Consider the following 57452-nt stretch of genomic DNA (forward strand, 5'->3'; position numbering starts at 1 on the left):
AACTACCATGCCGGGGCGGACCTGTTGATTGCCGATTACCATCTGGACGACGACCAGAACGGCGTGGACGCCGTGGCCCGCATCAACGCCCGGCGCGGGAGCGCGGTGCCGGCGTTGATGATCACCGCCAACTACAGCAATGAATTGAAGCTGCAGATACGTGAGCTAGGGCATACGTTAATGCACAAACCCGTCAGGCCCATGAAGCTGAAAACCGCCATGAGCCACCTGCTCAGCCGGCCCTGACGAAATGCAGATCAAATGTGGGAGGGGGCTTGCCCCCGATAGCGGTGCATCAATCAATGGATGTGCTGACTGACACTCTGCCATCGGGGGCAAGCCCCCTCCCACAGTTGATTTGTGATGTGTCAAAGGGTCAGCGACGCAGGTACGAGCCGAGAATTGAAGCAGCAGATACGGGAGTTGGGGCATACCTTGATGCACAAGCCCGTCAGGCCCATGAAGCTGAAAATCGCCATGAGTCACCTGCTCAGCCGACCCTGACAAAATGCAGATCAACTGTGGGAGGGGGCTTGCCCCCGATAGCGGTGCATCAATCAATGGATGTGCTGACTGACACTCTGCCATCGGGGGCAAGCCCCCTCCCACAGTTGATTTGTGGAGTGTCAGACCGTCAGCGGCGCAGGTACGAGCCGAAATCGATATCTCCGGCACTGAGTATCGCCTGCACCCGGTTATGCACATTCAACTTGCGCAAAATCGCCGACACATGGGCCTTCACCGTGGTCTCGGCAATCTCCAGCGTATAGGCAATCTGCTTGTTCGATTCGCCCTTGGTCATCCGCTCCAGCACCAGCAATTGTTTACGGGTCAGTGCCTGCAAGAGCTCCGGGGCAAACCCCGGGCTGTCATTCATCCGCCGCTGCCCGGTGTTTTTCTGGGTGCGGATGATGTCCGGCGGCAGGTACACATTGCCGTTGAGAATCTGCTGGATCGCCTCGGTCATTTGCAGGCGCGGTGATGACTTGGTGATAAAACCCACGGCGCCGTAGGTGATGGCCTGCAGCACGATCTGTTTGTCCTGCTCGGCCGAGACAATCACCACCGGGATGGTCGGCGACTCGTTGCGCAGGTTGATCAGGCCGTTGAGGCCGTGCATGCCGGGCATGTTCAGGTCCAGCAGGATCAGGTCGAGGTCGTCATGTTCCTGGGTCAGGGCGAGGGCGCTGTCCAGGTCGGCGGTTTCCATCACATCGCTGCCGGGGAAACCGTCGCTGATGACGTTGTGGATCGCCTCGCGAAACAGCGGGTGATCATCGGCGATCAGGATTTTGTACATGGCCGTTCACCTTCTTGTTGTGGTTTTTTATTCAAAGGGTTCGGGTGTCGCAGCCATTACTGGCAGGTTTGCCGCTTCCCATGCATCCAAACCATCGCGGTACCAATACACAGTGGTATAGCCCAGGTTGGCGGCCCGTTTTACCGCGTTCCAACTCAGCCAGCAATCGGCGCGGCAGTAGAACACCAGCGGGCGAGCCAGGTTGCCGCCCGTGTACTTGTAAAGGTGACGCACAAAGTAACCTTGCCACTCGGGCGTGAGGTCGCCGTCGCCGGTATTGGCCAGCCAGTGACTGCCGGGCAGGTTGGCGTGGGGCTGGTCTTCGATGAAACGACCCTGTAGCCACGGGCGGCGGTACACGTCGATCAATACCGGTGCGGGCATCTGGGCCAACAGCGTCTGCAGGGCCGCGGTGTCGACAATGACGGCCCCGGGCAGGTGTTCGGGCGTGGGGCTGCGGTACAGGCTGATGCGGTAGCCATCGGCGGAAAACAGTGGCGTGTCGGCCTGTACGTGCGTGATGAACAGGCACAACAGTGCCGCAAGTGGCAGTCTAGCGGGCAGCATGGCGGGTCCGGTCCTTATCGTTATGCCCCCATTACACGCCAGTCCCGCTGCCTTGGGAATGCGACGATAGACAGCAAAACCAGTACCAAAGTAGTAGGTCCCATTGGTCCCCGGGGTTCTAGCATGGCCAGAGGTACTGCCATGGGAGGCACTATGAACATCCTGCTGGTCGATGATCACGCCGTGGTCCGCCTGGGTTACGCCAGCCTGTTGCGCAGCGGGCTGCCGGATGTGGTGGTGCGCGAAGCAGCGAGTGGCGAGGACGCCTTGACGCGGGTGCACGAAGCGGTACCCAACCTGGTGATCATCGGCTTTGGCCTGCCGGGTATCAGCGGCCTGGAAACCACCCGCCGCCTGCGCCAGCGCCTGCCGCAATTGCGCGTGCTGTTTTTCAGCCAGCATGCCGAGTTGCCCCTGGTGCGCCAGGCGCTGGAGGCCGGTGCGTCCGGCTACCTGACCAAAAGCGCGTTGCCGGCGGTGATGCTGGATGCGGTCGAGCGCATTCTTGACGGCCACACCTATATTGAACAGGACCTGGCCACCCAGCTGGCTTACCACCCCACCGACCGGCGCCTGCAAAGCATGACCCAGCGTGAGCTGGAGATTTTCCTGATGCTCGCCAAGGGCACCCCGGCGCGCGCGATTGCCGCTCAGTTGAGTATCAGCAGCAAGACCGTGTCCAATCACCTGACCTTGCTCAAGAGTAAGTTGCAGGTGAGTTCCCATGCCGAGTTGGTGCATTTGGGTATCGACATGGGGGTGGTGCGGGTGGCGGGTTAACGATCCCAGGTGGTCGGGCAATCCTTGCAACCGTCCATATTCGCATCCTGGAAATTCGCATAGTGCTGGCGGCTGCCGGTGAGCGTGGCTTTTTCCAGGTTGCTTTCGCCGAACTTGGCTTCTTGCAGATTGGCGTCGCTGAGGTCGGCGCCTTGCAGATCGGCCTTGCTCAGCCAGGTCATCTCCAGGTCGGCCGCCCGCAGGTTGGCCTGGTGCAGCTTGGCCCCCGACAGCCGGGCAAATTGCAGGTAGGCGGCGCTGAGGTTGGCGTTTTCAAACTGCGCACCCTGGGCGAACAGCCCCCAGCCTTGCACGGCCATCAGCGTGGCGCCGGTGAAGTCGGCCAGGCGCAGGTTGGCTTGTTGCAGGCTGGCGCGGGTCAGGTTGGCGCCTTGCAGCTGGGCTTTTTCCAGGTTGGCCAGGTCGAGGTTGGCGTGGCGCAGATCGGCATCGCGCAGGTCGGCACCGGCCAGGTTCATTTTGCTCAAGTCCTGGTTGCTCAGGTCGGCGCCCTTGAGGTTGGCACCGGGGCATTGGCTGTGTGCGGCCAGGGTGCAGCCGTTGATGACCAGCGGCGCGTCGTCGCCCTCGTCGGCGTGAGCCAAGGGCAGGGATAGCAGGATTAAAAATGGCAGATATTTCATCGCGAGACCTCTGGGGATCCTGGGGTGAGCGGGCTTGCTGTGGCGAGCGGGCTTGCCCCGCGTTGGGCTGCGCAGCAGCCCAAAACCTGACGACTCGGTGAGGCTGGAGAAAAGCCGGGGGCCGCTTCGCTGCCCAACGCGGGACAAGCCCGCTCGCCACAAAGGATGACCCCCGCATATAGGGTGAGGTTACTTCTGCGCGGTTTTCAGGTCCCAGCTCGGGATCTTGAACACCCAGAACGACCCACCCTGTGCCACCGGCTTGGTCAGCTCCGCCATGTCGCCGCCCCACAACGGCACCGCGCCGCCGTAGCCGACTGTCACGCCGATGTACTGCTCGCCATCCTGTTCCCAGGTGATCGGCGGCGAGACGATGCCGCTGCCGGTCTGGAATTTCCACAGCTCTTTGCCGGTCTTCGCGTCGAAGGCCTTGAAGAAGCCGTCGCCGGTGCCGGTGAACACCAGGTTGCCCTTGGTCGCCAGTACGCCGGCCCACAACGGCAGGTGTTCCTTGTGCTCCCACACCACCTTGCCGGTGGTCGGGTTCATCGCCCGCAGGGTACCGACGTGGTCGTCATACATGCGCTTGATGCGAAAGCCCATGCCCAGGTACGCCGAGCCCTTCTTGTAGTTGACCTCTTCGGTCCAGTATTCCTCTTTCCACTGGTTGCCCGGGATGTAGAACAGCCCGGTGTCCTGGCTGTAGGCCATGGGGTTCCAGTTCTTGCCACCCAGGAACGGCGGCGAGACTTCCACCGGCTTGCCCTTGGTTTCACCCGGCAAAGGCTTGGCCGGACGCTGGCCTTCGTTTTCCACGGGGCGGCCGGTCTTCAGGTCGATGTGGCTGGCCCAGGTGATGTTGTCGACGAACGGGAAGGCGTTCTGCAGCTTGCCGTTGTTGCGGTCGACCACGTAGAAAAAGCCGTTGCGGTCGGCGTGGCCGGTGGCCTTGATGACTTTGCCGGCCTTGTCCTTGTAGTCGAACAGCACCAGCTCGTTGTTGCCGGAGAAGTCCCAGGCATCGTTCGGCGTGTGCTGGTAGAACCACTTCACTTCGCCGGTGCTCGGGTCGACGCCGACCTGGCCGGAGGTGTAGAGGCTGTCGAAGTCGTGGGGGTTGCCGTCCTTGGAGGTGCGCGCCCAGGTGTTCCACGGGCCAGGGTTGCCGGCGCCGACGATGATGGTATTGGTCTCGGCATCGAAGCTCGCACTCTGCCAGGGCGCGCCGCCGCCGTGGCTCCAGGCCTCGACCTTGCCGGTTTCGGTGGTCGGGTCATCCGGCCAGGACGGAGCCTTGACGTCGCCGGTCGGGGTGCTGTCCTTGCCGTTCAGGCGGCCCATGTGGCCTTCCACGAACGGGCGCATCCACACCTCTTCGCCGGTGTCCGGGTCGCGCGCATACAGCTGGCCGACCACGCCGAATTCATCGCCGGAGCTGCCGTGGATCAGCAGCACCTTGCCGCTGACCTTGTCTTTGATCAGCACCGGGGCGCCGGTCATGGTGTAGCCAGCGGCGTGGTCGCCGAACTTCTTGTTCCACACCACTTTGCCGGTGTTCTTGTCGAGGGCGATCAGGCGTGCATCGAGGGTGCCGAAGTAGATCTTGTCGCCGAAGATCGCCGCGCCCCGGTTGACCACGTCGCAGCACGGGCGAATGTTGTCGGGCAGGCGGTGGTTGTAGGTCCACAGGCGTTTGCCGGTCTTCGCATCGAGGGCGAACACCCGGGAATAGGAGCCGGTGACGTAGACCACGCCGTCGCTGACTATGGCCTGGGATTCCTGGCCACGCTGCTTCTCGTCGCCGAACGAATAAGACCAGGCCGGTGTGAGCTTGAACACGTTCTTGTCGTTGACCTGGGCCAGCGGGCTCCAGCGCTGGGCGTTGGTGCCCATGCCGTATTGCAGCACGTCCTTGGTGGTCAGGTGGTCGTTGGCGATGTCTTCCCAGGTGACGTTGCGGGTCTGTTTGGCAGGCTCGGCGGCGGCGAAGCTGGCCGCACTCAAGGACAGGCTGCCGACCAGCAGGAAGGCCTGCACGGCAAGGCTCAGCGGCGAGAGGGCGGGTAGCGATCTTATTGTCATGGTTGCAGTTCCCAGTGGAGGTTATGGCCTGCACAGGGTGCGACGTGAACGCCGTGGCGAATACGGAAAAAGTCCCGGTGTTGCCGGGACAATTTCCCGAACCGCCTCTGATTTAGCAGTGCCCCACAAGGCCTGCTACCAACGGATGAGAACCCGCCCACCAAAGCAGCATACGGGTCCTGCCGGGTGCTTCCTAAGATGGTTGCTATAGCCTCTGCCAAGAGGTTTTGCGTGCACTCCCGAGGGAAAAAATAATGACAACAAAACGCAACGCCTTGATTACCGCCTGCCTGATCGCCAGTGCAATCAGCAGTGGATCCGCCTGGGCTCACGGCAACGTGACGCCCACCGCCGTGGAAACCAAAGGCCTCACCCCGATCAAGGACGCCGGCGTGCCGCTGGACGCCGATGGCTGGGCCGCCACCAACCCCTATCGCACCACGCCCGAACATGACAAAGCGGTGGAGGTCGGTGCGTCGGCCTATAACCAGAACTGCGCGGCGTGCCATGGCCTGGAAGCCAAGTCCGGTGGCATCGCCCCCGACCTGCGCATGCTCGATGCCGGCGACGCCGGCGATGAATGGTTCGTGGAACGTGTGCGCCACGGCGCCGTGCGCGATGGCCGGGTGTACATGCCGAAAATGGCCGACTACCTCAGCCAGGAAGCCCTGTGGGCGGTGCGCACCTACCTCGACAGCGTGCACGTCGAGGAGTAAGCCATGGGCCTGCGCGGGTGGTGGCTGTGCTGTGTGCCGATGCTGGCCTGGGGCGCGCCCGTCGACCCGGTGCCCTCGGTGATGTGGGCCTACTATCACCAGCGCTTGCTCGACAATGCAGCGTTTGTGTTCGACGAGCGGGTGAAGCTCCTGGCGCCGCCGTTCGCCGAGGATGCGCGCCAGGTGCCGCTGGAGATCGACGCCCGCGCCTTCAAGGGGGACGTGGTGAAGATCCTTGCCTGGGCCGAGCTGAACCCTCTGCCGCAGATCGTCGATTTCCAGCCGTTGGGGCCAGTACTGCCGTGGCTGTCGCTGCGGATTCGTATCGAACAGGCCACGCCGTTGCGTGCAGCGGTGCTCACCCGGGATGGCATGTGGCATGTCGGCTCGGCCCTGATCGATGCCGCCGGTGGCGGCTGCACCGCGCCCAGCGTGGTGCGCACCCAACCCGGCTGGGAAGAGCACCTGGGCGAAGTGCTCGGCGGCCGTTACCCGCGTGCCGAGTTCAGCCGCGTGAAATTGCAAGTTGCCCATCCGATGGATAACGGCATGATCAGCGGTATTCCCGAATTCTTTATCCACCAGGCCGAGCTGCGCGGCGCAGATAACCAACTGCTGGCACGCCTGGAACTGTTCCCCGCCGTCAGCGAAAACCCCAGCCTGGCCTTCGACATCGAAGGCCGCGAGCCCACGCGCCTGACCCTGCGCGACACCAGCGGCAACCAGTTCGAGGCGGCCATCCCATGAGCCTGCGCTGGATTGTGCTGTGGCTGCTGCTGTTCAGCCTGCCGGTGCTGGCGGACCTGGATTACGTCCTCAAACCTCGGTTGATCGCCGATAACACCTGGCTGCTGGAAGGCAGCACCGACAACTTCACCAGGGACAATGGCGGCAATATCGTCAATGTCGGGTTCATCGTCACCGAGCCCGGCGTGGTGGTGATCGACACCGGGCCGTCCAGGCGCTACGGCGAAGCCCTGCGCCAGGCCATCGCCCGTGTCACCGACAAACCGGTGATCCAGGTGCTGCTGACGCACCACCATCCCGACCACGCCCTGGGCAACCAAGCCTTCAGGGATGTACCGATTGGCGCCCTGGCCGGCACCAAGGATTTGCTGCATGAGCAGGGCGACAGCATGGCTGAGAACCTGTACCGCATGGTGGGTGACTGGATGCGCGGCACCGAAGTGGTGTTGCCCACCGAAGCCCTGCAAGCGGGGGTGAAAACCTTCGGCAGCCACGACCTGCAACTGCTGCACCTGCGCGGCCATACCGGCGCCGACCTGGCGATCCTCGACCGCAGGACCGGCGTGCTGTTTGCCGGCGACCTGGTGTTCTACCAGCGCGCACTCACCACGCCCCACTCACCGGGGCTGGCGATCTGGCTGGCGGATATCGCCACCCTGCAAGGCTTGCCCTGGACCCTGATCGTGCCCGGCCACGGCCCCATTGCGACCGACGCCAAACCCTTCGAACAGATGCGTGACTACCTCACCTGGCTCGATCAATTGCTACGCGACGGGGCAGCCCATGGCAGCGACATGCCCGAGCTGATCCGCAGCCCGATCCCCGAGCGATTCGCGGGCATCAACCTGAGCCGCTATGAACTGACCCGCAGCGTGACCCACCTGTACCCCCACTACGAACGCACCCAGATGCAGCCCATCAACACCCAACAATAAGCAGAGGCCTCACCATGATCTACGCCCAACCTGGCACCCCCGGCGCCATCGTCAGCTTCAAGCCGCGCTACGGCAACTACATCGGCGGTGAGTTCGTCGCGCCGCTCAAGGGTGAGTACTTCACCAATACCTCGCCGGTCACCGGTGAAGTCATCGCCGAGTTCCCCCGTTCCAGCGCCGCCGATATCGACAAGGCCCTTGACGCCGCCCACGCCGCCGCCGATGCCTGGGGCAAGACCTCGGCCCAGGACCGCGCCCTGGTGCTGCTGAAAATCGCCGACCGTATCGAGCAGAACCTGGAAGTGCTGGCTGTGGCCGAGACCTGGGACAACGGCAAGGCCGTGCGCGAAACCCTCAACGCCGACGTGCCCCTGGCCGCTGACCATTTCCGCTACTTCGCCGGGTGCATCCGTGCCCAGGAAGGCGGGGCCGCCGAGATCAACGAGCACACAGCGGCTTATCATTTTCACGAACCATTGGGCGTGGTCGGGCAGATCATCCCGTGGAACTTCCCATTGCTGATGGCGGCGTGGAAACTCGCGCCGGCACTCGCCGCCGGTAACTGCATCGTGCTCAAGCCGGCCGAGCAGACGCCGTTGTCGATCATGGTGTTTGCCGAGCTGATCGGCGACCTGCTGCCGCCCGGCGTGCTGAACATCGTGCAGGGCTTTGGCCGCGAAGCCGGGGAGGCCCTGGCTACCAGCAAGCGCATCGCCAAGATCGCCTTTACCGGCTCCACCCCGGTGGGCGCGCACATCATGCACGCGGCGGCCGAGAACATCATCCCGTCCACCGTGGAGCTGGGCGGCAAGTCGCCGAACATCTTCTTCGAGGACATCATGAGCGCCGAGCCTGCGTTTATCGAAAAGGCGGCCGAAGGTCTGGTGCTGGCGTTCTTCAACCAGGGCGAAGTGTGCACCTGCCCCTCGCGGGCGCTGGTGCAGGAGTCGATCTACGAGCCGTTCATGGCCGAGGTGATGAAGAAGATCGTCAAGATCAAGCGCGGCAACCCGCTGGACACCGAGACTATGGTCGGCGCCCAGGCCTCGGAGCAGCAATACGACAAGATCCTGTCCTACCTCAAGATCGCCCAGGAAGAGGGCGCGGTGCTGCTCACCGGCGGCGCGGCCGAGCGCCTGGAAGGCGACCTGTCCAGCGGCTATTACATCCAACCGACCCTGCTCAAGGGCCACAACAAGATGCGTGTGTTCCAGGAGGAAATCTTCGGCCCGGTGGTGGGCGTGACCACCTTCAAGGACGAGGCCGAAGCCCTGGCGATTGCCAATGACAGCGAGTTCGGCCTGGGCGCTGGCCTGTGGACCCGCGACATCAACCGCGCCTACCGCATGGGCCGGGCGATCAAGGCGGGTCGGGTGTGGACCAACTGTTATCACCTGTACCCGGCGCATGCGGCGTTTGGCGGGTACAAAAAATCGGGCGTCGGGCGTGAAAACCACAAGATGATGTTGGATCACTACCAGCAGACCAAGAACCTGCTGGTGAGCTACGACATCAACCCGCTGGGTTTCTTCTGACCCTCTGATTGCAACGCGGTCCCCTGTGGGAGGGGGCTTGCCCCCGATAGCGGTGTGTCATTGACATAAATGTTGACTGACCCGCTGCCATCGGGGGCAAGCCCCCTCCCACATTTTGGCCTCTGTACATTCGCGACTAATGCAGTGCGCTTGATACTTCGAAAGTAGCATTCGCTGCCCCATCTCCCCCATGCATTAATGACCCCACCGGAATTTTCCGGAACAACAAGAGGACTGCCCCCATGTGGACCAAACCTGCGTTTACCGACCTGCGTATCGGCTTCGAAGTGACCATGTACTTCGCCAGCCGTTGATCGCGGGAGCTGTCGGAAGGATGCCTCTTTGGTCTGATTGCATTCGCAGCCGGATCGGTTAGTGTGGAGCGCATTCTTCCAAAATAATAAAAACAGGCTTTCCAATGAGCCCAAATCTGAGCCTCCTGCGTAAATTCGTCTCGCCTGAAATCATCTTTGGAGCCGGTTGCCGGCACAACGTCGGTAACTACGCCAAGACCTTCGGCGCGCGCAAGGTGCTGGTGGTCAGCGACCCTGGCGTGATCGCCGCCGGTTGGGTGGCCGATGTGGAAGCCAGCCTGCAAGCCCTCGGCATCGACTACTGCCTGTACAGCGCCGTCTCGCCCAATCCGCGTGTCGAAGAAGTGATGACCGGTGCCGAGGTGTACCGCGAACACCACTGCGACGTGATCGTAGCCATCGGCGGCGGCAGCCCGATGGACTGTGGCAAGGCCATCGGCATCGTGGTGGCCCACGGGCGCAGCATTCTTGAGTTCGAGGGCGTCGACACCCTTCGCGTGCCCAGCCCGCCGCTGATCCTGATCCCCACCACCGCCGGCACCTCGGCGGATGTCTCGCAGTTCGTGATCATTTCCAACCAGCAGGAACGCATGAAGTTCTCTATCGTCAGCAAGGCGGTAGTGCCGGATGTGTCGCTGATCGACCCGGAAACCACGGCCAGCATGGACCCGTTCCTGTCCGCCTGCACCGGCATCGACGCATTGGTGCATGCTATCGAGGCGTTCGTTTCCACCGGCCACGGCCCACTCACCGACCCCCATGCGCTGGAGGCAATGCGCCTGATCAACGGCAACCTGGTGCAGATGATCGCCAACCCTACGGATATCGCCCTGCGCGAGAAGATCATGCTCGGCAGCATGCAGGCCGGGTTGGCGTTTTCCAACGCGATTCTCGGCGCAGTGCACGCCATGTCCCACAGCCTCGGCGGCTTCCTCGACCTGCCCCATGGGCTGTGCAACGCAGTGCTGGTGGAGCATGTGGTGGCGTTCAACTACAGCTCGGCGCCGGAGCGTTTCAAGGTGATTGCCGAGACGTTTGGCATCGACTGTCGCGGCCTCAATCACCGGCAGATCTGCGGGCGGCTGGTGGAGCATTTGATAGCGCTCAAGCGGGCCATCGGCTTCCACGAAACCCTGGGCCTGCATGGTGTGCGCGTGGCGGATATTCCGTTCCTGTCCCAGCATGCGATGGGGGATCCGTGCATCCTCACCAACCCGAGAGAGTCGAGCCAGCGTGACGTCGAGGTCGTCTATGGCGAAGCTCTCTGACGACCAGCAACGCGCACTCGCCGGGTTGCTGGGGCTGGGCGACCAGTCGGCGCGCAAGAGCCATTACCCGGAACTCACGGCGCGGCTGGATGAGCTGGAGGCTGAGCGCAAGCGCTATATCCGTCTCAATGACGAGTTGGAGCAGCGGGTCGCCGCACGCACCGACGAACTGTTGGAAGCCAACCACAACCTGCAACAGCAGATCGCCCAGCGCGAGCAGATCGAACAGGACCTGCGCGACGCCCGCGACGCCGCCCAGGCCGCCAACCGCAGCAAGGACAAATACCTCGCCGCCGCCAGCCACGACCTGTTGCAACCGCTGAATGCCGCACGCTTGTTGATCGCCACCTTGCGTGAACGGTCGTTGCCCAGCGTCGAGCAGGTGCTGGTGGAGCGCACGCACCAGGCGCTGGAGGGCGCCGAGGACTTGCTCACCGACTTGCTGGACATCTCGCGGCTCGACCAGGCGGCGGTCAAGCCAGATGTGGCGCTGTACCGCCTGGATGAATTGTTCGCGCCGCTGGTCTCGGAGTTCCAGTCGGTGGCCCAGGCGGCCGGGTTGAACCTGCGGGTGCACACCGGCTGCTATGCGATCAGCACCGACTTGCGATTGCTGACGCGGATTTTGCGTAACTTCCTCAGCAATGCCTGCCGCTATACCGACGAAGGTTGCATCCTGTTGGGCGCGCGCAAGCGGGGCGATTGCCTGCGCCTGGAGGTCTGGGACACCGGGCGCGGGATTGCGGAGGACCGGCTGGAGGCGATCTTCCTCGAGTTCAACCAGCTCGACGTCGGCCGCGCTGCGGACCGTAAAGGCGTTGGGCTGGGGCTGGCGATTGTCGAGCGGATCGCCGAGATCCTGGGTTACCCCATCGCCGTACGCTCGTGGCCGGGACGTGGCTCGATGTTCAGTATCGAGGTGCCGTTGAGCAACGAGATCCCTCTGCCGATCAGCCAATTGCCAGCCCAGCCGACCACCGGCAACCCGCTGCCGGGACGGCGTCTGCTGGTGATCGACAACGAGGTGAGCATCCTCGACAGCATGCGCGCGCTACTCGGGCAATGGGGCTGTGATGTGGTCACCGCCACCGACCAGGCCGGAGCGTTGCTGGCGTTGGAGGGCAGGGCGCCGGAACTGATCCTGGCCGATTATCACCTCGACCATGGGGTGGTGGGGTGTGCGGTGGTCAAGCACCTGCGTGAGCATTTCGAACTGAACATCCCGGCCGTGATCATTAGCGCCGACCGCACCGACCAGTGCCGTAGGGCGTTGCGCCGGCTGGAAGCGCCGTTGCTGAACAAACCGGTCAAGCCCGGCAAGTTGCGGGCCGTGTTGAGCCAGTTGTTGGCCTAGGTCAACACGTCGCAGGTGCTTTTAGCCCATGCTCAAGGCCTGATCTAGAGCCTTGGAGTGGCCCATGAGTGCGGCATCTTTCAAATTACCCCTGGGCCTGGTCGTCGCCGTGTTGGTGATGGCCGGGGTGCTGCTGTTGCCGGTGCCCGCCGACTTGCCGGTCGCCGGGCACCGCATGCTGGCGATCCTCGCGTTTGCCGTGGTGGTGTGGATCACTGAAGCGGTGTCCTATGAAGCCAGTGCGATCATGATCACGTCGCTGATGGCCTTTCTGCTGGGCACCGCGCCGTCGTTGCAGGACACCGCGCATGTGATCGGCACCAGCCCGGCGATCAGCATGGCGCTCACCGGGTTTTCCAACCCGGCGCTGGCGCTGGTGGCCGGGGCGCTGTTTATCGCAGCAGCCATGACCCACACCGGCCTGGACCGGCGTATCGCCTTGGTGACCCTTAGCCGGGTCGGCACCAGCACCCGGCGCATCCTGCTGGGGGCGATTGCGGTGACGGTGCTGCTCAGCCTCGTGGTACCCAGCGCCACGGCGCGCAGTGCCTGCGTGGTGCCGATCATGATGGGCGTGATCGCCGCGTTCGGCGTGGACAAACGCTCGAATATCGCCGCTGGCATCATGATCGTGGTGGCCCAGGGCACCAGCATCTGGAACGTCGGCATCCAGACCGCCGCCGCGCAGAACCTGCTCACCGTCGGTTTCATGGACAAGATGCTTGGCCAGCGCGTGTCGTGGATCGACTGGCTGATTGCCGGCGCGCCGTGGGCGTTGATCATGTCGGCGGTGTTGCTGTTCCTCGTGCTCAAGTTGCTGCCGCCGGAGACCGACAGCATCCCCGGCGGTAAAGAGGCGGTGGCGCAGTCGCTGGTGGAGATAGGGCCGATGACCGGCGCGCAGAAGCGCCTGTTGAGCGTTTCGGTGTTGCTGCTACTGGCCTGGGCCACGGAAGGGCGACTGCACAGTTTCGACACCACCTCGACCACCTACGCCGGCCTGGTGTTCCTGTTATTGCCGGGTATCGGCGTGATGACCTGGAAGGATGTGCAGTCGCGCATTCCGTGGGGAACGGTGATCGTGTTCGGGGTAGGCATCAGCTTGGGAACGGCGCTGCTGACCACCCAGGCCGGGCAATGGCTGGGCGCGCAAGTGGTGGCGCATACCGGGCTTGACCAGGTGGGGCCGCTGGGTGTGTTTGCGATTCTTGGTGCGTTCCTGATCCTGATCCACCTGGGCTTCGCCAGCGCCACCGCGTTGACCTCGGCGCTGTTGCCGATCCTGATCGCGGTGTTGCAGACCTTGCCGGGGGATTTCAGCCGGTTGGGCATGACCATGCTCCTGGGGTTTGTGATGAGCTACGGGTTTATCCTGCCGATCAATGCACCGCAGAACATGGTGTGCCTGGGGACCGGGACGTTCACGGCGCGGCAGTTCGCCAAGGTGGGGGTTCTGGTGACGCTGGTTGGCTACCTGTTGATGCTGGTATTCGCTGCGACCTACTGGAGTTGGCTCGGCTGGATCTGAATACACAGGACATCCCAGCGGGGCAGGGCGACAAGTCGACTTGCCCTCGTACATTTCAGGTTCTTCGCATCAATTATGCCCTCGACATGGCAAGATGAACTCCGCTCAGGTTTACTGTCTCTGAGTATGGGTTTACCTGAGTCATCGAATGAACAAATACACCCCCCACACCTGGGAGCCCCACGAGCGCCCGAGCCTGCCCGGTTCGCCGTCTACGCCGCTGCACCCGACGCACAAGCGTTGGCTGTTCGCGATGGTGGGCGTGCTGGTGGCGATTACCGGTGGGTTGGGAAACGCACTGGTCATCGCCAACCTGCAATACCTGCAAGGCGCACTCGGCGCGACCACCGCTGAAATGGCCTGGCTGCCCGCCGCCTATGTGATGACCAACGTGTGCATGAACCTGCTGCTGGTGAAGTTCCGCCAGCAGTTCGGGCTGCGTGCATTTACCGAGGTGTTCCTGGTGCTGTACGCCTTGGTGACTTTCGGCCACTTGTTCGTCAACGACCTCAGCTCGGCCATCGCGGTGCGCGCGGCCCATGGCATGGTGGGGGCGGCGCTGAGTTCGTTGGGTTTGTACTACATGATCCAGGCGTTCCCGGCCAAGTGGCGCTTGAAGTCCCTGGTGCTGGGGTTGGGTACGGCGCAGTTGGCGTTGCCACTGGCGCGCCTGTTCTCCGAAGACTTGCTGCAAATTGCTGAATGGCGCGGGTTGTATCTGTTTGAACTGGGCATGGCGCTGATCTGCCTGGGCTGCGTATTCCTGCTTAAACTCCCGCCCGGCGACCGCTTCAAGACCTTCGAGAAACTCGACTTCCTCACCTTCGCCATCCTTGCCACCGGTGTCGCCTTGCTCTGCGCCGTGCTGTCCCTGGGCCGCATCGACTGGTGGCTGGAAGCACCGTGGATCGGCATCGCCTCGGCCTGTTCCCTGGTGCTGATCATGGCCGGGCTGGCCATCGAGCATAACCGCGCCAACCCGATGCTGATGACCCGCTGGCTGGGCAGCGGCGTGATGATCCGCCTGGCGCTGGCGGTGATCCTGATCCGCATGGTGCTGTCCGAGCAGTCCACCGGCGCCGTGGGTTTCATGCAGATGTTGAACATGAGCTACCAGCAGATGCACACCCTGTACGTGGTGATGCTGGCGGGGGCGATTGCCGGGCTGGCGGTGAGTGCGTTGACCATCAACCCGGCGCACCTGTTGATGCCGCTGGTGATTTCCCTGGCACTGATGGCCACCGGGTCGGTGATGGACAGTTTTTCCAGCAACCTGACCCGGCCGCAGAACCTGTATGTCAGCCAGTTCCTGCTAGGCTTCGGCGGTACATTCTTCCTGGGGCCGACCATGGTGCTGGGCACCAGGAACGTGCTGGCCAACCCGCGCAACCTGGTGAGTTTCTCGGTGATGTTCGGTATCTGCCAGAACCTCGGCGGCCTGATTGGCGCGGCGTTGCTGGGCACGTTCCAGATCGTGCGCGAGAAGTACCATTCCAGCATGATCGTCGAGCATCTGACCCTGCTCGATCCGCGTGTGGCCGCGCGGGTATCGAGCGGCGGTTCGGCCTATGGCGGCATTGTCGCCGACCCCGAGTTGCGCAACCTCATGGGCATTCGCAGCCTGGCCACGGCGGCGACCCGCGAGGCGAACGTGATGGCCTACAACGATGTCTTCATGCTGATCGCGATCATCGCGATACTGACCATGATCTGGATCTTTATCCGCAGCCTGTGGCTGATGAGCACGACCAAAACAGCAGCCCCTCCCGTTCAACCCAGCGGCGCTTCTTCATGACCGAACCGACTTCCACCACCACCACCACCACGACCACCAACGCCATCGCCGCCACCCCGGAAGGCACCACGCCGCCAGGCGCCTCGGTCACCGAGCCACGTTCCCTGCGGGTGCGCATCGTCTCATCGCTGGGGTTTGCCGCGATTGCCATTGTCGGGGTTCTGATCGTGTTGTATGCCTGGCAGTTGCCGCCGTTCAGCAGCGCCGTGGAAACCACCGAGAACGCCCTGGTGCGTGGGCAGGTGACGATCATCGGCCCGCAACTGAGCGGCTATGTGTTCGAAGTGCCGGTGCAGGACTTCCAATACGTCAAGGCCGGTGACCTGCTGGTGCGCCTCGACGATCGCATCTACAAACAGCGCCTGGACCAGGCGCTGGCGCAACTGGCGGTGCAGAAGGCCTCGCTGGCGAATGTGGTGCAGCAGCGCAACAGCGCCGAAGCCACCATCAAGCTGCGCCAGGCAGCCTTGGTGGACAGCCAGGCACAAGCCCGCAAAAGCACGGCCGATTTGCGCCGCAATGAAGAACTGATCAGCGACGGCTCAGTGTCCAGGCGCGAGCTGGACGTGACCCGCGCCGCCAATGCACAGACCATCGCCGCCGTGGCGCAAGCCCAGGCCAGCCTGGAAATCGCACGACAGGACCTGCAGACAGTGATCGTCAACCGTGGCTCCCTGGAAGCTGCCGTAGCGAGTGCCGAGGCCGCGGTGGAGCTGGCGCGTATCGACCTGTCCAACACCCGCATCACTGCGCCGCGTGACGGTCAGTTGGGGCAGATTGGCGTGCGCCTGGGGGCCTACGTCAACTCCGGCGCGCAACTGATGGCGCTGGTGCCGCCGCAGCTGTGGGTGATTGCCAACATGAAGGAAACCCAGATGGACAACGTGCAGGTCGGCCAGCCGGTGACCTTCACGGTGGATGCCTTGAACCACCGCAAATTCCAAGGCACGGTGCAGCATATTTCCCCGGCCACCGGTTCGGAGTTCAGCCTGTTGCAGGCGGACAACGCCACCGGCAACTTCGTGAAGATCGCCCAGCGCGTGCCGGTGCGGATTACGGTGGATCCGGACCAGGTCGAGAGCGAGCGGTTGCGGCCTGGGTTGTCGGTGGTCGTCAGTATCGACACTGCCGGCCGCCTGAAAAACGCTCCACCCTGACACAACGCAAATCAAAACTGTGGGAGGGGGCTTGCCCCCGATAGCGGTTTATCAGTCAAACATCTGTTGCCTGACACTCAGCCATCGGGGGCAAGCCCCCTCCCACATGTGGGATGTATTTCAAGTTGAAATGGAGTTGCACCGACTGATTGTGTTCCAGCAGTTTCAGGCCCGGCCGCCCGGCCAGGTGATGGGCATTCACCGGATGGCTCACCGGCTCGATGCAAAAGAACCCCAGCCCCGGCGGGCAGTACAGCAGAAAGTAGTCGGCGCCGGTGGCCTGGCATTCTAAGGCATAGCCCAGCTCCGGTTGCTCGATCCGGCAATGTCCGTCCCACCGGCAAAATCCATTGTCCACCAAACCTTCCGGCAGGGTCTTCAACATCTGGAAATCCCAGGCGGCGGGCACCGGTGCCAGCCCTGTGGGCAGTTTCGACGCATCACTCATCCACACCTGCGAGGCCTTGGCCTCCAACCGCGTGTGCGCTGTGCGCGGCAGGTAGGGATGCAATCCCAAGCCATGCCACGCGGGGTTATCCGCCAGATGGGTCACCCGCAACGTGATGCTCAGTTCACCGCCGCGCAAGCAGAACCGCTGCTCGGCGCGATAGGCGAACGGTGTGTCGCACAGCAGTTCCAGCACCACTTCGTCCGCCGACTGGCTGACCACCTGCCACGCCTGTTGCCAGGCCGACCCATGAATGGGCAGCGGGTCGGTCAGGCTGTTCGGCGTGAGCGCCAGCCAGCCGTCGGGGTTATCGAACCCGCCTTGGGCGATCCGGTTGGACCAGGGTGCCAGCGGGTAACAGCCAAGTTTGCCCGGCAGGCCCGTATCCAGGGCCTGTTGGTCGCTGTGGCGCAACAACGGCTGGCCGCTGGCCCGCACGCGCCAGTTGACGATGCTTGCGCCCACGGCCGGGGCCAGGGTGAGGTGGGTCAGGTTGTCTTCCAGTTCGATCAGCATCACAGCACCACGCTTGGCAGCCACAACGACAGCGCCGGAATGTAGGTTACCGCCATCAGGATCAGGAACAGCACCCCATAGAACGGCAGCAGCGCTTTCACGGTCTTCTCGATGCTCACCTTGCCCACTGCGGCGCCCACGAACAACACCGCGCCCACCGGTGGGGTGATCAGGCCGATGCCGAGGTTGACCAGCATGATCATGCCGAAATGCACCGGGTCGACGCCCAGTCCGAGCACCACCGGCAGCAGGATCGGCGTGAGGATCAGGATCAGCGGCGCCATGTCCATCACCGTGCCGAGCAACAGCAGCATGATGTTGATGCACATCAGGATCACGTAGCGGTTGTCCGATAGGGTCAGGAACGCCGTGGTGATCTTCGCCGGGATCTGCATCAGGGTCATGATGTAGCCGAAGCTGGCGGCGAAGGCGATCAGTATCATCACGATGGAAATGGTGCGCACCGTGCGGTGCATCAGCTTGGGCAGCTCGCGCCATTTGTAGTCGCGGTAGATGAACATGGTCACGAAGAATGCCCACAGCACGGCAATCGCGGCCGATTCGGTGGCGGTGAAGATGCCCGAGAGGATGCCGCCGAGGATGATCACCATGGCCATCAGGCCCCAGAGGGCATCGGCGGCGATCTTCAGCGCCTGCTTCAGGGGAATGACTTCGCCCTTGGGGTAGTTGCGCTTTTTCGCGAAGATCAGGCACAGCACCATCAGGCAGGCGCTCATCAACAGGCCCGGCACCACGCCGGCCATGAACAGCGAGGCGATGGACACGGTGCCGCCGGCGGCCAGGGAGTAGAGCACCGAATTATGGCTGGGTGGCGTCAGCAACGCCTGCACCGAACCGCTGACGGTCACGGCGGTGGCAAATTCCCGTGGGTACCCACGGCGTTCCATTTCCGGGATCAGCACCGAGCCGACCGAGGCGGTATCGGCCACCGAGGAGCCGGAGATGGCGCCGAAAAACGTCGAGGCCATGATATTGACGAGGGACAGGCCGCCGCGCACAAAGCCCACCAGCACCCCGGCAAACGCCACCAGCCGACGTGACATGCCACCCTCGGCCATGATCGCTCCGGCTAGCACAAAGAACGGAATCGCCATCAGCGAAAACTTGTTCACGCCCCCGGCCACCTGAATCATCAGGGCCTGGAACGGGATGTCGATCCACCACGCGCCGATCAGTGCCGACATCCCCAGGGCATAGGCCACTGGCATGCCCAGCAGGATCAAGGCGATAAAACTGCCCAACAGAATCAATGCATCCATTTCAGGCAGCCCCTTCGTTTTCTTCCACCAGGTCGAACCGCACCACGCGCCGCTGGCTCTGGTCGCCGAGCAGGAGTTTTTCCAGCACGAACACCAGGGTCAGCAGCCCGCCGATGGGGATTGGCATATAGGTGATGCCCACGCGCAGTGTGGGGATGGCGCTCATGAACTGGTTCCAGGTGGACAGGCACAACTTGGTGCCCCACACGGCCATGAACAGGCAGATCGTCGCCATCAACAGTTGCGCGACGATACCGGCGATCTGGCGTTGGCGTGGCGGCAGGCGGTCAGTCACCACCGCCACCGACATATGCGCACCCGCGCGGTAACTGGCGGCGGCGCCGACGAAGGTGAAGATCAGCATCAGCAGGATGGCGGTGGGTTCCGGCCAACTGGCGCCGGTGCCGAGGACGTAGCGGGCGAAGATGCCCCAGGGGATGATCAGCGCAACCCCCAGTACCGAAAGGCCGGCGACCCAGATACAGGTCATGTACAGGCGGTCGTTGATGCGCAGCAGTAAATTCTTCATGGCGTTCACCGTAACCGGGCGCGTCGATGCCGACCGCGCCGGGCCTTGCTAGAGAAGGAGGGCGTTACTGAACGGCGTCGATACGCTTGATGATATCGGCGTAAGCCGCGCCGTATTTGGCGCGCACCGGCGCGGTGGCGTCATAGAAGGGCTTTTTGTCGACGGTGATGAATTCCACGCCGGCGGCCTTGAGCTTGGTTTCACTGCTGGCGGACTTGGCGTCCCACAGCACGCGCTCGTCCGCCTGGGCGGCCTTGGCGGCTTTCTTCACCATGTCCTGCTGGGCGGGAGTGAGCTTGTTCCAGGTGATTTTCGACATCACGATGGGCTCGGGCAAGATCAGGTGTTCGGTGAGGGTGTAGTACTTTGCGTTCTGGAAGTGGTTGTGTTCGAGCAGGGTCGGCGGGTTGTTTTCCGCGCCGTCGATCACCCCGGTCTGCAGGGCGCTGAAGATCTCGCCGGTGTCCATGGCAATGCCGTTGGCCCCCATTTCATTGAAGGCCTCGATGAATAACGGGTTGCCTTGCACGCGGATCTTCATGCCCTTGAGGTCTTCGATCTTGCGCACCGGTTTCTTGGTGTAGAGGTTGCGCGTGCCACCGTCCATCCAGGCCAGGGCCACCAGGCCGAATTCCGAATCGGTGATCTTGGCGAGGATCTCATCGCCGATCTCGCCGTCGATGACCTTGCGCATGTGCGCCTGGTCACGGAACACGAACGGCAGGTTGAACACATTCACGTCCGGCACCACCGGGCCGACGATACCGAGGCTGACACGGGTCATCTGGACCGCGCCGACCTGGGCCTGTTCGACCACTTCTTTCTCGGAGCCCAGCACACCGCCGGGGAAGTACTTGAAGGTCAGTTCGCCATTGCTTTCCTTGGTCAGGGCCTTGCCCATGTTTTCTTCGGCGACGACGGTGGGGTAGCCGGCGGGGTGGATGTCGGCGAACTTGATTTCCAGGGCGTGTGCGGCGCTGGCGAGGGTCAAGCATGCAGCGGCGAGCAAGGTGCGTTTGAAGTCCATGGGGTGTCACTCCTGTCTTGTTATTGTTGTATTCAAGGCACAGCGATGCAGCTAGAGGGTGAACGTGGGCTCCGGCAATCCGACAACGCCGGGGTTGAGGGCGAACACGCCGCCGGACAGCGACTGGGGACTCTGGTCGTCACGGATCGAGGTGACGAACAGGGTGTCCAGGCGACTGCCGCCGAAGGCGCACATGGTGGGTTTCTTCACCGGTACGGTGAGGGAGCGGTCGAGGCGGCCGTCGGGGGTGAACCGGTGGATCAGGCCGGCGTCGTTGGCGCAGATCCAGTAGCAGCCGTCGGCGTCTACCGCCGCGCCGTCGGGGCGACCGAGGTAGTTATGCATGTCCACGAAGACGCGGCGGTTGGAGGGCGTACCGGTGTCGGTGTCGTAGTCGAAGGCCCAGATCTGTTGCACCAAGGGGTGCGAGTCCGAGGCGTACATCGTACGGCCATCCGGGCTGAAGGCCAGACCGTTGAGGGTGATGAAACCGTCCAGTTGTGCATGGGGCGCGGCGCCGCAAGCGTAGCGGTAGAGGATGCCCTCGGCCGCATTCAAGCCCATGTTCAGCACCATGCTGCCGGCCCAGAAGCGGCCCTGGCGATCACAGCGACCGTCGTTCAGGCGCATGTCGGCGCGGGGGTGTTCGACACCGGCCAACGGCGTGCTGTCGAGGCTGCCATCGTTGTGCGGGGTCAGTTGGAAGAAGCCGGTTTCCATTCCCGCGACCCAGTTGCCGGCATCGGTGCGGGCGATACAGGCGAGCATCTGCGGGGCTTTCCAGGCGGCGAGATGGCCGGTGGCAGCACTCCAACGTTGCAGGCCACCGTTGGGAATATCCACCCAGTACAGTGCGTTCTCCTCGGGCACCCACACCGGGCATTCGCCCACGGCGTTGCGGGCGTCGACGATCAATTCAGCGGTCATGGTCAGTCCCCGAATGGCCCGGCCGCGCAGAACGCGCCACCCTGGTAGACCTTGGCCGGGTCATCGGCGGCCACGGGTGGCTGGATCTCGACCTGGGCGCGGAACACTTCCGAGCTGTCCTTGGGCGCAAAGCCCAGGTGCGCGGCGTAGCGGTTGTCCCACCAGGTGTCGAGGTTATCCGACATGCCGTACACCACGGTATGGCCGACGTTGGGCGTGTACAGCGCACGTTCCAGCAACTGTGTGAGGTCATCGAAACTCAGCCAGGTGTGCATCATCCGGCGGTTCTGCGGCTCCGGGAACGACGAGCCGATGCGGATGCTCACGGTCTCGATGCCATAGCGGTCGAAGTAGAAACTGGCCATGTCTTCGCCGTAGGACTTGGACAAGCCGTAGTAGCTGTCCGGGCGGCGCGGCGAGTGGGCGTCGAGTTGTTCACCCTGCTTGTAGAAGCCGATCACATGGTTGGAACTGGCGAAGATCACACGCTTCACGCCGTGGCGGCGGGCGGCTTCGTAGATATGGAAAATCCCGCAGATATTGGCGCCGAGCACTTCTTCGAACGAACGCTCAACCGAGACGCCGCCGAAGTGCAGGATGGCGTCGACGCCTTCCACCAGGTGGTGCACGGCTTGCTTGTCGGAAAGGTCGCATGTCTGCACTTCTTCGGACGCGTCGGCGGCCGGCGCCATGTTGGCGATGTCCGACAGGCGCAGCACGTTGGCGTAGGGGCGCAGACGTTCGCGCAGGACTTTGCCGAGGCCGCCGGCGGCACCGGTGAGCAGCAGGCGGTTGAATGGAACAGGCGTGGTTGTGGAAGTGGTCATGAGGGTTCCATTGTTGTTGTAGGTTGTCGTATGACTATATCGAAGTATCGTTAGGGATTCCCTGGGTTGTCAACGCTAATACAGGCGATGGGGTTTCAAATGCGGGATATGCATTGACTCGACGTCTGCGCCCGGCCCGAAACCTACAGCAGCGAAATCGGGTAGCTGATAAAGAGCCGGTTCTCGTCGAACTCGTTATTGCTGAAGTCCCGACGCATGGTCGAGTTGCGCCAGCGCACGTTCAAGTCCTTGAGTGCACCGCTCTGTACGGTGTAGGCCAACTCTGATTCGCGGCCCCATTCCTTGCCATCGGTGATCGCCCCGGTGTGCACGTTGCTGCCGCTGATGTAGCGGTTCATCAGGGTCAGCCCCGGAATGCCGAGCACCACGAAGTTGAAGTCATGGCGCACCTGCCAGGATTTCTCCTTGGCGTTGTCGTAGCTGGCGTTGTAGCTGTCGTTGGCCAGGGTGCCGCCACTGGTGCCATTGACCCGCATCCACACGCTGTCGCCGGTGAGTTTTTGCAGGCCTACATAGAAGGTGTTGCCGTTGTACCTGGCCGAGAGCAGGGCGAAAGCGGTCTTGTTGTCGAGGTCGCCAGCCAGCGCGCTGCCGTCTTCCTTGCCGGTGAAAAAGCCAAGGTTGGCGCCCAGGGTCCAGTCGCCCACGGGTTGGCTGTGGGTCAGGTTGAAATACTGTTGCTGATAGATGTCGGTGAGTTCGGCGTACCACACACCGACCTGGGTGCGCTTGTCGTTGAAGCTGTATTCGCCGCCACCGAAATTGAAACGGTCGGAAGTGAACGCGGCTTTGCCGTTCATGAACATGTCTTCCATGCTCGCGTCATTGCGTGGGCTGTTGCCGCGAAACTGGCCGCCGTAGAGGGTCAGGCCGGCGATCTCATTGGACGTGACCTGGCCGCCACGGAAGGTCTGGGGCAGGGAACGGCCATCGTCGGAGCGCAGGATCGGCAGCACCGGCATCCATTCGCCGACTTTCAGCTCGGTCTTCGACAGCTTGGTTTTCAGCGCCACGCCAAGGCGCCCGAAGTTATCGGCCGGGCGGCCATCGCTGTGGATCGGCAGCAACTGCGTACCGCCAGTGCCTTTACCGCCGTCGAGCTTTTGCGAATACAGGCCCAGCACATCAATGCCGAAGCCCACCGTGCCTGTGGTGTAGCCGGACTTGGCATCGAGGATGAAGTTCTGCGTCCACTCTTCGGCCTTGCCCTGGGGGTTGCTGGGGTTGGTGAAGTTGCGGTTGAAGTAGGCGTTGCGCAGATTGAGCGTGGCTTTGGCATCGTCGACAAAGCCTTCGGCCGAAGCGGTGAGGGGCAAGGTGAAGGCCAGGCTGCCGAGACCGATAAAACCCAGGCGGACGGAGGAATTGCGGGCGAGTGAACTCACAGTGAAGCTCCCTTTCTTTTGTTGTTTTTATTATTTGTTATATGTTGTCGTACAACATTGGGTGCGATATTTGCGAGGTTTTCGGGCGCTGTCAAGCAGAAGTTATACGATGACCTGCTCGGTGTGGACGGTCAATGTGGGAGAGGGCTTGCCCCCGATGACGGTGTGTTTCAGTCAACCATCAGCATCGGCGGCAAGGTGCCCAGGAGGGAAACGGCGGCGACGGCGGCAATCCCCAGCACCCACTCCAGCTTCACACTAGCCTTCAGGCTGCCCAGGCGTTCTTCACAGCGCTCGATCCGCAGCCGGTTCAGCAGCGCCAGGGCCAACATGCCCAGCACCAGCAACACCTTGATCAACAGGATCAGGGCAAAGCCGTTGAATAACGGCGTGGGCCACAGTTGCCCAGTGAGTACGCGCACGTTGATCAAGCCAGTCACCAGCAAGCCGGCGACCAGGCCATAACCCACACCGCTGAAGCGTCGCAGGATCGGCTCCAGCGCAACAGGCGGGGATTGGCTCAGGATCAACACCAACAGCAGCAACCCGCCGAGCCAGGCGCCGACACACACCAGGTGCACCACCTGATTGAGGATCAGCAATCTGCCGCTGAGCCCGTCCAGCATGGCGCCATGGCCGACCGGTGCCAGTGTCGCCAGCAGCAGCGCGATCACTGGCAGGCGCACCATCGGCCAGGGTTTGACCAGCACGATCACCAGCAGCAGGTTCAGTAACAGATGCCACACCCACACCTGGCCAAAGAAGGTCTTGCCCAGCACCAGCTGTACGGTGGCCGGCTGCAATGCCGCGTCCCAGCGGCCGGCCATGCTCGCGCTGATCAGCAACAGCCAGGCGAGACCGGAGCCCAGCCCCAGCCAGGCCAGCCCCCGGGTGATCCGCTCAAGTTGCCGGTCCAGCGCCGGTTGCGGTGCAGCGCCGAGCAGCCAGGGCCTGAATGCGCAGGCCCCGAACATCAACAACACGACGCTGAAATGCAGGAAACGGCACAGCACCAGCAGGGTAGCCATGGGTTACTGGCCGACCTTGAAGCTGTATTCGCCGTTGCTCTTGTGGGTGTCGACCGAGACCGCGTTCCACACCACTTTGTAGGTACCGGCGGCCAACGGGGCGGCCGGGGTGACCACCAGCACTTTCTTGTCGGCGTCCGGCGTTTCCAGGCCCTTGATCGCGACTTCGGTGCCGTCCTTGCTCAGGGACACCTTGGTGAAGGTGGCTTCGACGCCTTCGCTGAAGGTCAGGCGCAGGTCCTTGGGCGCAGCGACGCTGCTGTCGGCCGCTGGCTCCGCACTCTTGAGGTGGGCATGGGCAAACGCTGCCGAGGCGCCGAGCAAGGAAGCGAGCAGGGCGAGGGTGGTGAGGCTTTTCTTGATCAACATTGTTCAATACCTTCGGGGTCAGGGAGTCGGTAGAGCCATGTGCAGCAAGGGAAAGGGCTTGCCTTCGCCATCCAGCGGCGAGCGCGCGACCTGGATAAAACCATAGTGCAGGTAGAACCCCACGGCTTGTGGGTTTTGTTCGTTTACATCGACGGTGAGCGTGTCGTGACGGGCACGGGCGTGGTCCAGCAACTGGCGGCCGATGCCCTGGCCACGACGCTCGGGGTCGATAAACAGCATCTCCACATTGTTCCCGCCGGTACCGATAAAACCGGCGATGCCTTGTTGATCTTCATACACCCACACTTCCAGGGCAGGCATCGGCAGGTAGGTGTCGCGTACCAGGGGCAGCAAACGTTGAATGTCATCCTCGGGGAGGAAGTCATGGGTGGCGCGCACCGAGCGTTCCCACAGTGCTCCCAGCACGGTGTCGTCGGTGGCCACACGAGGTCGAATAGTCATTGCAATGATCCTTCATGGGGACCGCGATCCTAACCAATCCGATTTCCGGGGGAAAGGTTCGCGTCAGAAGTTTCACTATGGCCTGTCGCCCCGATCTAGAGCCGATGGTAGTCTTTAAGCCAAGTTGTTGTCAGGGAGCCCTTATGGGCAATCACAAGATCGGAATTCGTCGGGTCAACGTCGAAAAAATCCTGCTGGCCGCGGAGAAAATCTTCGCCGAAAAAGGCTACGGCAGCACCGCCATGGCCGACATCGCTGAAGAAGTGCAACTGCCGCGCTCCAACCTGCATTACTACTTCACCACCAAGAGCGAGCTGTACAGCGCCGTGCTGTTCGACCTGCTGGAAGTGTGGAAGCAGGACGCCCTGAGCTTCGAGACCTTCGATGACCCCCGGGTGGTGCTCAGCAGCTACATCCGCGCCAAGATGCAGCGCTCGCGCACGCGGCCGTATGGTTCGAAAGTCTGGGCCAACGAAATCATCCACGGCGCGCCGACCCTGGGTGAGGCGCTGGATGAAAGCCTGTACGACTGGGCCAAGATGAAGGAAGCGAAGATTCGCCAGTGGGTGGAGGACAAGCGCATCCTGCCGGTGGAACCATCGAGCCTGCTGTACATGATCTGGGCCTCGACCCAGCACTATGCGGACTTTGATCACCAGGTAAAAATCTTGAATGATCACCAGCCGTTGTCGGATATGCAGTTCGAGAAGGCGATTCAGACGGTGACCAGTGTGATCTTGCGGGGGATTGGGTTGGAGCCTTGATCTCTGTTGGGGTTGAGGGCCTCATCGGGGGCAAGCCCCCTCCCACACCTGACTGCATTTCACCTGAAAGAATGCGGTCGAATGTGGGAGGGGGCTTGCCCCCGATGCCGGTCTAAAGGCCTACACAGCCTCCCGGTAGGGATTCCTCGGATCCTGCGTCCAATTCAAAAACGGCTTGCCGGTGTCTATCGGTACCATCTCGATGCAATCGGCCACCGGACAGGTGATCTGGCATAGGTTGCAGCCCACGCACTCATCGTCGATCACCTCATATTTATGCGTGCCATCCGCCTGTTTCAGGCTGGCAATGGCCTGGTGCGAGGTGTCTTCGCAGGCGATATGGCAACGCCCGCAGCCAATGCAGGCGGCCTGATCGATCCTGGCGATCACCTGGTAGTTGATATCCAGGTACTTCCAATCCGTGGTGTTGCCCACCGCTCGCCCGGAGAACTCCTGCAGGCTGGTGTAACCCTGGCTGTCCATCCAGCGCGACAGCCCGTCCTTCATTTCCTCCACAATGCGAAACCCATGCAGCATTGCCGCCGTGCACACCTGCACCGCGCCGCAGCCCAGGGCGACGAACTCCGCCGCATCGCGCCAGTTGCCGATGCCGCCAATGCCGCAGATCGGCAGGCCCTGGGTCTGTGGGTCGCGGGCGATTTCGGCGACCATGTTCAGCGCAATCGGCTTCACCGCCGAACCGCAGTAACCGCCGTGGGTGCTCTGGGTGCCGACTACCGGCAGGGCAACCATGCGCTCCAGGTCCACGCTGGTGATGGAGTTGATGGTGTTGATCAGCGACACCGCATCCGCACCGCCACGGTACGCCGCTCGCGCCGCCACGCGGATGTCGGTGATGTTCGGCGTGAGCTTGACGATCACCGGCAGCGAGCAGTACGTCTTGCACCAGCGCGTCACTTGCTCCACGTACTCCGGTACCTGGCCCACCGCCGCGCCCATGCCGCGTTCGGGCATGCCGTGGGGGCAGCCGAAGTTCAGCTCGATACCGTCGCAGCCGGTGGCTTCAACCAGCGGCAGGATGTTTTTCCAGGATTCCTCGACGCACGGCACCATCAGCGACACGATCAGCGCACGGTCGGGCCAGTCCTTTTTCACCTGGGTGATTTCCCGCAGGTTGATCTCCAGGGAGCGGTCGGTGATCAACTCGATGTTGTTGATGCCCAGCACTTCCCGGTTGGCGCCGTAGTGCGCCGAGTAGCGGGATGACACGTTGACCGCCGCCGGGTCCTCGCCGAGGGTTTTCCACACCACGCCACCCCAGCCGGCTTCAAAGGCACGGACCACGTTGTAGGCCTTGTCGGTGGGCGGCGCGGAGGCCAGCCAGAACGGGTTGGGGGCCTTGATACCGGCGAACACAATCGAGAGATCGGCCATTACGCAGCCTCCACAGTCAGCATGAGTTGGGCGTGCATGGCTTCAGCGGCCAGCTTGCCGTGTTGCACGGCCTGCACGGTGAGGTCCTGGCCGAGGCTGACGCAATCGCCACCGGCGTACACCCCGGGAACACTGGTACGCAGCTGCTCGTCGACGAAAATACGCTCGCCGACGCGGTGCAGTTGCTCGGCCAGCGGGTCGTGCAGCGCCTCGTTGTCGAAACCCTGGCCGATGGCCTTGAAGATCGCGTCGGCGGCCAGTTCGAAGGTTTCACCGGTAGGGTGCAGGCGGCCGTTTTCCATGCGCGTGCGCAGGAAGCGCATGCCGCGTACATGACCCAGGTCATCCAGCAGCACGGCTTCGGGCTGGGCCCAGGTCAGCAGGCGTACCTGATTGGCCTTGGCGATGTCCTGTTCGTGGTGGGTGGCGCCCATGTCCGCCAGGCCGCGGCGGTATACGAGGTTCACATCGCGGGCGCCTAGGCGGGCCATTTGCACGGCCATGTCGATGGCGGTATTGCCGGCGCCGAGCACGATGCAGCGGTCGGCCAGGGGCAGTTGGGTGAGGTCATCGGCCTGGCGCAGTTCGCGGATATAGTCGGTGGCGGCGAGTAGGCCAGGCGCGTCTTCATTGGCCAAACCGAGTTGTTTGCTGGCGGCAAGGCCGAGGCCGAGGAACACCGCATCGAATTGCTGATGCAGTTCGCTCAACGTCAGGTTGTCCCCCAGGCGCTGGCCGTGGCGGATCTCGATGCCGCCGATCTGCAAGAGGAAATCCAGCTCCTTCTGCGCAAAGTCATCCACCAGTTTGTATTTGGCGATTCCGTACTCATTCAAGCCACCGGCTTTTTCCCTGGCTTCAAAGACCACCACGTCATGGCCGTGTAACGCACTGCGATGGGCGCAAGACAGACCGGCAGGCCCGGCACCGACCACGGCGATGCGCTTGCCGGTGGACGCGGCGCGCTGGAAGGGGTGTTCGCTGAAGTGGGCGTTGTCGATGGCGTAGCGTTGCAACAGGCCGATCAGCACCGGGGCGCATTCTTCGGCGTTGTTGCGCACACAGGCTTGCTGGCACAGGATTTCAGTGGGGCACACCCGCGCGCAACTGCCGCCCAGGATGTTGGCCGAGAGAATCTTCTGCGCCGCGCCTTGCACGTTTTCGGTGTGGATATTGCGGATGAACGACGGGATATCGATTTCGCTGGGGCACGCATTCACGCAAGGCGCGTCGTAGCAATACAGGCAGCGCGAGGCTTCCAGTTGGGCCTGGCGGGCGTTGAAGGGCGGTGCCAGGTCGGTGAAGTGGCTGGCGAGGGTCGGTCCATCTTCAACGGGATGGGGGAGGTGGGTCAGGGTCTGGATCACGGTGTTGGCCTCACGGTTATTGAGGTGCTGCCTCTGATGGGCAGTGGTTTTTTTGTTGCTTGCACTGGCCTCATCGGGAGCAAGCCCCCTCCCACACTTGACCGCGTTGATCCTGTTGGAATGGGGTCAATGTGGGAGGGGGCTTGCCCCCGATCGCGGTCTCAGCGCTTCACAGCTACTGGCCTGGAATGCTCAGCCCGCTTGCTCAACTGCTCGAACACCGGCGGATACGCCGGCCGCTCCACATAACGCCCGGCCCCGCGCTCGGCGCGCAGGTCGCCATCGGCCCAGACCAGCTTGCCCTGGCTGATGGTATGGCTGGGCACGCCGCGTACGGTCTTGCCTTCGAAGATGTTGAAGTCGACCTGCTGGTGATGGGTCTTGGCCGAAATGGTCCGCGTGCCCTGTGGGTCCCACAGCACCAGGTCGGCATCCGCACCCACGCGGATCGAGCCTTTGCGTGGGTAGAGGTTGAAGATCTTCGCGGTGTTGGTGGAGGTCAGCGCCACGAACTCCTGCATCGACAGACGCCCGGTGTTGACGCCTTCGTCCCACAACAGCGCCATGCGGTCTTCGATACCGGCGGTGCCGTTGGGGATCTTGCTGAAGTCGTCACGCCCGGCGGCTTTTTGCTCGGCGCAGAAGCAGCAGTGGTCGGTGGCGGTGGTGTGCAGGTTGCCCGATTGCAGGCCGTGCCACAGTGCATCCTGGTGCCCGCGTGGGCGGAACGGCGGGCTCATCACGTAGCCGGCGGCGGTCTGCCAGTCGGGGTGTTGGTAGACGCTGTCGTCCAGCAACAGGTGCCCGGCGAGGACTTCACCGTAGACCGGTTGGCCTTTGGCACGGGCGTAGGTGATCTCGTCCAACGCTTCTTTGGTGGAGACGTGCACCAGGTACAACGGCGTGCCGAGGGTCTCGGCGATGCGGATCGCGCGGCTGGCCGCTTCGCCTTCCACTTGCGACGGACGCGACAGCGGGTGCGCTTCCGGCCCGGTGATGCCCTGGGCCATCAGCTTGCGTTGCAGGTGATACACCAGCTCGCCGTTTTCTGCGTGCACGGTGGGCACCGCGCCCAGTTCCAGGCAGCGCTCGAAGCTGGCGACCAGGGTGTCATCTGCCGCCATGATCGCGTTCTTGTAGGCCATGAAATGCTTGAAGCTGTTGATGCCGTGGTGGCTGACCAGCTCGGTCATTTCCTCGTGCACCTGCTCGCTCCACCAGGTGATCGCCACATGGAAGCCATAGTCAGAGGAGGACTTTTCCGCCCAGCCGCGCCACTGGTGAAACGCCTCCAGCAAGGATTGCTGCGGGTTGGGAATCACGAAATCGATGATCGACGTGGTGCCCCCCGCCAGGCCTGCCGCCGTGCCGCTGAAAAAGTCTTCACTGGCCACGGTACCCATGAAGGGCAGTTGCATATGGGTGTGGGGATCGATGCCGCCGGGCATCAGGTATTGGCCGCTGCCATCGAGTAGTTCAGTGCCGGCGGGTATATCCAGATTCGTACCAATAGCCCGGATTAGACCGCCTGCGCACAACACATCGGCGCGGTAACTTTCATCATGGGTAATAACGGTGGCGCCACGGATCAACAGCGACATGTCGAGTTCCTCACAGGCTTGACCGGCTTGTGCCAGTTCTAAGTGTTGTAGTGCTGCTTGCCGATGGTCGGTTAATTCCTGTCATCGGTGACAGGAATAGAAACTAGCCCGAGTTTTTCGATTGGGCAAGAAGATTTTTTATAAGCTTATATTGTTTTCAATCTATTGATTTATAAGGATAAAAATCAATAATCACCAAAATGTAGCGACCTCTCACCATTTTGACGCACTTGACAGGTTCTTAAATTGAGCAACATTTCTTATTGCAAATCAGACGCTTGAGACATGCCTCTTGACGGGCAGGGGAAATAAAAATAATTGTGTTGCACCAGATTGAGTCCTGATGGTTCGGGCAACTTCCGCATTATTTAGCCTGAGTAACGCGGCAAGTACCGAAGGCGCAATCGGAAAGCTGATAAACATCAGCACGTTATATAAGCGGTGAGGGTGCGGTAACGCTTGTCGGCACGGTTATTGAGTGCAGAGGCGGCTGGCCGGGCCCGTGATGTCATGTTGTTTACGAGGTACTCCGGCCGCCTGCACTCAACTGCAGGCGCGCAACAATAATTCGAAAAAACCGTGGAGCGGCCATGCAACAGAACAGATCGCAAGTCATTGAACGCAACGGCCTGTACGAACTCGACGCCGGCCCCGACGTCCTCGACAGCCCTCGCTACAACCACGACATGGCACCGACCAAGGTGCACGAACGCACCTGGAACAAGTGGCACATCACCGCGCTGTGGGTCGGTATGTCGATCTGCGTGCCCACGTATACGCTGGGCGGGGTGCTCACTGCGTATTTCGGGTTGTCGGTGGGCGAGGCGCTGATGGCGATCTTGCTCGCGAACATCGTGGTGCTGATTCCGCTGACGCTGAACGCCTTTCCGGGCACCAAGTACGGCATACCATTTCCGGTGTTGTTGCGGTCTTCATTCGGCATCCTCGGTTCCAATGTGCCGTGCCTGATCAGGGCGTTGGTGGCCTGTGGCTGGTTTGGTATCCAGACCATGTTTGGCGGGCTGGCGATCCACCTGTTCCTGGGCTCGATCTTCGAGGGGTGGAAGTCCCTTGGCGGCACCGGCGAGGTGATCGGTTTCATGATTTTCTGGTGCCTGAATTTGTGGGTGGTGCTGCGGGGCGCCGAATCGATCAAGCGCCTTGAGACCCTGTCGGCACCGTTGCTGGTGGCGGTGGGGATCGGCCTGCTGGTGTGGGCGATGCCCAACGTGTCGATCAGCGAATTGATGGCGATCCCGCCCAAGCGTCCCGAGGGTGCGAGCCTGACCGGTTACTTCATGGCCGGGCTCACCGCGATGGTGGGGTTCTGGGCTACCTTGTCACTGAACATTCCTGACTTCAGCCGCTACGCCAAAAGCCAGAAGGACCAGATCCTCGGGCAGATTTTCGGCCTGCCGCTGACCATGTTCCTGTTCGCCGCCCTCGGCGTGATCATGACCGCCGCTTCGGTAAAACTGGTGGGCGTGAGCGTGTCCGACCCGGTGACCCTGATCGGGCATATCCAGAGCCCGGTGTGGGTGGCCGTAGCCATGGCGCTGATCATCGTCGCTACCTTGTCCACCAACACGGCGGCGAACATCGTCTCACCGACCAATGACTTCCAGAACATTGCGCCCAAGCTGATCAACCGCACCACGGCGGTGATCCTCACTGGCCTGGTGGGGTTGGCGTTGATGGCCCATGAGCTGCTGAAAAAACTCGGCCTGATCGTTTCCGATGTGAGCCTGGAGACCGTCTACTCCAACTGGTTGCTCGGCTATTCCAGCCTGTTGGGGCCGATCGCCGGGATCATGGTGGTGGACTATTTCATCACGCGCAAACAGCAACTCGACCTGGCCGGCTTGTATCGCGATGACGTGTACCCGGCATGGAACTGGAGCGGTTTCATCGCGTTCGGCGTGCCGGTGGTGCTGACCTTGCTGTCGTTGGGCAGCGATGCGTTCAGCTGGTTCTACAGCTATGGCTGGTTTACCGGTTCGGCGCTGGGTGGGTTGTTGTATTACGGCCTGAATGCCAAGCGCGGGGCCACGCCGGTCACCGTCCATCCATAAGAAGAAATGTAGCCTGAGGAGATCCCCATGAACGCTGCCCTGGACGTTCTGCAATCCACCCATCAGCACATCAACCGCGACCGCCTGTGGCAATCGCTGATGGACCTGGCCAGGCTCGGCGCCACGCCCAAGGGGGGGGTGTGTCGCCTGGCCCTCACCGACCTCGACCGCAAGGCCCGCGATCTGTTCGTGCAGTGGTGCGAAGACGCCGGCTGCACCGTGACCGTCGACGGCATCGGCAATATCTTCGCCCGCCGCCCCGGACGCAACCCTGACCTGCCGCCGGTGATGACCGGCAGCCATATCGACACCCAGCCCACCGGCGGCAAGTTTGACGGTTGCTTTGGCGTGCTGGCAGGGGTGGAAGTGCTGCGGACGCTCAATGACCTCAAGTTGGAGACCGAGGCTCCGTTGGAAGTGGTGGTGTGGACCAACGAAGAAGGCTCGCGTTTTCCGCCCTGCATGATGGGCTCGGGGGTGTTTGCCGAGAAATTCACCCTGGCCGATACCTTGGCCAAGGTCGATGTGGATGGCGTCAGTGTGGGCGATGCGCTGAACGCGATTGGCTATGCGGGCTCGCGGCCGGTCAGTGGGCACAAGGTGGGAGCGTATTTCGAGGCGCATATCGAACAAGGGCCGATCCTTGAGGATGAGAAGAAGACGATTGGTGTGGTGCTCGGCGCCTTGGGGCAGAAGTGGTTCGACCTGAAACTGCGCGGCGTCGAGGCGCATGCGGGGCCGACGCCGATGCACCTGCGCAAGGATGCTCTGGTGGGCGCGGCAGCGGTGGTGGCGGCGGTGAACGCAGCCGCATTGGGGCACCAACCTCATGCATGTGGGACGGTAGGTTGCCTGCAGGCTTATCCGGGATCGCGCAACGTCATTCCCGGTGAAGTGCGCATGACCCTGGATTTTCGTCACCTGGAGCCGGCCCGCCTGGACTCGATGATCAGTGAGGTGCGCAAGGTCATTGAGGACACCTGCACCAAGCATGGGCTCAGTTTCGAGATGGAGCCCACCGCTGACTTCCCGCCGCTGTATTTCGACCAGGGCTGCGTAGACGCGGTGCGCAATGCGGCGAATGGCCTGGGCTTGTCGAATATGGACATCGTCAGTGGGGCAGGGCACGACGCAATTTTCGTCGCCGAACTGGGCCCGGCGGGGATGATTTTCGTGCCGTGCGAGGGCGGCATCAGCCACAACGAAATCGAGAATGCCGCACCGGATGACTTGGCTGCTGGGTGTGCGGTTCTATTACGCGCAATGGTGGCAGCTTCCGCCGCAATCGCCAGCGGCAGGTTAGCCGCCTGAAATACGGTAGAAAAAAATGTGGGAGGGGGCTTGCCCCCGATAGCGGTGGGTCAGTCACCCTGTTATCGGGGGCAAGCCCCCTCCCACATTTGAACAGTGTGTGATGTTAGATCCAGATGGCATCCCACAATGGGTAGTCGCCGATCTTTTTCACCAGGCCTGCTCTCAATGGATTGGCCACCACATACCTCGCCATCTTCACTAGATCATCCTCCTTGCGCAGTGCGCGGTCATGAAAGCTTTCCTGCCAGAGTCTTCCCTTGCGACCACTCACGCCATTAACGGACCGCGTGCTCTTGGATTTTACCTGTCGCATCAGATCTGCAAGAGAGCCTTTTTTCAGCTCAATAATCCAATGGAAATGGTCCGGCATGATCACTCACGCAATTGAGTTCGCGAGCCCTTGGTGTTGTGCCAGCCGAAATTGCCAGACCAGCAGCCGACCCAAGTGGAAGTTGCTGAAAATGGGAATGCGTTCGTGGGTGTTGGTGGTGATCAGGTAAATGCGGTTGGGTTCGCTGAAGCGTCCGATGCGCAGCCGATGTGAAGCGGGTAAATCTGCCATTCCCTGGCCCTCTCAAGGTGTGTTCAGAGAGGCTAGATCGGGGTGAAAGAGGCTGACGGGCTGGCTTTTGGCAGGATGTGTCTGGAAGAGCGCAATCGGGGGCAAGCCCCCTCCCACATTGGTTCCGCGATGTTCATACTTTGTGTGTCCGACACGGGACAAGTGTGGGAGGGGGCTTGCCCCCGATTGCGGTAGTTCAATTGATAGTTATGTGACTGACCCACCGTATCAGGCACCCGGCTGCCAGCCACCACCCAGCGCAGTCACCAACCCCACACTCGCCTGCAACTGCCGCGTCTGCACCGCCTGCAACGTCCGCTGCGCCTGCAACGCGGCCGTCTGCGCCGTTACCACATCCAGATAACTCACGGCCCCCGCCTGGTAGCTGTTCATCGCCAGCGCTTGGGTATGCTGCGCCGCATCCGCTGCTGCCTGCTCATCCAGGGCTTCCTGCTGCAGATCGCGCAATTGCCCCAGGTTATCTTCCACCTCGCGCACGGCCTTCAGCACCTGGCTGCGGTAGTGCGCCGATGCCTCTTCGAATTCGGCTTTGGCCTGGCGCTCGTTGGCGCTCAGGCGGCCGCCGTCAAAGATCGGCAGATTCACCAGCGGCCCCAGCGCCCAATAGCGATTGCTGGCGGACAGCAGGTTGCCGACGCCTTGCGTCTGCCCGCCAATCAACCCGGTCAGGCTGAAATCCGGGTACCACGCGGCCTTCGCTACACCTATGTTCGCATTGGCCGCAAACACTCGCCGTTCCGCCGCCGCAATGTCTGGCCGACGTTGCAGGAGGTGGCTTGGCAGCTGCGATGGGATGCCCGGCAGTGCAATCAATTGCGGGCTCGGCGGCAGGGAGAAATCGCTGGCCGCCACGCCCACCAGTTCACCGATGGCATGCTCGGTCAGGTTGCGTTGCCCGCGGACTTCATCCAGCTGCGCCTTGGCTTCGGCCAGTTGGTTCTGTGCACGCGTCAGGTCCAGCTCCGAAGCAATCTGGCCCTCGTACCGGCTGCGGGTCAGTTGCAGCGCCTGGCTGAAATCATCCAGCGAACTGTTGAGGATCCGCGCCTGTGCATCCAGCCCATTGAGTTGCACGTACAGGCTCGCCAGTTGATGCTGCAAGCTCAGGCGCGCCACCGCCAGGTCGTCACCCGACGCTTGCGCCTGGGCATCGCCGGCCGCCACCTGGTTGCGGATTTTGCCCCACAGGTCCAAGTCGTAACTCAGCGAGAAACCCGCTGTATTGCTGTTGTACACCGACGGCTGCGTGGTCCCCCGCAGCGGCCGTGAATCCGATTGGCGCTGGCGCAACGGCTGTGCGCTGGCGGTGATCTGCGGGAACAGCCCGGCATGCAGTTGGCTGGCGTACGCCTGGGACGCATCGAAGTGCGCCAGTGCCGCCGCCAGGTCCGGGTTGGCCTTGAGCAGTTGCTGTTGCAGGTCGTTCAGGCGCGGATCGTGGTAGAGCTTCCACCATTTGGGTGCCAATTGGTCGGACGGTTGCGCGCTGTGCCAGGGACCGTCGCTGGTCTGTTCGCGGTAGTGCGCAGGCAGGTCAATCGGCGGCACCTTGTAGGTGGGCGCCATCGAGCAACCCTGTAACGCCAGCAACATCAGTGCAACGAGGGGCTTAAGCCTTGGGCGCATGCGTACCTCCAGCGGCGTCGGCCAGTTGCACCGGGTCGCCTTCGCGCAGGGCGTCGGGCGGGTTGTCGACCACGCGGTCGGCGGGTTTCAGGCCCTGGTCGATGACCAGCCGTTCACCGAGGTCGAGGCCGATATGGATGTCCTGCAAGTGCACCTTATTCTGCGCATCCAGCACCGCCACTTGGGTGCCCTGGGCGCGGAAGATCAACGCGCTGGCCGGGATGCTCACGCCATGGGTGTCCGCCGGGATCGGCAGGGTGGCTTCGGCGTAATCGCCGGGCAGCAGCTCGCCGTTGGGGTTGTCGGCCACGAACTGCGCGAGCAGGGTGCCGGAACGCCGGTCGATGGCGGTGGAGTCGCCGATCAGGCGCGCCTTGAAGTGCTCGCCAGGATGCTCGGGTACCGTCAGCTCGGCTTCCAGGCCGGGGCGGATGACCGCTGCGTAGTTCTGCGGCACCGGCACATACAGGCGCAATTGGTGGGTGTCGGCGATGTTGAACAGCTCCGGGTCGCTGTCGGTGTCGGCCTTGATCAACTGGCCGATATCGGTGTTACGTGCGGTGATGGTGCCGGCGAACGGCGCGCGGATAGTCTTGTAGCTTTCCAGTGCGGTCAGCCTGGCGTAGTCGGCAGCGGCGGCCTCGGCGTTGGCTTTGGCGGCGGCGGCATTGGAAGTTTTCTCATCGGCTTCCTGGCGCGACACCGAGTGGCTCGCCAGCAAGTTCTGCCAGCGCGTGGCGGTGGTGGCGGCCAGGCGTGCGTTGGCCTGTTCCTGCACCAGGCGTGCGTGGGTCTGCGCCAGTTGTTGGTCGAGGTCGGGGCTGTCGATCTCGGCAAGGATTTGCCCGGCTTCGACCCGCGTCCCGATGTCGGCTTTCCAGTCCTTGAGGTAGCCGCTGACCCGCGCATGGATCGGTGCCTTGCTCCAGGCTTCCAGGTGCGCGGGCAGGCGCAGGGTATCGCCGGCCGCATTCTGCTGCGGTTGGAACACCATCACCTGCGGGATGGCGGCGGTCTCGGTCCAGGCCGTGACCGACTGTTCGTGCAAGGTACGGGCGTGCAGGCCGTTGGCGACCAACAGGGCGGCCAGGGTCAGGCCGCCGACACCCATGAGCATCAGACGCTTGCGCGAGGGTTTGTGATCAGACGACATGAGACGTTTCTCCAGCTGTAGCACGATTAGGGTGACGACCGTGGACCAGGCTGAAGACCACGGGTACAAACAACAGGGTGGCGGTGGTGGCGAGGATCAGGCCACCGATCACCGCGCGGCCGAGCGGGGCGTTCTGTTCTTCGGACATCGCCAGGGGCAACATGCCGATGATCATCGCCAGGGCGGTCATGCACACCGGACGAAAACGCGTGTAGCCGGCTTCCAGCGCCGCCTTCAATGCATCGCCATGTTCGGCCAGGCGTTCGCGGCAGAAACTCACCACCAGGATCGAGTTGGCGGTGGCGACGCCCATGCACAGGATCGCGCCGGTCAGTGCCGGCACCGACAAGGACGTGCCGCTGAGGAACAGCATCCACACGATCCCCGCCAGCGCCGCCGGCAAGGCGGTGATGATCACGAACGGGTCGACCCATGATTGGAAGTTGACCACGATCAGCAGGTAGATCAGCACCACCGCACCGAGCAGGCCAAAACTCAAGCCGCTGAACGCTTCATGCAGTGCATCGATCTGCCCATGCAGGCTGATCACCGCGCCTTTGGGGCGCATGGCGGCGGTGTCATCCAGCACTTTCTGCACGTCACGGGCCACGCCGCCGAGGTCGCGGCCTTGCACGTTGGCATACAGGTCCAGGGTCGGCTCGATGTTGTAGTGGGTCACCACCGCCGGGCTCTGCACGCGGGAGATGGTGGCTACACCGCCGAGGATCTGCGACTGGCCGTTAGCACCGGTCACCGGCAGGGCTTCCAGCGAGGGCAGGCTGTCGAGGCGGTATTGCGGGGTGGCCGCGACGATGGAATAGGACACACCGTTGGCCGGGTTGAGCCAGAAGGTCGGCGCCACCTGGGAACTGCCGGCGAGGGACGCCACCATGCTGTTGGTCACGTCGCGCTCGGTGATACCCAGGCCATTGGCGCGCAGGCGGTCGACGTTCACTTGCAGCGACGGGTAGCCGGTGGATTGCTGGATACGCAGGTCGGCGATGCCCGGTACGTTTCGCAGGCGTCGCTCAAGCTCCACTGCATAGGCGCGGTTTTCTTCATCACTGCGCCCGGAGATCTTCACGTCCAGCGGAGCCGGGGCGCCAAAGTTGAGAATCTGGCTGCTGATGTCCGCCGGCAGGAAGGCAAAGTGGCTGCCGGGAAAACTTTGCGGCAGGGCTTCACGCAGTTTTTTCACGTAATCGGCGGTGGGCGCATGGTCCTTTTTCAGGGTGACCTGTATATCGCCATCCTGCGGACCGATGGTGCCGCTGCTGCTGTAGGCCATGTCGATGCCGCTGAGCGGAATGCCGATGTTGTCGACGATGGTGTCCAACTCTTCGGCGGGGATGACTTCGCGGATCCGCGCTTCGATGCGGTCGAAGGCTGCGGCGCTTTCTTCGATACGCGTGCCCAGTGGCAAGCGCACGTGCAGGGCCAGGGCGCCGGCGTCGGTGGCCGGGAAAAAATCCTGGCCCAAGCTCGGCAGCAGCAGGAACGACGCCAGCACACAGGCCAGGAAGCCGACGATAAAACGCTTGCGATTGCCCAGCGCCAAGGTCAGCAAGCCGTGGTAGGTGTCGCGGATATTCGAGAAGTGACGCTCGAAGCCCTGCTGGAAATTCAGCACTGATTGCAGCACGCGATTGCGCGGTTTCGGGTGCTGTTCACCCTCGTGGTGGTTGATGAATTCATCTTCCGGGTGATGCCCGGCGCCTGGCTCCGGCGTGTGCGGCTTGAGCAGGAACATCGCCAGGGTCGGCACCAGCGTCCGCGAGAGGATGAACGAACTGGCCATGGCAAAGATCACCGCCAGGGCCATCGGCCGGAACAGGTAACCGGCGATGCCTTGCAGCAGGAACATCGGCACGAACACGATGCAGATGCACAGCAGCGAGACGAACGCCGGGCCGACAATTTGCGCGGCACCGTCGAGGATCGCGGTCTTCACCGCCTTGCCTTGCTCCAGATGCCAGTTGATGTTTTCGATGGTCACCGTGGCGTCGTCCACCAGGATGCCCACGGCCAGCGCCAGCCCGCCCAACGTCATCACGTTGAGGGTTTGCCCGCTGGCCGCCAGCAACGCGATGGCCGAGAGCACGGCGAGGGGAATCGACGCGGCGATGATCAGCGTCGAACGCCAGCTGCCGAGGAACAGCAGGATCATCGCACTGGTCAGCAGCGCGGCAATGATGCCTTCCTGGGCCACGCTGCCCACCGATTGCTTGACGAACACCGATGCGTCGCCGAGCAGCGAGGTCTTCAGCGACGGCGGCAGGGTTTCGTTGATGCGCGGCAACATCTGGCGGATGCCGTCGATGATCGACAGGGTGGAAATGCTGCCGTTTTTCAGCGCCGGCATCAGCACGGCGCGGTGGCCGTCGACGCGCACAATATTGGTCTGCGGTGGCGAGCCGTCACGCACGTGCGCCACCTGGCCAATCGTGATCAGCGCACCGTCGACGGTCTTGATCGGCAGGTCGTTGAGTTCATCGATGGCCTTGGGGCTGTTGTTGAGCAGGATCGTGTATTCGTCGGGGCCGAGTTTGGCGGTGCCCACCGGGATGATCTGGTTCTGCAGTGCCAGGGCGTTACCCACGTCCTGCGCCGACAGGCCTTTGGCAGCCAGCGCCTGCGGGTCGAGGTCGAGGGTGATCTGGCGTTGCTTGCCACCCATCGGTGTCGGCATGGCCAGGCCGGGCAGGGAACTGAGCGGCAAGCGAATGTTGTTCTGCACCAGGTCGCGGATCTTGGCTTCCGAGAGGCTGGGGCTGGAGAACGCCATTTGCAGGATCGGCACCGTGGAGGCGCTGTAGTTGAGGATCAGCGGCGGCGTGATGCCGGGTGGCATTTGCTTGAGCACGGTTTGTGAAACCGCCGTCACTTGGGCATTGGCGGTGCGGATATCCACGCCGGGCTGGAAGAAAATCTTGACGATGCCCATGCCGGGCAGCGATTGCGATTCGATATGTTCGATGTCGTTGACGGTGGTGCTCAGGGAGCGTTCGTAGGTGTAGATCACCCGGCCGGCCATGGCGTCCGGCGACAGGCCGTTGTACTGCCAGACCACGGCGACCACGGGGATGCCGATATCCGGGAAAACATCAGTAGGGGTACGCAGGGCCGCCATTGGCCCGATGATGCAGATGAAGATGGCCAACACGATAAAGGTGTATGGCTTTTGCAGTGCGGTCTTTACCAGCCCGAGCATGCGTGAAACCTCCGGAAGGAGCAGGATTGCAAACCCCGGCAGTCTCACGCGACCCACCTAACACGCACCTTTCAGCCAGGTGAAGGAACATTTAGGTTAGGGCTGAAGATCGTTTCATATGTATTCATTTGTTCTACAAAGGGCAGCTCCTCAAGCTTGCAACCCATCGGACACATAGTCTTTCTTTGGAGCCCTGCCATGTCACTCAAACCTTTATTGTTGATTCCTGCCCTTGGTGCTGTGCTGTTGTTGTCGGCATGTGCCGGCCCGATCCCCAAGGCTGACCCGAGCGAAGCGTGGATCGGTCTGAAAGAAGAAGCGCCGAATGACCTGATGGCCGAGCGGGTAGATGGCAAGCGCGTGGATGACGGACGCTTTTTTGAAGTGCCACCAGGCGATCATCGCCTGGACGTGACGCTGTTCGAGGAAGAACCCGGCGACGACAATCAGCAGGACTGCCAGGGGCGTGTCGAGTACAAGCACTTCAAGGCGGGTGAGCACTACACCCTGGTCGAATCCAGCCTGGGTACTACCGTGCGTGCGTCCTTGATGGACGGGCACGGCAAGGAAGTTGCGGCCACTCAGGACTTCAATTGCATGCCGGGCTAGGCGTGATGCACCGCGGCCTTGTGAGGCTTGGCGGGTGCCGTGGGTTTGACGTGGGGGTGATGGTGCCGGCGGGTAATGCGCAACACCCCCCACAGCATGGCGCCGGCTACCGCCAGCCAACCGCAGATCAACAGGAAAATCGTCGTTGCAAGGCTCATTCGGGCCTCCTTTCGCCCCGCAGGGGGCACACACAGTCTTCTCAATGGACAGTCTAGCTACCTGGCGGTTGCCTGCTATTGACCAATGGTCGAGTGCGACCAACTTCTTTGCTATATCCACGCCCCCTGCACAATCGCGATTGGGCTATGATCAGGGCCCTTACCGGCAGTCGATCAAGAGAGTAGAAAATTGCGGTTACGGTCGAACCTGAAAACATCCTTGTTAATTGCTTGTGCCCTGGGCCTCGCGGCCTGTTCCTCCGCACCGTCGAGGCTGGCGGGCCTGCCGGAGCGAGTCGAACTCAATGGCGTGCCGACCTTTCGCAGCGAGGCTTATCAGAGCGGTCCTACATCGTTAGCCAGCATGCTGTCGCAACAAGGCATTGTCATGACACCGGGGTTGCTGGATAAGCCATTGCATCTGCCGGGCGGTGAAGCGGACCTTGAGCGCAACATGCAGGTACTGGCGCGTGAGTACGGGCTGATGGTGTACCCGCTGGATGCGAAGCTGACGGCGGTGCTGGCACAGGTGGCGGCGGGTTATCCGGTGATGGCGCGGATTGGTGGCGGGTTGTGGTCCGACGCGCACTACGTGGTAGTGGTGGGGTTCAATCAGCAGAAAAGCACGGTGCTGCTGCGCTCAGGCATGGATCGGCGCCTGTTGATGAGCTTCGGCGACTTCGAGTCAAAATGGAAAAGTGCCGGGAACTGGGCAATCCTCACCCAGCGCCCGAGCCAGTTGCCAGCCAATGTCGACGCGCAGCGCTGGCGGGATGCGGCTAACGCAACGGCCCAGGCCGGGCAGGAGCGGGCGGCGGCGCAGGCGCTGAAGGTGTTGGCGGAACGCAAATAAAAAACGGCGCTATCAAGCGCCGTTTTTTATGGTCGGTTATCGACGCGCTTCTGCAGCATTCGGCCGATTTTTCAGGTTCTTGTCGGCCTTGTAGCGCAACGCCACATCCGGCACCGACCCGCTCTTGCCGGTTTCAACCCAATTGCGGATACGGCTGGCATCGGCAAAGTGGGTGAATTTGCCGAAAGCGTCCAGGATCACCAATGACACCGGGCGGTTGCCCATGCTGGTCACCAGCACCAGGCAGTGGCCGGCCTGGTTGGTGAAGCCGGTCTTGGTCAGCTTGATGTCCCAATTGGCGCGGTTGATCAGGTGGTCGGTGTTGGAGAAGCCCAGGGTGTAGTTGGGCTTGCGGAACGACACGGTCTTTTCCTTGGTGGTGCTCAATTGGCTCAGCAAGGGGTAGTGACGCGCGGCGGCGAGCAGTTTGCTCAGGTCACGGGCGGTGGACACGTTGTGGATCGACAGGCCGGTGGGTTCCACATAGTGAGTGCTGGTCATGCCCAGCGCCTTGGCCTTGGCGTTCATCGCGGCAATAAACGCCGGGTAACCGCCTGGATAGTGATGCGCCAGGCTGGCGGCGGCGCGGTTCTCCGAGGACATCAGGGCGATCAGCAGCATTTCTTTACGTGGCATCTCGCTGCCGATTTTCACCCGGGAAAACACGCCTTTCATTTCCGGCGTGTCCTTGATGTTGATATCGATGTATTCATCCATGTTCTGCTTGGCTTCCAGCACCACCAGGCCGGTCATCAACTTGCTCACCGAGGCGATCGGCACCACCACGTCGGGGTTGCTGGAATAAATGACCTTGTTGGTCTGCAGGTCCACCAGCATGGCGCTGCCGGAGGCGATTTGCAGTTTGGAGGTATCACGCGGGGCCTGGGTGGTTTCGGCGGCGTGAGCGAAAGTGCCTGTAAACGCAAAAAATAGGCTGACGATAGAGAGACGAATTTTCACGCGGATGAACTCGCTAAAAAAGTAAGGAAATACCGGTCGGGAACGGTTTTTGGATAAATGCCGTTACATTTTAGGAGTATGGATCAGAAACTGTCGAATGTTCTTCTGGAACCAGACGAAAGTGCTTAAAAACTAAGAAAAAACAGGATTTATTACGGGCAATAAAAAGCCCTGCGATAAAGCAGGGCTTTTTCAGTACACCCGGTTATTAAGCGTGCAGGGTCTCTGCGGCGTACAGGGTGTTTTCCAGCAAGCAGGCGCGCGTCATCGGGCCGACACCGCCGGGTACCGGGGTGATCCAGCCGGCGCGGGGCAGGGCGGTCTCGTACACCACGTCGCCGACCAGCTTGCCATCTTCCTGGCGGTTGATGCCCACGTCGATGACGATGGCGCCTTCCTTGATCCACTCACCCTTGACCAGGCCCGGCTTGCCGGCGGCAACCACCACCAGGTCGGCGCGGCCGACGTGGCCGGCGAGGTCCTTGGTGAAGCGGTGGGTAACGGTCACGGTGCAGCCGGCCAGCAGCAGTTCCATGGCCATCGGACGACCGACGATGTTGGACGCGCCAACAACCACGGCGTCGAGGCCGTACAGGTCGACACCGGTGCTTTCCAGCAGGGTCATGATGCCCTTCGGCGTGCACGGGCGCAGCAGCGGGATACGCTGGGCCAGGCGGCCGACGTTATAAGGGTGGAAACCGTCGACGTCTTTGTCCGGACGAATGCGCTCCAGCAATTTGGAGGCGTCCAGGTGCTCGGGCAATGGCAGTTGAAGCAGGATGCCATCGATCTTCGGGTCGTCGTTGAGGCCGTCGATCAGGTCGGTAAGGGCCTGCTGGGTGGTCTCGGAAGGCAAGTCGTAGGCCTTGGAAATAAAGCCGACCTCTTCACAGTCTTTACGCTTGTGCGAGACATAAACCTGAGAGGCAGGATCGCTGCCGACCAGGATCACCGCGAGGCCAGGCGTGCGCAGGCCTTGCTGGCTGCGCTCGGTGACTCGTTTGGCGATCTGCTGGCGCAGGCTGGCGGCGATTGATTTGCCGTCGATAAGTTGTGCAGTCATTACGCGTGATTAACCATCGAGAGGGGGAAGAAAAGTGCGCGCATTCTCGCATGCCAAGGCGTGAGGGCAAAGGCGCTTGGTCTGCAAATTGCCCTAACCCCTTAAATAAAATGAATTTTTTTCAAAAAAGATTTGACGGGTTTCGAGGGCGTCTATACTATTCGTCGCACTTGTCGGGCACAGCCTAGCACTGGTTAAGAAGGCCGAGCAGAATAGCGTGTTGTTCTGCAAGGCTGGAAGCACTTAGTTTGTAATCCTCCAAGAGTACAGATTAATAAGGCGCCCGTAGCTCAGCTGGATAGAGCATCCGCCTTCTAAGCGGATGGTCGCAGGTTCGAGTCCTGCCGGGTGCGCCATTAGGCAGCTTTGGCACAAGTAGCGTCAGATGGTGGGCGTAGCTCAGTTGGTAGAGCACGGGATTGTGACTCCCGTTGTCGAGGGTTCGATCCCCTTCGTCCACCCCATATTTTGAAAGGCGCCAGATTAATCGTCTGGCGCCTTTGCTTTAAGAGCTTCAAGCGCGGATGTGGTGGAATTGGTAGACACACTGGATTTAGGTTCCAGCGCCGCGAGGCGTAAGAGTTCGAGTCTCTTCATCCGCACCAAATAAAGCCTGGCCTTGTTGAGAAACGGGGTAGGGCTAGACAAAGAAGTGGTTTGGTTTCTTTGTTAACGCAATATGGTGGGCGTAGCTCAGTTGGTAGAGCACGGGATTGTGACTCCCGTTGTCGAGGGTTCGATCCCCTTCGTCCACCCCATATTCGAAAGGCGCCAGATTTAACAGTCTGGCGCCTTTTTTGGTTTCAGCGGTTCGACTATTCGGCGGCAGCACGTAGTGGGCCGCAACGGTAGGGCGTTTCGTCGTATTTATGTATCTCGATGATGCCGCGCTGCCTGTCAGCCCTGTTTGAAGGGTTGGCCGTCAGGGAGATGGATGACGACTTCTTCTATATATAGAAGGGGCGGCGCAGAGCCCTGGCGTGATGGGTTGTATTTGTCACCGGGGCGAGGTGCATCAGTGCCTTCGTACCGATAAATTGCCGGCTGTTTTCGGGCGTATTTGCAGTAGGGTGACTTCTTGAGTTTGACCCACTAGAATGCATGCCCTTGATTGGGGTCGGAAATGGCCGGCTAACGTCTGTGCAACGAGGAATATCCATGCAAGTTTCTGTTGAAAATACTACTGCTATCGAGCGTCGCCTGAGCATCACCGTGCCGGCTGAGCGTCTCGAGACTGCGGTCAACAAGCGTCTGCAGCAGACTGCCCAGAAGGCCAAGATCGCTGGTTTCCGTCCAGGCAAAGTGCCAATGAGCGAAATCAAGCGCCGTTTTGGTGCCGATGCGCGCCAGGAAGCTGTGGGCGACGTGATCCAGGCTTCTTTCTACGAAGCGGTCGTTGAACACAAGCTGAACCCGGCGGGTTCGCCGTCGATCGAGCCTAAGTCCCTGGAAGCAGGCAAGGACCTGGAATACGTTGCCGTATTCGAAGTGTTCCCTGAGTTTGAAGTGGCCGGTTTCGACGGTATCGCCATCGAGCGCCTGAGCGCCGAAGTGGCTGACTCGGACCTGGACAACATGCTGGAAATCCTGCGCAAGCAGAACACCCGTTTCGAAGTGGCCGATCGTGCTGCCCAGAACGAAGACCAGCTGAACATCGATTTCGTTGGCAAGGTTGACGGCGAAGTGTTCGCTGGCGGCTCCGCCAAGGGCACTCAGCTGGTGCTGGGTTCCAACCGCATGATCCCGGGTTTCGAAGACGGCCTGGTTGGCGCCAAAGCCGGCGAAGAACGCGTTCTGAACCTGACCTTCCCTGCTGACTACCAGAACCTGGACCTGGCTGGCAAAGCCGCCGAGTTCACCGTGACCGTCAACAGCGTTTCCGAGCCTAAGCTGCCAGAGCTGAACGAAGAATTCTTCGCGCAATTCGGTATCAAGGAAACCGGTATCGAAGGTTTCCGCGCCGAAGTTCGCAAGAACATGGAGCGCGAGCTGCGCCAGGCCATCAAGTCCAAGGTCAAGAACCAGGTCATGGACGGTCTGCTGGCTGCCAACCCCATCGAAGTGCCCAAGGCCCTGCTGACCAACGAAGTGGATCGCCTGCGCGTTCAAGCTGTCCAGCAGTTTGGTGGCAACATCAAGCCTGACCAGCTGCCGGCCGAGCTGTTCGAAGAGCAAGCCAAGCGTCGCGTCGTGCTGGGCCTGATCGTGGCTGAAGTGGTCAAGCAGTTCGACCTCAAGCCGGACGAAGACCGCGTTCGCGAAATGATCCAGGAAATGGCTTCGGCCTACCAGGAGCCTGAGCAGGTCGTGGCTTGGTACTACAAGAACGATCAGCAACTGAACGAAGTGCGTTCGGTTGTGCTGGAAGAACAAGTTGTGGATACTGTTCTGCAGAAGGCTAAGGTGACCGATAAAGCGGTCTCTTACGAAGAAGCAGTCAAACCGGCGGAAGCAGCACAAGCCGACTGATTGTCCAACTCGTTGGAAATTCAACCATAAGCCAGCCTCGCGCTGGCTTATGCGTTTTCAAGACATGACTATTTGGGAGTAACTGCAGAGCATGTTCCGTAATTCCTATATTCAGCAGAACTCTGATATCCAGGCCGCTGGCGGCCTGGTCCCGATGGTTGTCGAGCAGTCCGCTCGTGGCGAACGCGCCTACGACATCTACTCGCGCCTGCTCAAGGAGCGAGTGATCTTTCTGGTGGGCCCCGTAGAGGACTACATGGCCAACCTGATCTGTGCGCAGCTGCTGTTCCTTGAAGCGGAAAACCCGGACAAGGACATCCATCTCTACATCAACTCCCCAGGCGGTTCGGTAACGGCGGGCATGTCGATCTACGACACCATGCAGTTCATCAAGCCGAACGTGTCGACCACCTGCATCGGCCAGGCCTGCAGCATGGGCGCGTTCCTGCTGACTGCCGGTGCCGAGGGCAAGCGCTTCTGCCTGCCCAACTCGCGCGTGATGATTCACCAGCCACTGGGCGGTTTCCAGGGCCAGGCGTCGGACATCGAAATCCACGCCAAGGAAATCCTGTTTATCCGCGAGCGCCTCAACACGCTGATGGCCAAGCACAGCGGGCGCACCCTGGAAGAAATCGAGCGCGATACCAACCGCGACAACTTCATGAGTGCCGAAGCGGCGCAGGCATATGGCCTGATCGACGCAGTGATCACCCAGCGTCCCGCTTAATATACGCCGCTCAAAATAGGGCTGGTCGGCATGTCCGACCACTGGCGGGCTTGAAAAAGCCCGCATAAGCCTTCATCTTGTGTTGCAAGCCTATCGGATTTGGATCGAACGAATGACTGACACCCGCAACGGCGAGGACAACGGCAAGCTGCTCTATTGCTCCTTCTGTGGCAAAAGCCAGCATGAAGTACGCAAATTGATTGCCGGCCCCTCGGTGTTTATCTGCGACGAATGCGTCGACCTGTGCAATGACATCATCCGTGAGGAGGTGCAGGAAGCCCAGGCCGAGAGCAGCGCGCATAAATTGCCTTCGCCTAAAGAAATCAGCGGCATCCTTGACCAGTATGTGATTGGTCAAGAGCGTGCAAAGAAGGTTCTGGCCGTAGCGGTATACAACCACTACAAGCGCTTGAACCAGCGTGACAAGAAAGGCGACGAAGTTGAACTCGGCAAGAGCAATATCTTGCTGATCGGTCCTACAGGCTCGGGTAAAACCCTGCTTGCAGAAACCCTCGCTCGCCTGCTGAACGTTCCGTTCACCATCGCCGACGCCACCACCCTTACCGAGGCTGGCTACGTGGGTGAAGATGTCGAGAACATCATTCAGAAACTGCTGCAGAAGTGCGACTACGACGTAGAGAAGGCCCAGATGGGTATTGTCTACATCGACGAAATCGACAAGATCTCGCGCAAGTCGGACAACCCGTCGATCACCCGGGACGTTTCCGGTGAAGGCGTGCAGCAGGCACTGTTGAAACTGATCGAAGGCACGGTCGCTTCCGTACCGCCACAAGGCGGCCGCAAGCACCCGCAGCAGGAATTCCTTCAGGTTGATACGCGCAACATCCTGTTCATCTGTGGCGGTGCGTTCTCCGGCCTGGAAAAAGTCATCCAGCAGCGTTCCACCCGTGGTGGCATTGGTTTCAGTGCAGAAGTGCGCAGCAAGGAAGAAGGCAAGAAGGTGGGCGAGTCCCTGCGTGAAGTCGAACCTGACGATCTGGTCAAGTTCGGTCTGATCCCTGAATTCGTTGGTCGTCTGCCGGTCCTGGCCACGTTGGACGAGTTGGATGAGGCGGCTTTGATTCAGATCCTCACCGAGCCGAAGAACGCCCTGACCAAGCAATACGCCAAGTTGTTCGAGATGGAAGGTGTAGACCTCGAGTTCCGTACCGACGCACTCAAATCAGTGGCCAAGCGGGCACTGGAGCGCAAGACCGGTGCACGTGGCCTGCGTTCGATTCTCGAAGGCGTGTTGCTCGACACCATGTACGAAATCCCCTCGCAGTCCGAGGTGAGTAAAGTGGTGATCGATGAAAGCGTTATAGAAGGCAAGTCCAAGCCACTGTATATCTACGAAAACAGTGAGCCGACTGCCAAGGCTGCGCCAGACGCGTAAGCGTTTCGCAGTGTTTGTATAAGCAAGGGGCCTCCAGGGGCCCCTTTGTTTTTACGGCGCTTTTTACGCAGGAGCGTTTACTGCGTTAACTGCTGGCAATAAGCTTGTTTTTTTTGCATGCAGACCCCATCTTGGTTTCAAGCTTACTTTTCAATTGTCATAGAGGCGAAATCATGAAGACAACCATCGAATTGCCTCTCCTGCCGTTGCGTGATGTCGTCGTCTATCCGCACATGGTTATCCCGCTGTTCGTGGGGCGCGAGAAGTCTATCGAAGCCCTCGAGGCCGCGATGACGGGCGACAAGCAGATCCTGCTGTTGGCCCAGAGAAATCCTGCCGATGATGATCCAGGCGAAGATGCCCTGTATCGCGTCGGTACCATTGCCACCGTGCTGCAACTGCTCAAGCTGCCCGATGGCACCGTCAAGGTGCTGGTGGAAGGCGAGCAGCGTGGCGCGGTGGAACGCTTCATGGAGGTGGATGGCCACCTGCGCGCCGAAGTGGCGCTGATCGACGAAGTCGAGGCCCCTGAGCGCGAGTCCGAAGTGTTTGTACGCAGCCTGCTCTCGCAGTTCGAGCAGTATGTGCAGTTGGGCAAGAAGGTCCCGGCTGAAGTCCTGTCCTCCCTCAACAGCATCGATGAGCCGAGCCGCCTGGTCGACACCATGGCCGCGCACATGGCGCTGAAGATCGAGCAGAAGCAGGACATCCTCGAAATCATCGACTTGCCGGCACGTGTAGAACATGTATTGGCACTGCTGGATGCCGAAATCGACCTGTTGCAGGTTGAGAAGCGCATTCGTGGTCGCGTGAAGAAGCAAATGGAGCGCAGTCAGCGCGAGTACTACTTGAATGAGCAGATGAAGGCCATTCAGAAGGAACTCGGCGACAGCGAGGAAGGCCACAACGAAATCGAAGAGCTGAAAAAGCGCATCGATGCCGCCGGCCTGCCGAAAGACGCCCTGACCAAAGCCACCGCCGAGCTGAACAAGCTCAAGCAGATGTCGCCGATGTCGGCCGAAGCCACCGTGGTGCGGTCCTACATCGACTGGCTGGTGCAGGTGCCGTGGAAGGCTCAGACCAAGGTACGCCTGGACCTCGCTCGTGCCGAAGACATTCTCGACGCCGATCACTATGGCCTGGAAGAAGTCAAGGAACGCATCCTCGAATACCTCGCTGTGCAAAAACGCGTGAAGAAGATTCGTGGCCCGGTGTTGTGCCTGGTTGGTCCGCCGGGTGTGGGTAAAACCTCCCTGGCCGAGTCGATTGCCAACGCTACCAACCGTAAGTTCGTGCGCATGGCCCTTGGTGGTGTACGGGATGAAGCGGAAATCCGTGGTCATCGCCGCACATACATCGGTTCGATGCCAGGAAGATTGATTCAAAAGATGACAAAGGTGGGTGTGCGCAACCCGCTGTTCCTGCTCGATGAAATCGACAAAATGGGCAGTGACATGCGAGGCGATCCGGCATCGGCGTTGCTGGAAGTGCTCGACCCCGAGCAGAACCACAATTTCAACGACCATTACCTGGAAGTCGACTACGACCTCTCCGATGTGATGTTCCTGTGCACCTCCAACTCCATGAACATCCCGCCAGCGCTGCTGGACCGGATGGAGGTGATTCGTCTGCCGGGTTACACCGAAGACGAAAAGATCAACATCGCCGTCAAATACCTCGCGCCCAAGCAGACGTCGGCCAATGGCCTGAAGAAAGGCGAGATCGAATTCGAGGTCGAGGCGATCCGCGACATCGTGCGCTACTACACCCGCGAGGCCGGTGTACGGGGCCTTGAGCGCCAGATTGCGAAGATCTGCCGCAAGGCGGTCAAAGAGCACGCACTGGAAAAACGCTTCTCGGTGAAGGTCACGGCCGACTCCCTGGAGCACTTCCTGGGCGTGCGCAAATTCCGCTACGGCCTGGCCGAACAGCAGGATCAGGTCGGCCAGGTGACTGGCCTGGCGTGGACCCAGGTGGGCGGCGAGTTGCTGACCATCGAAGCCGCAGTGATTCCAGGCAAAGGCCAGTTGATCAAGACCGGATCCCTCGGTGACGTGATGGTCGAGTCCATCACTGCCGCGCAGACCGTGGTGCGCAGCCGCGCCAGGAGCCTGGGGATCCCCCTGGACTTCCACGAGAAGCACGACACGCACATCCACATGCCGGAAGGGGCGACCCCCAAGGACGGCCCTAGCGCTGGTGTAGGCATGTGCACGGCCCTGGTATCGGCGTTGACCGGCATTCCGGTACGCGCCGATGTCGCCATGACCGGTGAAATCACCCTGCGTGGCCAGGTATTGGCTATCGGTGGCCTGAAAGAGAAATTGCTGGCTGCACACCGGGGCGGTATCAAGACCGTGATCATTCCTGAAGAGAATGTTCGCGACTTGAAGGAAATTCCTGACAATATCAAGCAGGATCTTCAGATTAAACCGGTTAAATGGATTGACGAGGTCCTGCAAATTGCGCTGCAATACGCGCCGGAGCCCTTGCCGGATGTGGCTCCGGAGATAGTTGCAAAGGACGAAAAACGCGAGTCTGATTCCAAGGAAAGAATTAGCACGCATTAATGTGTTAAAGCCTGGGGGCTTCCTTGACAGCTTTTTAGAGCCCTTGTTATAAAGCGGCTCTTAAGTGTCTGTAGGCCATTCAGCACTGGTTTTTGCTTTCACCAAAAAACTTAGAATCATACTCAATAGATATATAAGGGGACTTAGAGTGAACAAGTCGGAACTGATTGATGCTATCGCTGCATCCGCTGATATCCCGAAAGCTGCTGCTGGCCGTGCGCTGGATGCAGTAATCGAATCCGTCACTGGCGCTCTGAAGGCCGGCGACTCCGTGGTACTGGTAGGCTTCGGTACTTTCTCTGTGACTCACCGCCCAGCTCGCACTGGCCGTAACCCACAGACTGGCAAAGCACTGCAAATCGCTGCCGCCAAGAAACCAGGTTTCAAAGCCGGTAAAGCCCTGAAAGAAGCCGTTAACTAAGCTTCGACCAAGCCTTTACCTACCCGGGTCGGACGCAGGTTCGACCTGGCAGCGGAGCGGCCAGCAGACCCAGGTATTCATCGGGTCGCCAAGCCGGGGGGAGAACGAAAACCCCCGTCCGCTCCGCCAGTTGCGAGAAGGCGCATCCTTGGATGCGCCTTTCTTATATCCGTACTCTACCCACGCTCCACGGTTGCCTATTCTTGAAGTTCAACCGTTTCTGGGGGACGCATGCTGCAAAATATCAGGGACAATTCACAAGGCTGGATTGCCAAGACCATTATCGGGATCATCGTCGCGTTGATGGCGTTCACCGGTATCGAGGCCATTTTCCAGGCTTCGGGTAACAACAAGCAGGACGTGGCCAAGGTCAACGGTGAAGAAATCACCCAGACCGAACTGAGCCAGGCCGTCGACATGCAACGCCGCCAGCTGATGCAACAGCTGGGCAAGGATTTCGATGCTTCGCTGCTGGACGAAAAACTGCTGCGCGACGCGGCCCTCAAGGGCCTGATCGATCGCAAGCTGCTGCTGCAAGGCGCCGCCGACTCCAAGTTTGGCTTCTCCGAAGCTGCACTGGATCAGGTGATCCTGCAGACGCCGGAATTCCAGGTGGACGGCAAGTTCAGCCCTGACCGCTTTGACCAGGTTATTCGCCAACTGGGCTACACCCGTATGCAGTTCCGTCAGATGCTGACCCAGGAAATGCTGATCGGCCAGGTTCGCGCAGGCATCGCCGGCAGCGGTTTTGTGACCGACGCGGAAGTCCTGGCATTCGCCCGCCTGGAAAAGCAGACCCGCGATTTCGCCACCGTCAACATCAAGGCCAACCCTGCCGCGGTGAAACTCACCGACGACGAGGTCAAGGCTTACTACGACCAGCATGCCAAAGAGTTCATGACCCCTGATCAAGTGGTCATCGACTATCTGGAACTGAAGAAGTCTTCCTTCTTCGATCAGGTCACCGTGAAGGACGATGAGTTGCAGGCCGCCTATCAGAAAGAAATCGCCAACCTTGCTGAGCAGCGTCGTGCCGCGCACATTCTGATTGAAGTCAACGACAAGACCACCGACGCGCAAGCCAAGGCCAAGATCGAAGAAATCCAGGCACGCCTGGCCAAGGGTGAGAAGTTCGAAGCCCTGGCCAAGGAGTTCTCCCAGGATCCAGGCTCGGCCAGCAACGGCGGTGACCTGGGCTTTGCCGGCCCTGGCGTCTACGACCCGGACTTCGAAACCGCCTTGTACGCGTTGAACAAGGACCAGGTATCGGCACCGGTGCGCAGCAGCTTCGGTTGGCACCTGATCAAGCTGCTCGGCGTTGAAGCACCGCAAGTGCCGACCTTTGCCAGCCTGAAAGACAAGCTGACCAAAGAGCTCAAGACCCAGCAGGTCGAGCAGCGTTATGTCGAAGCGACCAAACAATTGGAAGATGCGGCATTCGAAGCCTCCGACCTGGCCCAGCCGGCGTCCGACCTGAAACTGACTGTACACACCTCCGCGCCGTTTGGCCGTGAAGGAGGCGAAGGTGTTGCGGCCAACCGGGCCGTGGTCACCGCTGCGTTCAGCCCGGAAGTGCTGGATGAGGGTGCCAACAGCAGCGCTATCGAGCTGGACCCGGAAACCATCATCGTGCTGCGTGCCAAAGAGCACCTGAAGCCTTCGCAACTGCCGCTGGAAAGCGTCGCAGCGGCGATCCGCACCCAGATGGCCAAGGAACGCGCCAGCGCGGCTGCCAAGACTCACGCTGACGAGCTGATCGCCAGCCTGCGTGATGGCAAGACCCCGCTGAACCAGCCGGTCGACGGCCAGGCCTGGAAGATCACTGAAGCCGCTACCCGTAGCCAGGAAGCGATCGACCCTGCCGTGCTGCAAGCCCTGTTCCGCATGCCCAAGCCTGCGGCCAAGGACAAGCCGACCTTCACCATCGTGACCCTGGCGGATGGTAGCCTGGTCATCGTGCGCCTGAACGGCGTCAACGAAGCCGCTGCGCCAACGGACGAAGAAAAGGCGCAATACCGCCGCTTCCTCGCCTCCCGTGTCGGTCAGCAGGACTTCGCGGCCTACCGCAAGCAGTTGGAAACCAAGGCTGACATCAAGAAGTTCTGATGTCGGTTTGACTCAAAAGCCCCCGGCCTGAAAAGACCGGGGGCTTTTTTATGGGCGCTGGAGTGGACTGCCCGATGGGGTACGCGCCGTTCTGCTCCTTTTCAGCGTGCCTGCCGCGACCTTGAGCAAGCGCTGGAAATTCGGGCATTGCCCATGGTCAGGTGCCGGGCAGTCCGCCGCATGCCGCAAGCCCTGACTCATCGCTTTCAGGCGCTTGATGGTCGCGTCGATGCTGTCGGCCTTGTCCAGCAACAGCTGTCTGTCCACCTGCAATACGCCCTCGAAGGGCAGCATGCTGCGGATTTCATCCAGCGACAGGCCGCCGGCTTGTCCGAGGGCGATCAGCGCCAATTGATCGAGCACGGCGGGCCTGAAGTGGCGCCGTTCCCCTGGGGCACTGGTCGCGGTGATCAACCCGGCCTTCTCGTAAAACCGCACGGTGGAGGAGGGCAGCCCCGTACGCCGGGCCACTTCCGAGATATCCATGATGCCTCCCTTGACTTGAAGTTGACTTCAACTTCTATCCTGCCTGTGAACGAGGGGCTCATCAATCGGAGGGCAGGTCATGTTGTCGATGGAAGAAGGTGTAAGGCTGGTATTGATCGGGATCGGGGCGACTGTCGTGATGGATGTGTGGTCGATGATTCTCAAAGGCTTGGGCATTACAACGCTCGATTACTCGATGGTGGGCCGCTGGGCCGGCCACCTGCGTCACGGCACGCTTGCCCATGCCAGTATCGGCAAGGCCTCGCCGGTACGCGGCGAATCGGCGCTGGGCTGGGCGATTCACTATGCCGTGGGTATCGCCTTTGCGGCGCTGTTGGTGAGTATCTACGGCGTGCAATGGCTGCATGATCCCCAATGGTTGCCTGCGTTGATGGTGGGCACGCTGACGGTGGTGATCCCTTACTTCGTGATGCAGCCCGCGATGGGCGCGGGTGTGGCGGCGTCTCGCACACCAACACCTTGGAGAAATCGCCTGCGCAGTGTGCTGTCCCATGGCGTGTTTGGTGCCGGTCTGTATCTTTCGGCCGTGGTGCTCAGCCATGTACGGTCTTATTGATTCTTCAGCTGCGGGCGCCTCTCGACGCCCCGGCCAATGCCCACAGCATCAGCAACACCACCGCCCAGGGAAATGCGGCGACGCCCCAGCCCTGGAGCAACACCCCGCCCGCGAGGCCGCCGCCAGCGATGCCCAGGTTCCACACGGTCACCAGCATCGATTGCGCGGCGTCCGCCGACTCACCTGCCGATTTGGCCAGTGCGGTTTGCAGCAACGCGGGCAACCCGCCGAACGCCAGGCCCCACAGCGCGACCGCGAGGTAGATAGCCGCCGGCAGGTTCATCCAGAACGCCAGCGCCAAGGCGACCAGACCGAACAGCGCACAACTGATCAGCAGTAACGGGCGTAACCACCGATCAATCAATACACCCGCCAGCCAGATGCTCAGCAACGCGGCAAGGCCAAACACCAGCAGCACTTGGTCAATATCGGCGGCAATCCCCGCCGGCACCAGCAGCGGCGCGATGTAGGTGTAGAGAATGTTGTGGGCGAGCACGTAGGTAAAGGTTACCCATAGCACCGGACGGATACCCGGCAAGCTGAACACTTGATGCAGCCCCAAGCGGTTGCCCGCTGGTTCGCCGGCGAAATCCGGCAGTTGCAGGCGTGCCCAGATCAGTAGCACCAGCGTCAGCCCGGTCATGATTGCAAAACTCAGGCGCCAGCCAACCGCAGCCCCCAGAAAGGTGCCGGCGGGCACACCCAGCGACAGGGCCAGCGGTGCACCCAGCATCGCGACTGCGATGGCCCGGCCCTGCAGGTGGGGCGCGACCATTCGGCTGGCATAGCCCGCCAACAGCGCCCACAGCAGTCCGGCGAATACACCGGCAAAGAAGCGCGCCACCAGCGTCAGCCCATAGTGGGCGGATAGCGCGGTCACACTGTTGACCAGGGCAAAGCCGCCGATCGCGATCAGCAACAACGGGCGGCGTCGCCAGCTTCGGGTCAACAGTGTCAGGGGGATGGCCGCCAGCAGTGATCCAAGGGCGTACAGTGTAACCAATTGACCGACCAGCGCGGGCGACACGCCCAGGCCTTCGCCCATCTGCGGCAGGAGCCCGGCGGGCATGGCTTCGGTGAGGATAGTGATAAAGCCGGCGCTGGCCAGGGCCAGTAATCCTCCCAGCGGCAGTGTTTCTTTTCGGGCGGTCACGGGGGAATCGGTGAGAGAGGTCATCGCGCTCTATCCATGCAAAAGGGCAGCCGGCAGAGTAGAGGGCTGTGATCTGCGGAAAAACAGGCTAAGGTTCCGAACTTATCGGACGCTTGTGTCCGTAATTTCCAAGGATTCACCCATGGACAGTCTGGGTAGCCTCTCTGTATTCGTGCAGGTGGCAGAAACGCGTAGCTTCACCGTCGCCGGGCGCGTGTTGGGTGTGTCGTCGTCGGCCGTCGGCAAAAGCATTGCGCGGCTGGAAGACCGCCTGGGCGTGCGGCTGTTTCATCGCAGCACCCGCAGCATCACTTTGACTAGCGAAGGTGCGCTATTGCTGGAGCGTTCGCGCAGGATCCTGGCCGAGGTCGAGGCGGCTGAGCGGGAGCTGACAGACGCCAGTGCCACGCCCCGTGGCACGCTGCGCATCAGTGTGCCACAGGTGCGTGGCCTGCTGATGCCGGTGCTCAGTGATTTCATGCGTGCGTACCCGGAGATCGAGTTGGATGTGGATTTTTCCGACCGCATGGTGGACGTGATCGAGGAAGGTTTCGATGCGGTGATTCGCACCGGCAAGCCGGAAGATTCGCGCTTGATGGCACGCCACCTGGGGCATTACCGGTTGGTGCTGGTGGGTACGCCAGCCTATTTTCGCCAGCACGGCACCCCACGACAGCCGCAGGACTTGAACGGCCATGCCTGCCTGCGCCACAAGTTCTGCGCCACTGGCAAGCTGGAACCCTGGCCGTTACGCCTGGCCCCCGGCGCGTCGGAGCCGGTCCTGCGCACTCCGTTGGTCAGTACCACCATCGAGTCCCTCAAGCATGTGGTGCTCGACGGGTTGGGGATCGCCTGCCTGCCGGACTACATGGTCGAACAGGCCGTGCAGGAGGGGCGCCTGCAAAGGGTGCTGGATGATTTTCTGGAACACCGAGGCAGTTTCTGGATGTTATGGCCATCAAGTCGCCATGCTTCGGTCAAGTTGCGCGTGTTTATTGATCATATGTGTGCAGGTCTTTTTCCTACGGGCGGCGTAAGGTAAGGCTGTGACGTTTTACCGACAGGAATGCGCGCGCCAAGGCCTCGTTCTGTTGCACAATACCGCCCGGACCGTTTTCCTCAGGATTTTCAATGTCGACATCATTTCACTTGCGTAGCCTCGGGCTGGCGCTGGTGCTGGCGGGCGCCGCGGGCTGCTCGTCACCCAAGACCGCCATTTATGAACATGAGAATTTCGACGACTCCGGTACGTTTTCCCGCGATTACCCGGTCACCGA

Annotated in this window: 51 protein-coding genes, 4 tRNA genes and 1 pseudogene (2 of these 56 running past the window's edge); 30 read left to right on the forward strand and 26 right to left on the reverse strand. The window is 61.4% G+C overall.

The window, feature by feature from the left end; all coding sequences use genetic code 11:
- A protein-coding gene (locus tag BM017_RS12635; protein WP_170856075.1) for a PAS domain-containing hybrid sensor histidine kinase/response regulator crosses the window boundary here: on the forward strand, positions 1-246 show its end. 1698 nt of this gene lie to the left of the window's left edge; 246 of the gene's 1944 nt are visible here — the last part of the coding sequence; its start codon lies off the left edge, out of view; it ends in the stop codon at positions 244-246.
- Positions 247-634: 388 nt separating this feature from the next.
- On the opposite strand, the gene BM017_RS12640 is transcribed toward BM017_RS12635, so the two are convergent.
- Both BM017_RS12640 and BM017_RS12645 read right to left on the reverse strand, forming a co-directional pair.
- Positions 635-1300, reverse strand: coding sequence for a response regulator transcription factor (locus tag BM017_RS12640; RefSeq protein WP_058427587.1), 666 nt, complete (start codon positions 1298-1300; stop codon positions 635-637).
- A gap of 27 nt (positions 1301-1327) precedes the next feature.
- Positions 1328-1867: a PQQ-dependent catabolism-associated CXXCW motif protein gene (locus BM017_RS12645; RefSeq protein WP_092244686.1), complete on the reverse strand. Its 540-nt coding sequence runs from the start codon at positions 1865-1867 to the stop codon at positions 1328-1330.
- Between the two features lie 153 nt (positions 1868-2020).
- Between BM017_RS12645 and BM017_RS12650 the strand changes: the two genes are divergently transcribed.
- Entirely contained in the window at positions 2021-2647 is a 627-nt protein-coding gene (locus BM017_RS12650) for a response regulator (protein ID WP_092244689.1), read from the forward strand.
- Here BM017_RS12650 and BM017_RS12655 read toward each other — a convergent pair.
- On the reverse strand, positions 2644-3291 hold the full coding sequence (locus tag BM017_RS12655) for a pentapeptide repeat-containing protein (protein WP_092244692.1): 648 nt from the start codon (positions 3289-3291) through the stop codon (positions 2644-2646). The two genes, BM017_RS12650 and BM017_RS12655, sit on opposite strands and share 4 nt — an antisense overlap.
- A gap of 189 nt (positions 3292-3480) precedes the next feature.
- Positions 3481-5373, reverse strand: a complete 1893-nt coding sequence (gene exaA, locus BM017_RS12660; protein WP_083351482.1) for a quinoprotein ethanol dehydrogenase — start codon at positions 5371-5373, stop codon at positions 3481-3483.
- 254 nt (positions 5374-5627) lie between these two features.
- Here exaA and pedF point away from each other — a divergent pair, with 254 nt between their 5' ends.
- The 10 genes from pedF (at position 5628) to BM017_RS12710 (ending at position 16722) form a co-directional block, all read left to right on the forward strand.
- A complete protein-coding gene (gene pedF / locus BM017_RS12665; protein ID WP_092244694.1) occupies positions 5628-6089 on the forward strand; it encodes a cytochrome c-550 PedF in 462 nt (153 codons plus the stop codon).
- A gap of 3 nt (positions 6090-6092) precedes the next feature.
- A complete protein-coding gene (locus BM017_RS12670; protein WP_071492074.1) occupies positions 6093-6836 on the forward strand; it encodes a quinoprotein dehydrogenase-associated SoxYZ-like carrier in 744 nt (247 codons plus the stop codon).
- A complete protein-coding gene (locus tag BM017_RS12675; protein ID WP_371914404.1) occupies positions 6833-7771 on the forward strand; it encodes a quinoprotein relay system zinc metallohydrolase 1 in 939 nt (312 codons plus the stop codon). Before BM017_RS12670 ends, BM017_RS12675 begins: the two co-directional genes overlap by 4 nt.
- 14 nt (positions 7772-7785) lie before the next feature.
- The gene (locus BM017_RS12680; RefSeq protein WP_092244699.1) at positions 7786-9306 is read left to right on the forward strand and encodes an acetaldehyde dehydrogenase ExaC; all 1521 of its coding nucleotides are present in this window, start codon (positions 7786-7788) and stop codon (positions 9304-9306) included.
- Between the two features lie 242 nt (positions 9307-9548).
- Entirely contained in the window at positions 9549-9620 is a 72-nt protein-coding gene (gene pqqA, locus BM017_RS12685) for a pyrroloquinoline quinone precursor peptide PqqA (RefSeq protein WP_010209364.1), read from the forward strand.
- A 104-nt stretch (positions 9621-9724) separates the two neighbouring features.
- On the forward strand, positions 9725-10888 hold the full coding sequence (gene ercA, locus BM017_RS12690) for an alcohol dehydrogenase-like regulatory protein ErcA (protein ID WP_071492072.1): 1164 nt from the start codon (positions 9725-9727) through the stop codon (positions 10886-10888).
- On the forward strand, positions 10872-12242 hold the full coding sequence (locus BM017_RS12695; RefSeq protein WP_092244702.1) for an ATP-binding response regulator: 1371 nt from the start codon (positions 10872-10874) through the stop codon (positions 12240-12242). Before ercA ends, BM017_RS12695 begins: the two co-directional genes overlap by 17 nt.
- Before the next feature lie 64 nt (positions 12243-12306).
- Positions 12307-13770 (forward strand): DASS family sodium-coupled anion symporter, encoded by a 1464-nt coding sequence (locus BM017_RS12700; RefSeq protein WP_092244705.1) that lies wholly within the window; start codon positions 12307-12309, stop codon positions 13768-13770.
- A 148-nt stretch (positions 13771-13918) separates the two neighbouring features.
- The gene (locus BM017_RS12705) at positions 13919-15565 is read left to right on the forward strand and encodes an MFS transporter (RefSeq protein ID WP_092244707.1); all 1647 of its coding nucleotides are present in this window, start codon (positions 13919-13921) and stop codon (positions 15563-15565) included.
- A complete protein-coding gene (locus tag BM017_RS12710) occupies positions 15562-16722 on the forward strand; it encodes an HlyD family secretion protein (protein WP_092244710.1) in 1161 nt (386 codons plus the stop codon). Before BM017_RS12705 ends, BM017_RS12710 begins: the two co-directional genes overlap by 4 nt.
- A 55-nt stretch (positions 16723-16777) precedes the next feature.
- On the opposite strand, the gene BM017_RS12715 is transcribed toward BM017_RS12710, so the two are convergent.
- The 10 genes from BM017_RS12715 to BM017_RS12760 form a co-directional block, all read right to left on the reverse strand.
- Positions 16778-17686: an aldose 1-epimerase gene (locus BM017_RS12715; protein ID WP_092244713.1), complete on the reverse strand. Its 909-nt coding sequence runs from the start codon at positions 17684-17686 to the stop codon at positions 16778-16780.
- On the reverse strand, positions 17686-18966 hold the full coding sequence (locus tag BM017_RS12720) for a TRAP transporter large permease (RefSeq protein WP_092244716.1): 1281 nt from the start codon (positions 18964-18966) through the stop codon (positions 17686-17688). Before BM017_RS12720 ends, BM017_RS12715 begins: the two co-directional genes overlap by 1 nt.
- Position 18967: 1 nt before the next feature.
- Positions 18968-19495: a TRAP transporter small permease gene (locus BM017_RS12725; RefSeq protein ID WP_071492065.1), complete on the reverse strand. Its 528-nt coding sequence runs from the start codon at positions 19493-19495 to the stop codon at positions 18968-18970.
- A gap of 64 nt (positions 19496-19559) precedes the next feature.
- Positions 19560-20522: a TRAP transporter substrate-binding protein gene (locus tag BM017_RS12730; RefSeq protein WP_071492064.1), complete on the reverse strand. Its 963-nt coding sequence runs from the start codon at positions 20520-20522 to the stop codon at positions 19560-19562.
- A 51-nt stretch (positions 20523-20573) separates the two neighbouring features.
- Positions 20574-21449 carry an SMP-30/gluconolactonase/LRE family protein gene (locus BM017_RS12735; protein WP_092244719.1) on the reverse strand — a complete coding sequence of 292 codons (876 nt, stop codon included), beginning with the start codon at positions 21447-21449 and terminating at the stop codon, positions 20574-20576.
- Positions 21450-21451: 2 nt separating this feature from the next.
- Positions 21452-22276, reverse strand: a complete 825-nt coding sequence (locus BM017_RS12740) for an NAD-dependent epimerase/dehydratase family protein (RefSeq protein ID WP_092244722.1) — start codon at positions 22274-22276, stop codon at positions 21452-21454.
- Positions 22277-22419: 143 nt separating this feature from the next.
- Complete coding sequence (locus tag BM017_RS12745) at positions 22420-23682, reverse strand: OprD family porin (RefSeq protein WP_092244725.1); 1263 nt, start codon at positions 23680-23682, stop codon at positions 22420-22422.
- A 170-nt stretch (positions 23683-23852) separates the two neighbouring features.
- Complete coding sequence (gene copD / locus BM017_RS12750) at positions 23853-24710, reverse strand: copper homeostasis membrane protein CopD (RefSeq protein ID WP_092244728.1); 858 nt, start codon at positions 24708-24710, stop codon at positions 23853-23855.
- Positions 24711-24713: 3 nt separating this feature from the next.
- Complete coding sequence (gene copC, locus BM017_RS12755) at positions 24714-25079, reverse strand: copper homeostasis periplasmic binding protein CopC (RefSeq protein ID WP_092244731.1); 366 nt, start codon at positions 25077-25079, stop codon at positions 24714-24716.
- An 18-nt stretch (positions 25080-25097) separates the two neighbouring features.
- A complete protein-coding gene (locus tag BM017_RS12760; protein WP_092244734.1) occupies positions 25098-25541 on the reverse strand; it encodes a GNAT family N-acetyltransferase in 444 nt (147 codons plus the stop codon).
- A gap of 143 nt (positions 25542-25684) precedes the next feature.
- Between BM017_RS12760 and BM017_RS12765 the strand changes: the two genes are divergently transcribed.
- The gene (locus BM017_RS12765) at positions 25685-26305 is read left to right on the forward strand and encodes a TetR/AcrR family transcriptional regulator (protein WP_025854871.1); all 621 of its coding nucleotides are present in this window, start codon (positions 25685-25687) and stop codon (positions 26303-26305) included.
- Positions 26306-26425: 120 nt separating this feature from the next.
- Here BM017_RS12765 and preA read toward each other — a convergent pair whose 3' ends face one another.
- From preA to hydA, 3 genes are all read right to left on the reverse strand, one after another.
- Positions 26426-27700 carry an NAD-dependent dihydropyrimidine dehydrogenase subunit PreA gene (gene preA, locus BM017_RS12770; RefSeq protein ID WP_092244737.1) on the reverse strand — a complete coding sequence of 425 codons (1275 nt, stop codon included), beginning with the start codon at positions 27698-27700 and terminating at the stop codon, positions 26426-26428.
- A complete protein-coding gene (locus BM017_RS12775; RefSeq protein WP_092244740.1) occupies positions 27700-29067 on the reverse strand; it encodes an NAD(P)-dependent oxidoreductase in 1368 nt (455 codons plus the stop codon). The genes preA and BM017_RS12775 overlap by 1 nt, the downstream gene beginning before the upstream one ends.
- 161 nt (positions 29068-29228) lie before the next feature.
- Positions 29229-30668, reverse strand: a complete 1440-nt coding sequence (gene hydA / locus BM017_RS12780) for a dihydropyrimidinase (protein WP_092244743.1) — start codon at positions 30666-30668, stop codon at positions 29229-29231.
- A 590-nt stretch (positions 30669-31258) separates the two neighbouring features.
- Between hydA and BM017_RS12785 the strand changes: the two genes are divergently transcribed.
- Complete coding sequence (locus BM017_RS12785) at positions 31259-32740, forward strand: NCS1 family nucleobase:cation symporter-1 (protein ID WP_092244746.1); 1482 nt, start codon at positions 31259-31261, stop codon at positions 32738-32740.
- A 27-nt stretch (positions 32741-32767) separates the two neighbouring features.
- Complete coding sequence (locus BM017_RS12790; protein ID WP_092244749.1) at positions 32768-34051, forward strand: Zn-dependent hydrolase; 1284 nt, start codon at positions 32768-32770, stop codon at positions 34049-34051.
- A gap of 106 nt (positions 34052-34157) precedes the next feature.
- On the opposite strand, the pseudogene BM017_RS12795 reads toward BM017_RS12790, so the two are convergent.
- From BM017_RS12795 to BM017_RS12810, 4 genes and pseudogenes are all read right to left on the reverse strand, one after another.
- Positions 34158-34616, reverse strand: a pseudogene (locus tag BM017_RS12795) (transposase).
- 228 nt (positions 34617-34844) lie between these two features.
- Positions 34845-36263, reverse strand: a complete 1419-nt coding sequence (locus BM017_RS12800) for an efflux transporter outer membrane subunit (protein ID WP_092244752.1) — start codon at positions 36261-36263, stop codon at positions 34845-34847.
- On the reverse strand, positions 36247-37416 hold the full coding sequence (locus BM017_RS12805; RefSeq protein WP_092244755.1) for an efflux RND transporter periplasmic adaptor subunit: 1170 nt from the start codon (positions 37414-37416) through the stop codon (positions 36247-36249). Before BM017_RS12805 ends, BM017_RS12800 begins: the two co-directional genes overlap by 17 nt.
- On the reverse strand, positions 37406-40627 hold the full coding sequence (locus tag BM017_RS12810; protein ID WP_092244758.1) for an efflux RND transporter permease subunit: 3222 nt from the start codon (positions 40625-40627) through the stop codon (positions 37406-37408). The genes BM017_RS12805 and BM017_RS12810 overlap by 11 nt, the downstream gene beginning before the upstream one ends.
- A 198-nt stretch (positions 40628-40825) precedes the next feature.
- Between BM017_RS12810 and BM017_RS12815 the strand changes: the two genes are divergently transcribed.
- Entirely contained in the window at positions 40826-41236 is a 411-nt protein-coding gene (locus tag BM017_RS12815) for a PA0061/PA0062 family lipoprotein (protein ID WP_058426814.1), read from the forward strand.
- Here BM017_RS12815 and BM017_RS29105 read toward each other — a convergent pair.
- Positions 41233-41394 carry a hypothetical protein gene (locus tag BM017_RS29105; RefSeq protein WP_165447913.1) on the reverse strand — a complete coding sequence of 54 codons (162 nt, stop codon included), beginning with the start codon at positions 41392-41394 and terminating at the stop codon, positions 41233-41235. The two genes, BM017_RS12815 and BM017_RS29105, sit on opposite strands and share 4 nt — an antisense overlap.
- A gap of 190 nt (positions 41395-41584) precedes the next feature.
- Between BM017_RS29105 and BM017_RS12820 the strand changes: the two genes are divergently transcribed.
- Positions 41585-42247 carry a C39 family peptidase gene (locus BM017_RS12820; RefSeq protein WP_092244761.1) on the forward strand — a complete coding sequence of 221 codons (663 nt, stop codon included), beginning with the start codon at positions 41585-41587 and terminating at the stop codon, positions 42245-42247.
- Between the two features lie 36 nt (positions 42248-42283).
- On the opposite strand, the gene pbpG is transcribed toward BM017_RS12820, so the two are convergent.
- Together pbpG and folD are read right to left on the reverse strand one after the other, a co-directional pair.
- A complete protein-coding gene (pbpG, locus tag BM017_RS12825) occupies positions 42284-43207 on the reverse strand; it encodes a D-alanyl-D-alanine endopeptidase (protein WP_071492048.1) in 924 nt (307 codons plus the stop codon).
- 208 nt (positions 43208-43415) lie between these two features.
- Positions 43416-44270, reverse strand: coding sequence for a bifunctional methylenetetrahydrofolate dehydrogenase/methenyltetrahydrofolate cyclohydrolase FolD (gene folD, locus BM017_RS12830; protein WP_071492047.1), 855 nt, complete (start codon positions 44268-44270; stop codon positions 43416-43418).
- Between the two features lie 279 nt (positions 44271-44549).
- Between folD and BM017_RS12835 the strand changes: the two genes are divergently transcribed.
- The 10 genes from BM017_RS12835 to BM017_RS12880 all read left to right on the forward strand — a co-directional run bounded on the left by BM017_RS12835 (position 44550) and on the right by BM017_RS12880 (position 53959).
- Positions 44550-44626 (forward strand) — tRNA-Arg (locus BM017_RS12835).
- 32 nt (positions 44627-44658) lie between these two features.
- Positions 44659-44734 (forward strand) — tRNA-His (locus tag BM017_RS12840).
- Positions 44735-44790: 56 nt separating this feature from the next.
- Positions 44791-44875: transfer RNA gene (locus BM017_RS12845), tRNA-Leu, on the forward strand.
- A 77-nt stretch (positions 44876-44952) separates the two neighbouring features.
- Positions 44953-45028, forward strand: a tRNA-His gene (locus BM017_RS12850).
- 400 nt (positions 45029-45428) lie between these two features.
- Positions 45429-46739 carry a trigger factor gene (gene tig / locus BM017_RS12855; protein WP_092244764.1) on the forward strand — a complete coding sequence of 437 codons (1311 nt, stop codon included), beginning with the start codon at positions 45429-45431 and terminating at the stop codon, positions 46737-46739.
- Between the two features lie 91 nt (positions 46740-46830).
- Positions 46831-47466, forward strand: a complete 636-nt coding sequence (gene clpP, locus BM017_RS12860; RefSeq protein ID WP_092244767.1) for an ATP-dependent Clp endopeptidase proteolytic subunit ClpP — start codon at positions 46831-46833, stop codon at positions 47464-47466.
- Between the two features lie 112 nt (positions 47467-47578).
- Positions 47579-48862: an ATP-dependent Clp protease ATP-binding subunit ClpX gene (clpX, locus tag BM017_RS12865; protein WP_003238279.1), complete on the forward strand. Its 1284-nt coding sequence runs from the start codon at positions 47579-47581 to the stop codon at positions 48860-48862.
- A gap of 173 nt (positions 48863-49035) precedes the next feature.
- A complete protein-coding gene (gene lon / locus BM017_RS12870) occupies positions 49036-51432 on the forward strand; it encodes an endopeptidase La (protein WP_071492029.1) in 2397 nt (798 codons plus the stop codon).
- A 148-nt stretch (positions 51433-51580) separates the two neighbouring features.
- Entirely contained in the window at positions 51581-51853 is a 273-nt protein-coding gene (locus tag BM017_RS12875; RefSeq protein ID WP_092244770.1) for an HU family DNA-binding protein, read from the forward strand.
- Between the two features lie 231 nt (positions 51854-52084).
- A complete protein-coding gene (locus BM017_RS12880; protein WP_092244773.1) occupies positions 52085-53959 on the forward strand; it encodes a SurA N-terminal domain-containing protein in 1875 nt (624 codons plus the stop codon).
- A gap of 48 nt (positions 53960-54007) precedes the next feature.
- On the opposite strand, the gene BM017_RS12885 is transcribed toward BM017_RS12880, so the two are convergent.
- On the reverse strand, positions 54008-54445 hold the full coding sequence (locus BM017_RS12885) for a helix-turn-helix domain-containing protein (RefSeq protein ID WP_092244776.1): 438 nt from the start codon (positions 54443-54445) through the stop codon (positions 54008-54010).
- Between the two features lie 79 nt (positions 54446-54524).
- Between BM017_RS12885 and BM017_RS12890 the strand changes: the two genes are divergently transcribed.
- Positions 54525-55022: a DUF2938 domain-containing protein gene (locus BM017_RS12890; protein WP_092244779.1), complete on the forward strand. Its 498-nt coding sequence runs from the start codon at positions 54525-54527 to the stop codon at positions 55020-55022.
- Positions 55023-55026: 4 nt separating this feature from the next.
- Here the strand turns inward: BM017_RS12890 and BM017_RS12895 are convergent, their stop codons facing one another.
- Positions 55027-56199 carry an MFS transporter gene (locus BM017_RS12895; protein ID WP_092244782.1) on the reverse strand — a complete coding sequence of 391 codons (1173 nt, stop codon included), beginning with the start codon at positions 56197-56199 and terminating at the stop codon, positions 55027-55029.
- A gap of 118 nt (positions 56200-56317) precedes the next feature.
- Here BM017_RS12895 and BM017_RS12900 point away from each other — a divergent pair, with 118 nt between their 5' ends.
- The gene (locus BM017_RS12900; RefSeq protein WP_092244785.1) at positions 56318-57217 is read left to right on the forward strand and encodes a LysR family transcriptional regulator; all 900 of its coding nucleotides are present in this window, start codon (positions 56318-56320) and stop codon (positions 57215-57217) included.
- An 89-nt stretch (positions 57218-57306) separates the two neighbouring features.
- Positions 57307-57452 carry the 5' end (the start) of a DUF2242 domain-containing protein gene (locus tag BM017_RS12905; protein WP_092244788.1) on the forward strand. It continues 628 nt past the right edge of the window, so the window shows 146 of its 774 coding nt (coding positions 1-146); its start codon is at positions 57307-57309; the stop codon falls past the right edge of the window.

The sequence above is a fragment of the Pseudomonas sp. NFPP04 genome, assembly GCF_900113815.1.
GTDB classification, from domain to species: Bacteria; Pseudomonadota; Gammaproteobacteria; order Pseudomonadales; family Pseudomonadaceae; genus Aquipseudomonas; species Aquipseudomonas extremorientalis.

Coding starts and splice junctions, on each gene's coding strand:
- ercA (WP_071492072.1), top strand. CDS start 9,725: ATGAGCCCAAATCTGAGCCTCCTGCGTAAATTCGTCTCGCCTGAAATC.
- BM017_RS12670 (WP_071492074.1), top strand. CDS start 6,093: ATGGGCCTGCGCGGGTGGTGGCTGTGCTGTGTGCCGATGCTGGCCTGG.
- BM017_RS12890 (WP_092244779.1), top strand. CDS start 54,525: ATGTTGTCGATGGAAGAAGGTGTAAGGCTGGTATTGATCGGGATCGGG.
- BM017_RS12725 (WP_071492065.1), bottom strand. CDS start 19,495: ATGAAGAATTTACTGCTGCGCATCAACGACCGCCTGTACATGACCTGT.
- clpP (WP_092244767.1), top strand. CDS start 46,831: ATGTTCCGTAATTCCTATATTCAGCAGAACTCTGATATCCAGGCCGCT.
- BM017_RS12695 (WP_092244702.1), top strand. CDS start 10,872: ATGGCGAAGCTCTCTGACGACCAGCAACGCGCACTCGCCGGGTTGCTG.
- copC (WP_092244731.1), bottom strand. CDS start 25,079: ATGTTGATCAAGAAAAGCCTCACCACCCTCGCCCTGCTCGCTTCCTTG.
- copD (WP_092244728.1), bottom strand. CDS start 24,710: ATGGCTACCCTGCTGGTGCTGTGCCGTTTCCTGCATTTCAGCGTCGTG.
- lon (WP_071492029.1), top strand. CDS start 49,036: ATGAAGACAACCATCGAATTGCCTCTCCTGCCGTTGCGTGATGTCGTC.
- BM017_RS12655 (WP_092244692.1), bottom strand. CDS start 3,291: ATGAAATATCTGCCATTTTTAATCCTGCTATCCCTGCCCTTGGCTCAC.
- BM017_RS12675 (WP_371914404.1), top strand. CDS start 6,833: ATGAGCCTGCGCTGGATTGTGCTGTGGCTGCTGCTGTTCAGCCTGCCG.
- BM017_RS29105 (WP_165447913.1), bottom strand. CDS start 41,394: ATGAGCCTTGCAACGACGATTTTCCTGTTGATCTGCGGTTGGCTGGCG.
- BM017_RS12810 (WP_092244758.1), bottom strand. CDS start 40,627: ATGCTCGGGCTGGTAAAGACCGCACTGCAAAAGCCATACACCTTTATC.
- BM017_RS12760 (WP_092244734.1), bottom strand. CDS start 25,541: ATGACTATTCGACCTCGTGTGGCCACCGACGACACCGTGCTGGGAGCA.
- BM017_RS12800 (WP_092244752.1), bottom strand. CDS start 36,263: ATGCGCCCAAGGCTTAAGCCCCTCGTTGCACTGATGTTGCTGGCGTTA.
- clpX (WP_003238279.1), top strand. CDS start 47,579: ATGACTGACACCCGCAACGGCGAGGACAACGGCAAGCTGCTCTATTGC.
- BM017_RS12895 (WP_092244782.1), bottom strand. CDS start 56,199: ATGACCTCTCTCACCGATTCCCCCGTGACCGCCCGAAAAGAAACACTG.
- BM017_RS12710 (WP_092244710.1), top strand. CDS start 15,562: ATGACCGAACCGACTTCCACCACCACCACCACCACGACCACCAACGCC.
- exaA (WP_083351482.1), bottom strand. CDS start 5,373: ATGACAATAAGATCGCTACCCGCCCTCTCGCCGCTGAGCCTTGCCGTG.
- BM017_RS12715 (WP_092244713.1), bottom strand. CDS start 17,686: ATGCTGATCGAACTGGAAGACAACCTGACCCACCTCACCCTGGCCCCG.
- BM017_RS12680 (WP_092244699.1), top strand. CDS start 7,786: ATGATCTACGCCCAACCTGGCACCCCCGGCGCCATCGTCAGCTTCAAG.
- BM017_RS12900 (WP_092244785.1), top strand. CDS start 56,318: ATGGACAGTCTGGGTAGCCTCTCTGTATTCGTGCAGGTGGCAGAAACG.
- BM017_RS12705 (WP_092244707.1), top strand. CDS start 13,919: ATGAACAAATACACCCCCCACACCTGGGAGCCCCACGAGCGCCCGAGC.
- tig (WP_092244764.1), top strand. CDS start 45,429: ATGCAAGTTTCTGTTGAAAATACTACTGCTATCGAGCGTCGCCTGAGC.
- folD (WP_071492047.1), bottom strand. CDS start 44,270: ATGACTGCACAACTTATCGACGGCAAATCAATCGCCGCCAGCCTGCGC.
- BM017_RS12650 (WP_092244689.1), top strand. CDS start 2,021: ATGAACATCCTGCTGGTCGATGATCACGCCGTGGTCCGCCTGGGTTAC.
- BM017_RS12815 (WP_058426814.1), top strand. CDS start 40,826: ATGTCACTCAAACCTTTATTGTTGATTCCTGCCCTTGGTGCTGTGCTG.
- BM017_RS12645 (WP_092244686.1), bottom strand. CDS start 1,867: ATGCTGCCCGCTAGACTGCCACTTGCGGCACTGTTGTGCCTGTTCATC.
- pedF (WP_092244694.1), top strand. CDS start 5,628: ATGACAACAAAACGCAACGCCTTGATTACCGCCTGCCTGATCGCCAGT.
- BM017_RS12740 (WP_092244722.1), bottom strand. CDS start 22,276: ATGACCACTTCCACAACCACGCCTGTTCCATTCAACCGCCTGCTGCTC.
- hydA (WP_092244743.1), bottom strand. CDS start 30,668: ATGTCGCTGTTGATCCGTGGCGCCACCGTTATTACCCATGATGAAAGT.
- BM017_RS12785 (WP_092244746.1), top strand. CDS start 31,259: ATGCAACAGAACAGATCGCAAGTCATTGAACGCAACGGCCTGTACGAA.
- BM017_RS12735 (WP_092244719.1), bottom strand. CDS start 21,449: ATGACCGCTGAATTGATCGTCGACGCCCGCAACGCCGTGGGCGAATGC.
- BM017_RS12720 (WP_092244716.1), bottom strand. CDS start 18,966: ATGGATGCATTGATTCTGTTGGGCAGTTTTATCGCCTTGATCCTGCTG.
- BM017_RS12790 (WP_092244749.1), top strand. CDS start 32,768: ATGAACGCTGCCCTGGACGTTCTGCAATCCACCCATCAGCACATCAAC.
- BM017_RS12700 (WP_092244705.1), top strand. CDS start 12,307: ATGAGTGCGGCATCTTTCAAATTACCCCTGGGCCTGGTCGTCGCCGTG.
- BM017_RS12880 (WP_092244773.1), top strand. CDS start 52,085: ATGCTGCAAAATATCAGGGACAATTCACAAGGCTGGATTGCCAAGACC.
- BM017_RS12885 (WP_092244776.1), bottom strand. CDS start 54,445: ATGGATATCTCGGAAGTGGCCCGGCGTACGGGGCTGCCCTCCTCCACC.
- BM017_RS12730 (WP_071492064.1), bottom strand. CDS start 20,522: ATGGACTTCAAACGCACCTTGCTCGCCGCTGCATGCTTGACCCTCGCC.
- preA (WP_092244737.1), bottom strand. CDS start 27,700: ATGGCCGATCTCTCGATTGTGTTCGCCGGTATCAAGGCCCCCAACCCG.
- BM017_RS12805 (WP_092244755.1), bottom strand. CDS start 37,416: ATGTCGTCTGATCACAAACCCTCGCGCAAGCGTCTGATGCTCATGGGT.
- BM017_RS12765 (WP_025854871.1), top strand. CDS start 25,685: ATGGGCAATCACAAGATCGGAATTCGTCGGGTCAACGTCGAAAAAATC.
- BM017_RS12640 (WP_058427587.1), bottom strand. CDS start 1,300: ATGTACAAAATCCTGATCGCCGATGATCACCCGCTGTTTCGCGAGGCG.